Annotated in this window: 34 protein-coding genes (2 of these 34 cut by a window edge); 27 read left to right on the top strand and 7 right to left on the bottom strand. The window is 41.6% G+C overall.

Annotated elements, in window-relative coordinates; translation table 11 throughout:
* The 6 genes from SLH46_RS00325 to SLH46_RS00300 all read left to right on the top strand — a co-directional run.
* Positions 1–7113, top strand: partial view of an HYR domain-containing protein gene (locus tag SLH46_RS00325; RefSeq protein WP_320279137.1) — the 3' portion only. Its footprint begins 7092 nt before the window's first position; only the last 7113 of its 14205 coding nucleotides appear in the window; its start codon lies off the left edge, out of view; the stop codon is at positions 7111–7113.
* The gene (locus SLH46_RS00320; protein ID WP_320279136.1) at positions 7113–7544 is read left to right on the top strand and encodes a hypothetical protein; all 432 of its coding nucleotides are present in this window, start codon (positions 7113–7115) and stop codon (positions 7542–7544) included. Before SLH46_RS00325 ends, SLH46_RS00320 begins: the two co-directional genes overlap by 1 nt.
* A 787-nt stretch (positions 7545–8331) precedes the next feature.
* Complete coding sequence (locus SLH46_RS00315; RefSeq protein ID WP_320279135.1) at positions 8332–9519, top strand: hypothetical protein; 1188 nt, start codon at positions 8332–8334, stop codon at positions 9517–9519.
* A gap of 1060 nt (positions 9520–10579) precedes the next feature.
* Entirely contained in the window at positions 10580–11296 is a 717-nt protein-coding gene (locus tag SLH46_RS00310) for a hypothetical protein (protein ID WP_320279134.1), read from the top strand.
* A 207-nt stretch (positions 11297–11503) separates the two neighbouring features.
* On the top strand, positions 11504–20611 hold the full coding sequence (locus SLH46_RS00305; RefSeq protein WP_320279133.1) for an Ig-like domain-containing protein: 9108 nt from the start codon (positions 11504–11506) through the stop codon (positions 20609–20611).
* Between the two features lie 66 nt (positions 20612–20677).
* Positions 20678–23092: a TonB-dependent receptor gene (locus tag SLH46_RS00300; RefSeq protein ID WP_320279132.1), complete on the top strand. Its 2415-nt coding sequence runs from the start codon at positions 20678–20680 to the stop codon at positions 23090–23092.
* On the opposite strand, the gene SLH46_RS00295 is transcribed toward SLH46_RS00300, so the two are convergent.
* Entirely contained in the window at positions 23084–24316 is a 1233-nt protein-coding gene (locus SLH46_RS00295) for a PLP-dependent transferase (RefSeq protein WP_320279131.1), read from the bottom strand. The genes SLH46_RS00300 and SLH46_RS00295 overlap by 9 nt on opposite strands.
* Positions 24317–24746: 430 nt before the next feature.
* Between SLH46_RS00295 and SLH46_RS00290 the strand changes: the two genes are divergently transcribed.
* The 10 genes from SLH46_RS00290 (at position 24747) to frr (ending at position 39601) form a co-directional block, all read left to right on the top strand.
* Complete coding sequence (locus tag SLH46_RS00290; protein ID WP_320279130.1) at positions 24747–26765, top strand: alpha amylase C-terminal domain-containing protein; 2019 nt, start codon at positions 24747–24749, stop codon at positions 26763–26765.
* Positions 26766–27797, top strand: a complete 1032-nt coding sequence (locus tag SLH46_RS00285) for a GSCFA domain-containing protein (RefSeq protein WP_320279129.1) — start codon at positions 26766–26768, stop codon at positions 27795–27797.
* Positions 27798–27868: 71 nt separating this feature from the next.
* A complete protein-coding gene (locus SLH46_RS00280; protein ID WP_320279128.1) occupies positions 27869–29815 on the top strand; it encodes an amylo-alpha-1,6-glucosidase in 1947 nt (648 codons plus the stop codon).
* Between the two features lie 62 nt (positions 29816–29877).
* Complete coding sequence (locus SLH46_RS00275) at positions 29878–31170, top strand: glycosyltransferase family 4 protein (RefSeq protein ID WP_320279127.1); 1293 nt, start codon at positions 29878–29880, stop codon at positions 31168–31170.
* Positions 31171–31176: 6 nt separating this feature from the next.
* On the top strand, positions 31177–32487 hold the full coding sequence (locus SLH46_RS00270) for a glycoside hydrolase family 57 protein (protein WP_320279126.1): 1311 nt from the start codon (positions 31177–31179) through the stop codon (positions 32485–32487).
* Positions 32488–32655: 168 nt separating this feature from the next.
* Positions 32656–35229: an alpha-glucan family phosphorylase gene (gene glgP / locus SLH46_RS00265; RefSeq protein WP_320279125.1), complete on the top strand. Its 2574-nt coding sequence runs from the start codon at positions 32656–32658 to the stop codon at positions 35227–35229.
* A gap of 290 nt (positions 35230–35519) precedes the next feature.
* Entirely contained in the window at positions 35520–36095 is a 576-nt protein-coding gene (locus tag SLH46_RS00260) for a helix-turn-helix domain-containing protein (RefSeq protein WP_320279124.1), read from the top strand.
* A gap of 15 nt (positions 36096–36110) precedes the next feature.
* A complete protein-coding gene (locus SLH46_RS00255) occupies positions 36111–37763 on the top strand; it encodes an AMP-binding protein (RefSeq protein ID WP_320279123.1) in 1653 nt (550 codons plus the stop codon).
* Between the two features lie 456 nt (positions 37764–38219).
* Positions 38220–38930, top strand: coding sequence for a UMP kinase (gene pyrH / locus SLH46_RS00250; protein WP_320279122.1), 711 nt, complete (start codon positions 38220–38222; stop codon positions 38928–38930).
* 107 nt (positions 38931–39037) lie between these two features.
* Positions 39038–39601: a ribosome recycling factor gene (frr, locus tag SLH46_RS00245; protein WP_320279121.1), complete on the top strand. Its 564-nt coding sequence runs from the start codon at positions 39038–39040 to the stop codon at positions 39599–39601.
* Positions 39602–39700: 99 nt separating this feature from the next.
* Here the strand turns inward: frr and SLH46_RS00240 are convergent, their stop codons facing one another.
* Positions 39701–40336: a DUF3267 domain-containing protein gene (locus SLH46_RS00240; protein ID WP_320279120.1), complete on the bottom strand. Its 636-nt coding sequence runs from the start codon at positions 40334–40336 to the stop codon at positions 39701–39703.
* Positions 40323–41771 carry an oligosaccharide flippase family protein gene (locus tag SLH46_RS00235; RefSeq protein ID WP_320279119.1) on the bottom strand — a complete coding sequence of 483 codons (1449 nt, stop codon included), beginning with the start codon at positions 41769–41771 and terminating at the stop codon, positions 40323–40325. The genes SLH46_RS00240 and SLH46_RS00235 overlap by 14 nt, the downstream gene beginning before the upstream one ends.
* Before the next feature lie 97 nt (positions 41772–41868).
* Between SLH46_RS00235 and SLH46_RS00230 the strand changes: the two genes are divergently transcribed.
* From SLH46_RS00230 to SLH46_RS00210, 5 genes are all read left to right on the top strand, one after another.
* A complete protein-coding gene (locus SLH46_RS00230) occupies positions 41869–42993 on the top strand; it encodes a glycosyltransferase family 4 protein (RefSeq protein ID WP_320279118.1) in 1125 nt (374 codons plus the stop codon).
* Positions 42994–43012: 19 nt separating this feature from the next.
* Positions 43013–43627, top strand: coding sequence for a ribonuclease HII (locus tag SLH46_RS00225; protein ID WP_320279117.1), 615 nt, complete (start codon positions 43013–43015; stop codon positions 43625–43627).
* Positions 43628–43728: 101 nt separating this feature from the next.
* Complete coding sequence (locus SLH46_RS00220; protein ID WP_320279116.1) at positions 43729–44268, top strand: RNA polymerase sigma factor; 540 nt, start codon at positions 43729–43731, stop codon at positions 44266–44268.
* Positions 44249–44929 carry a hypothetical protein gene (locus tag SLH46_RS00215; RefSeq protein ID WP_320279115.1) on the top strand — a complete coding sequence of 227 codons (681 nt, stop codon included), beginning with the start codon at positions 44249–44251 and terminating at the stop codon, positions 44927–44929. The genes SLH46_RS00220 and SLH46_RS00215 overlap by 20 nt, the downstream gene beginning before the upstream one ends.
* A gap of 15 nt (positions 44930–44944) precedes the next feature.
* Complete coding sequence (locus tag SLH46_RS00210; protein ID WP_320279114.1) at positions 44945–45970, top strand: hypothetical protein; 1026 nt, start codon at positions 44945–44947, stop codon at positions 45968–45970.
* Between the two features lie 100 nt (positions 45971–46070).
* On the opposite strand, the gene SLH46_RS00205 is transcribed toward SLH46_RS00210, so the two are convergent.
* The 3 genes from SLH46_RS00205 to SLH46_RS00195 all read right to left on the bottom strand — a co-directional run bounded on the left by SLH46_RS00205 (position 46071) and on the right by SLH46_RS00195 (position 50412).
* Positions 46071–47036, bottom strand: coding sequence for a phosphatidylserine decarboxylase (locus SLH46_RS00205; RefSeq protein ID WP_320279113.1), 966 nt, complete (start codon positions 47034–47036; stop codon positions 46071–46073).
* Positions 47037–47042: 6 nt separating this feature from the next.
* The gene (rnhA, locus tag SLH46_RS00200; RefSeq protein WP_320279112.1) at positions 47043–47504 is read right to left on the bottom strand and encodes a ribonuclease HI; all 462 of its coding nucleotides are present in this window, start codon (positions 47502–47504) and stop codon (positions 47043–47045) included.
* 751 nt (positions 47505–48255) lie between these two features.
* Positions 48256–50412, bottom strand: coding sequence for a S46 family peptidase (locus tag SLH46_RS00195; protein ID WP_320279111.1), 2157 nt, complete (start codon positions 50410–50412; stop codon positions 48256–48258).
* Between the two features lie 246 nt (positions 50413–50658).
* On the opposite strand from SLH46_RS00195, the gene SLH46_RS00190 reads away from it, so the two are divergent.
* The 6 genes from SLH46_RS00190 (at position 50659) to SLH46_RS00165 (ending at position 56577) form a co-directional block, all read left to right on the top strand.
* Complete coding sequence (locus SLH46_RS00190; protein ID WP_320279110.1) at positions 50659–51663, top strand: GyrI-like domain-containing protein; 1005 nt, start codon at positions 50659–50661, stop codon at positions 51661–51663.
* A gap of 108 nt (positions 51664–51771) precedes the next feature.
* Positions 51772–52620, top strand: a complete 849-nt coding sequence (locus tag SLH46_RS00185) for a M23 family metallopeptidase (RefSeq protein WP_320279109.1) — start codon at positions 51772–51774, stop codon at positions 52618–52620.
* A gap of 1 nt (position 52621) precedes the next feature.
* Positions 52622–53782 (top strand): 1-deoxy-D-xylulose-5-phosphate reductoisomerase, encoded by a 1161-nt coding sequence (locus SLH46_RS00180; RefSeq protein WP_320279108.1) that lies wholly within the window; start codon positions 52622–52624, stop codon positions 53780–53782.
* Positions 53783–53792: 10 nt separating this feature from the next.
* Positions 53793–55133, top strand: a complete 1341-nt coding sequence (gene rseP, locus SLH46_RS00175; RefSeq protein ID WP_320279107.1) for an RIP metalloprotease RseP — start codon at positions 53793–53795, stop codon at positions 55131–55133.
* Positions 55134–55178: 45 nt separating this feature from the next.
* On the top strand, positions 55179–55379 hold the full coding sequence (gene tatA / locus SLH46_RS00170; protein WP_320279106.1) for a twin-arginine translocase TatA/TatE family subunit: 201 nt from the start codon (positions 55179–55181) through the stop codon (positions 55377–55379).
* Positions 55380–55533: 154 nt separating this feature from the next.
* Positions 55534–56577: a DUF4837 family protein gene (locus tag SLH46_RS00165; protein WP_320279105.1), complete on the top strand. Its 1044-nt coding sequence runs from the start codon at positions 55534–55536 to the stop codon at positions 56575–56577.
* A gap of 245 nt (positions 56578–56822) precedes the next feature.
* On the opposite strand, the gene metF is transcribed toward SLH46_RS00165, so the two are convergent.
* A protein-coding gene (gene metF, locus SLH46_RS00160) for a methylenetetrahydrofolate reductase [NAD(P)H] (protein ID WP_320279104.1) crosses the window boundary here: on the bottom strand, positions 56823–57671 show its 3' portion. Its footprint extends 105 nt past the window's final position; 849 of the gene's 954 nt are visible here — the last part of the coding sequence; its start codon lies off the right edge, out of view; the stop codon is at positions 56823–56825.

The following is a 57671-nucleotide window of genomic DNA, read 5'->3' as shown; positions in this document are numbered from 1 at the left end:
TCGGGAATCTGGACGAACGGAAGCGGAACATTCTCTGATGCTACTGATTTGGGTGCCACCTTTACGCCATCAGTAAGTGATACTACCATTTTATTGATTTTAACCTCCGACGATCCGGGAACGGAGTGTGGAGTAGTTTCCGATACAATGGAATTACGTATCGATCCGGAACCTTATATCTATGCGGGTAGCGATACCATGATTTGCGAAGATGGAATAGCTCAATTAAACGGAGCTGTGGAAGCCGGTTATTCAGGAACCTGGACTACTAACGGTGCAGGAACATTCTCAAGTAGTACTTCGCCAACTGCGACTTATATACCGGGTAGCGGAGATGTTTATAACGAGACGGTAATTATTGTTTACACCACCAACGAGGTTTCAGGGGAGTGTGGTGTGGTTAGCGACACCATGATTCTTACCGTTAAGGAAACCATCGAAATTACCACACAGCCTAAAAATACCGGGGTTTGTGCGCTGCATGATACGTCCATTTTTGTAAATGTGGTCGGTGATGATCTTAGCTATCAGTGGTACTATGCCGACGGAACTGCTGTAAGCGATAACGCATTTATATCGGGAGCACAAACAGCTGCTCTGAATTTTCACGATGCAACATCAACCTACGAAGGTGGCTATTATGTGGAAATAAGCAGTCCAACGGCATGTGGTTCTGCTACTTCTGACACCGTTACGTTAAACGTTGATCAGGAGATTGAAGTAATAACTCCACTGTCGTCTGATACCGTTTGTGTTGGTGATAATCTGACGTTCTCTATTTTGGCAGAACCTGGAGGTGAGCTTGCTTTCCAATGGTATAAAGGAATAAATCCAATTACCGATTCAACAAGAAATGAGTTGGTTCTCAATAACGTAAGTATGGCTGATGCAGGAAGTTATTCAGTTTATATCAGCGGAATGCAAGGGTATACTTGCGAAGGGCAGACATCAACATCCGGCGAACTAGTTGTTATTGAAGATGCTACAATTACTCCGATAGATGCAGAACGTATTTTCTGTATGAATATTTCGGACGTAAGCATAAAATATTCTATTGATGGCGGTGCAGACGATGTTAGCGTTCCTTCGGTAGATCTTCCTCCAGGACTTACAGGAAGTTTTAATGCCGACTCGATGGAATATGAAATCTCCGGTATCCCAACAGCCTCCGGAGAGTTCATATTTACAGTAAGTACGTCAGGATTTTGTGTACAGGATCAGTATGAAGATACCATCATCATAAATCCTGAATTAACAGCAGCGGTTATTACCATTGATAATCCTGATATCTGTTACAACGAAGTTCCAGATCCTGTTTATATTGCAACAATGCCTCAGGGAGGATCAGAGCCTTATAGCTACCAATGGCAAGACAGTACGGCGGGAAGTTCCTGGGCAGATTATACCGGAACGGGAACAAGTACCAGTATAGATCCTCCGGCGTTGACTGACACAACTTATTACCGGATTATTATTACTGACAATGGAATACCTTCCTGTGGTTCGGTAACTAGCAATGTTGTGGCTGTTTATCCATTCGACGATACTCCGCCAACTTTTACTGTTCCTACTGATAAGCAACGCGAAGCAGGTGAAAACTGTATAGCTTTTGTTGATTCGGTTAGTACAGGTAGCCCAAGCAATCTTTATGATAATTGTACCGATATAGCAGATCTGATTATTTCACATTTCGATCACGATACCGCAGTTGTTGGGTGCAACTTTAGTTTTATGCGTACCTGGAGGGTGGTAGATGAAGCGGGCAATGTGGCGTTGGATACCCAGCTAATAACAGTGGTTGACAATACTCCACCTGTTATTGCATCAAGGGCTGTTAACCGGGTGATTGATTGTGGCGTAAGTACACATCCCGATGATTTAGGATGGTCAATTTTTACCGATAACTGCGACGATGACGTAACAGTTACTTATTATGATGAAGCATTCCCTGGTAGTTGTGCAGGTGATTCAACCATTTATCGTTATTGGATAGGTACCGATGATTGTGGCAATGCTGATACAGCATCTACAGCAACAGTAATAACCATTAGCGATATATCACCACCGGTAGTATACGATGAACAAGATATGCGAATCGACTGTGTGTCTGATCTGCCGGAGGGCTGGCAAATACCTGCCTTTGGAATTGCAGATGCCTGTAGTGATTCTTTTACAATTGAACTGGTTGATGAATATGCATGGGGTATCGATGATGTTTCGGGTTATTGCCCATATAAAGTTGACCGGACTTGGAGGGTTAGAGACGAATGTGGTAATGATACTACTTTTGTACAAAATATTATAATAACGCAGGCGGATACCTGTGCTGCCTGTAAAGAATGTCTGTATGATAATACCTATAACTGGGCTGATCTCACAGGAGATGCCGATTCAACGATTACCTTTTATAATGTTGTAAAACGAGATAAATGTTGTGGTGCAGAAAATCAACCGGGTGGAGATAACCTTTACTGTGCTTCTTTTAATATAAAAATTGATCCTTATGCCATCGGTGTTGAAATCATTACTTCTGATGTTACTCCTCCGGGACAGTCGTGGAAAGTTGATTGTGAAGATGTTGACGGAGGGGAAGTGGTTTGTATTGAACCGGGACGTTTCCATTTATTTACTTTCTGTAAACATGCCGAGTCGGACGAACCTCAGAATAATGATTATACCTTCCGTTCAATTAGCGGTTTGCTTGAGGGTGGCGATATTGAAACCCGTGAGGAGTGTGATAGGCTACTTGAAGTGGAAGGAACTTTCGAAAGTGTTACCTGGACCAGTGTTTATCCGGGAAATCCTGGAGATTACGACCATTTATTAACACACATAGATGCAGCAGATACCATCGTGTATTTTAATGCTGAGCCCGGTTCTCCATCTCATATTCAGTATCAGGTTTGTGGTCAATTGTCTCAGTCGTTGTGTTTTACCGATGTTGACGGTTGGATTTGCGATACTCTGGATGTGTATGTTCACGAAGCCATTAGTTTAGATCTGAATGTAAATCCCGATCTTATTTGTGAAGACAGTGTACCAACGATTACCCCAACGATTTATCCTGCAGGAACATATTCGTTAGAATGGTACAGTGGACCGAATGCTACAGGAACCTATCTGGGAACAGGATCTTCCTTTATCCCGGAAAACACCGGAACTTATTCGGTAGTGGTTACTGACCTGGTATATAATTTTGGATGTAATACCGATACCATTAATTTTCCGATGAGTTACGACTATACAGGACCAACCATTAAGAATACACCACCGACTTTGTATTTGAGTTGTAATGATCCTGATTATGATGATATTATTTATGAATGGCTGGAATCGCCTTACGCAGAGTATGTAAATGCAGATGGTGATACTGTCGAAGCACAGGTGAACTACGATTATTATAAAGCAGAAGGAGATGGACCGGTAACCATGATCTGTGGCGATACGGTACGAGTGCAGTTTACAGCTATGGATCAGTGTTCTAATGATACAATCGAATATTCATATATTGTGGTTATTGATACCACCTTACCTGTTTTAACTCCAGCAATCGATTCTATAATTCAGTGTTCAACAACTGATCCTGATCAGGATCCGGGCTTCCTGTCATGGTTGGCCAACCATGGTGGAGCTACCGCAAGTGATCTTTGCGATCCTGACCTGGAGTGGTCGGCAGATACTGCCTTAACGGATTGGACTTGGGATCCGGCAAATAACGAGCGAACAGTTACCTTCTACGTGATGGATGACTGTGGTAATATTGATTCCACAACGGCAACATTCTCTATTGTTGATACAGTTCCTCCGGTATTACATTGCCCAGGGGATTTTGCGGATGAAATTGGAGCCGACAGCTGTTCGCTTACCGGATTAACGATGGACACGGTTTGGGCAGAAGACGATTGTTCGGTACCTGAATTAAATTGGACCATTGTCCGACCTGATGGAACTTCTTATACCGGTACTGGTCAGGTTATCAATGAAACATTCGATATAGGAATTTCATACGTTTATTATGAGGCCGTTGACGCTGCAAGTTTAGTGGATACCTGTTCATTCACCGTGTGGATTAAGCACCTCGATATTGATCCGATAGCCTACGATTGTCCGAATGAAGATTTGGTTGAGACTTATGCTGATGCTACAAACTGTGATGCCTATGTCGATTTGGATACAGTGTCGATCTACGATCCGTGTGATGAAATAGATTCTGTATGGAACAATTCGCCGGCAGATGGTGCTACACCAACCAATGCCGATGGGTATTATGAAGTTGGATTAACCACGTTCTACTGGTATATTCATACTACTTCTCAAACACTTGATAGCTGCGAGGTTAATGTTTACGTAATCGATACCACCAAGCCGGTATTTATTGAATGCCCGCTTGATGCAGTAGATAGTTTAATTAATAATGATTGTGATAAGATTTCTGATGAGGTTACGGATCCTGTTATTGGTGGCGACTGTAGTCCACTTATTCTAACTTACGAACTGATTCTTCCGAATGGGAACACAGTAATTGATAGCGGTTTTGCCTCGGGATACCCATTTCCAATCGGTTTAACCCAGGTATACTATACGCTTGCTGATACCTTTGGTAACGAGCTTTATTGCGACCATACCGTGTTAATTAAAGCGGATCTTGATCCGGGTTATAATTACGATTGTCCAGATCCCGGACTGCATGAAGTATGGGCTGATGCAAGCTGTTTGGCTTATGTAAGTCTCGATACAGTTACTATTCTTGATACCTGTGATGCCATCGATTCGGTATGGCATGATTCGCCTGCAATAGGTGCAACGAACGATAACGCCAGCGGCGACTATGAAATTGGGTTAACCACTTTCCATTGGTATATACGCAATTACTCCGGTTCCGTAGATAGTTGTGAAGTGAACGTGATGGTTTACGATACGCTTACGCCATCATTTGATTTCTGTCCGCCTAATGCTATCGACAGTTTGATTAACGATGACTGTGACCTTGTTTCAGACCAGGTTCAGGATCCGATAATTAGCGGTGATTGTAGTCCGCTTTCGCTGACCTATGAACTGATTTTACCAGATAGTACCGTTTATCAGGACAGTGGTTTTGCATCAGGTTATCCTTTCCCGATAGGAACTACCCATGTTTATTATACCTTGGCTGATACGGCAGGTAATGAAGCGTATTGTGATTTTACTGTTTTGGTGAAAGATGATCTTGATCCGGGTTACGATTATCAATGTCCGGATCCGGGGCCTCATGAAGCTTATGCCGACTCATTAAATTGTGTGGCATACGTTGCACTCGATACGCTGGTAGTAACCGATACCTGTGATGCGATAGATTCGGTATGGCATGATTCTCCTGCAATTGGTGCGACAGTCGATGATCCAAGTGGCGATTTCCCAATTGGAGTAACAACCTTCCATTGGTATGTTCGAAACTATTCGAATTTTGTAGCCAGCTGCGAAGTAACCGTAATTGTTTACGATACAATTGCACCTTCATTTACTTATTGTCCGCCAGATGTAGAAGACTCAATTGTTACTGAAGATTGTTACAAAATATCGGATATTGTTGAGGATCCGCAAATTAGCGACGATTGTAGTCCGCTAAGTCTAACTTACGAATTATATCACGAGGGAACCTTCCTGGCAGCTGATAGTGGTTTTGCCAGCAGTTATCCATTCCCGGTTGGTAGAACACAGGTTTATTATACATTGGCAGATTCGGCAGGAAATGAAGTTTACTGCGATCATGAGGTTTGGATTAAACAACCTAACGTGCCCGAAGGACTGTATCAGTGTCCACAACCGGTTTGGGAAGTAGATGCTGCACGCGACAGTTGTGAAGCTTATCTTTCACTCGATACGCTGGCAATTCTTACCAATGTTTGTGATGCACTCGATTCGATTTGGCACAACTCGCCTTACGGAACCGATTCGATGGATGCCAGTGGACTGTATCCAATTGGTACAACCACTTTCTGGTGGTTTATCAGCGATCGGTCGGGTAATGTGGATAGTTGCCAGGTGGATGTAATCGTTAACGATTATATGCCGGAACTCCTGTGTCCTCCGGATACAATAATCCCCGCAGACTGGAACGATACAGTTGCAACCAAAGTAGAGTTGAGACCACCAACTTTCTATGATAACTGTCCGGATTCAACGCTGACATGGCAAACGTGGGGGGCTACTACCTTATCAGGTGGAGATACGGCCATAAATGGAATAAACATACTGCTGTTTCCTGATACATTGAATGTAGGTGTTACCTGGATAGAATATACATTTACCGATCAGCACGGAAATGATACTGTTTGTGCTTATACTGTTACTGTGGTGGCTGCCCCGGTGATTGAATGTCCTCCGGATACTTTGCAGTATGCCAACGACACTTGCGTATTCCCTTACGATCCGGGAGTAGCGGAGTTGCTTGAGGGTGCTACGCCTGTAAACTGGTACTGGACCATGTTTAACGAAGTTGGGGGTATTATTGACCAGGATTCAACAATAGGAGCTACACCATTCCCCGCAACTCCGAATAATGATATTGGAGTTTACGATTTCCCATTGGGAACCACTGAAATTCAATGGATTGCAATAAATGTTTCAGGTTCCGATACCTGTAGTCATTATATTACAGTAATCGACACTACGCCGCCAACCATCTACGAGCTGGATTCGCTCGAAGATTGTATGGAGGTGATTCAGTATGCCATCTATAACTCGGCTGAAGAAGACCTTTATTATCCTGACCGTCCGGATCATATCGTTTTTGAACAAGGAGATACTACACTTGACCTAACTGTAATTGATGAATACGAAGATAACTGTGAATTGAGTTGTCCTGATAGCATAACATGGGTAATCGATTTCTCAGCTTATACCGATCAGCACGGAAATAATGTGCCGGCACAGGATAGTGTGTATTGGGGGGCAGGACAAATTTCAGACTACCCAACCGATATGCAATTCCCTGGAGACGGTACTTATATGGGAGATATAGAACACTGGGTGAGCTACTATGCAACCGACTGTGTAGGAAATACCTCAATGGTTGGCCGAAGACGAATTATTGTTACACCGCGACCAAAAATTGAAAAACTGAATTTCTATTGATGAGAAGAATTAAAGACATAGAACGAAGCATTAGGCACGAAGTCCGAAGACGTGAGACAGAAGCCCGAGGAGTAGAAGTACAACCTTGCTTATATGTTGGCACCTCAACGAAGCCCGAAACTTCACAGGAGGAGAAACATATGTCAATAGCTGAAGAGCTTGTAGCCAGTTGTTTGCAGCTCGAAACTCAGAAGAAATTAACAATAAAATATTATAACTCGCCCTCAAAGAGGATAGCGGGTACGACAAAAAACGCCCATCTTTCTAAGTTAGAAAACATGGGCACAGGAGATAATAAATTTTTCCCATTCTTCCTGATTGAAAAACATGCCATGAACTGCGAACAGTTCTCCCCTTCAGGGGAGATGCCCGCAGGGCAGAGGGGTGGGATAGTAGCTAACAAGAATAAAACAAGTGCCTATGAAACATGACTAAAGCTATGAAATCTTTCTGTCGAACAGAGTAGGCAGAAAGTATGGTTCTGTAAGGGCGACTGATTTCTCCGCCATAAGGCGGACAGGCGGTTGCTCGAGGCTAAAGGGAAACGTGGAGTTTATTTTCTCTACAACAACAAGTATTTTGACGATACAATTAATGAGCGCCACACCTCCTTAAGGCCCGGCCATCTGTATTAGGAAATCAGGGGAATTGCCAAGCATGGCATGCCCCCTTGATTTAGTGATCTAAGACCTCTGGCTTATAAAGCCAAACTGGAACGATTAAAGTTTCAGATAAGTGCAGGCTCTCTTTAAAGGAGAGGGTGAAAAAAAACAACCTCTTCGAAAAGTAGAAGAGGTACTTTGAAATGTTGAACAAACCTAATGTAATAAGGAAATGAATAATTGCTCGAGTAGTATAAGATTCATGTTCTCTGTCAGCTGACGGAGCATGTCCGGAGGACAGAGGGTGTAACTTGAAAATTAATAGGTTAAAAAACTGATTGACAATCAACCATAAATCAAAATGTCAATCAACAAACAAACAAAATGAAAACGTTCTGAAGTTTATTGAAAGGAGAATTGCTAAGGGCATGGGAAGGTAACTAAACCTTCCAATTTACCACCGGCCAAATTTCTCCCCCTCGTGAGCCTGCCTACCGCAGGCAGGGGGGAGTATCCCGACCGAGTGTAGCGAGCGTCGGGAGGAGGGGGTACACATGCCACTTGTTATTTCACTTGATTTAAACCAAAGAACAACTAAACATTAAAATTTTTAATTATGAAAAAGCAAATTTTAATTCTAACGTTTTTTGTCGCGGCTATTTTAGTCGGGACTGGAAGTGCGTTTGGACAAGCCCTTAATCAGGGAGTAACAGATCCTAATGGCTTTAATCAGTATATTGATTATCTGAATTGTGCAGGATCGGAACCTTTACATCCTATGCCAGGTAATGTGTATCGTTATCAAATGGATGATCCCGGTCCAGAGCTTGTGGATCAGTGGATATGGTTCGCTACAAAAGATTCTGCTTTTATTGAAGCAGGTGTTATAACTCCTGATAGTTTAAATGTAGCAGTTGGGGAACTACTTTCTGCAAGTGGCCATTATGGTACATCTAGTGCAAATAATTATGTTGACATTGAATGGTCTCCCCAGATTTTAGCTAATACATTGTATAGTGGCGATGGTGGAGTGGCATCAGAAACAGTATTTCCGTCTCCAACTTTTGTTGTTGGTTATGGAACTGGCGTGAACTGTGCGGATAATATTGAGGTCTATGAGATAAATCCAATTCCTGCCTTTACCATTGATATTGCAAACATAGATCAGAATGGTGCAACCATGGATTGGGATGTTGATACTGCATCTTGTGTTGACTATGTAGAGAGTGCAACATGGAATAGTGTGTTGGATTCATTAATGATGGATTATGGAGATGACACTCTTTATTTTGAGGTCGCTGCAGCCAATTTTGTAAACAGTTTTACACCTGTAATTACTTTGGTTGAAGGATTAAATGGTTCTCAAACTGCAGATATAATGATTTCAGAAACATTTGCACTAGCGCAGGCAGGAACTCCAATTACTGGTACTGTTGAAGAGCCGATTCTTGAGGGGGACAGTACTCATTTTGATGGCGTTGATTTAACTGCTGCTGATCCATCCTACGTTACTACTGGTGTTTCATTCTGGGTTAGATTAATTATACATAACAACACTTACGAATCATTGGCAATGCAACCAGTTAGAATAGCTGCAGATGGTTATGATTCTACTGATCAATGGGATATGGAGGATGCGGACTGTACAGATCCTTCATCTGCTGATTATGATATGACAGATGAAGCAACTCACAACAAGAATCCTCGTCCTACTATCGATGCTACACCTAATACCCCTGTGGGTAACACGGTTGATACGAATACGGCACTACCTAATGATCACGTACCAAAGCAACGAGACTAGATTAGATATTGGGTCTTGCTTTTTCATAACCTAATCCCGATTTATCGGGACAAGATATCAGTCAACAGACTGAAAAGATAGCACAGTGCGTTACGAGCGGGGGCAACATGCCCTTTGCTCTTCGCCCTGGGCAATTCAAAAAGGTTATGGAAAGGATTAATAATTAAGGATGAATAGAACCATCCGCCAGCAGGGCGGAGCACTTTGGAGAAAAGCCTGGTTGTAGGCATACGAAAGAAACGGCGTTTCAAAAACGAGCTGGTCATCTCGAAGTTTTTTGTCATTTCGAGGAATGAAGTGACGAGAAATCGATAACAGCGGAGCAAAGGATTAACAGATTCCTCTCTTCGTTCGGAATGACAGTCAATTTGAGGAACGCAAAACTTGAAAACATAAAATCATGATGAAATGTGAACAATAATCTACACAACATCAGTAAAGGCAATGCACCGCCTGGGAGAAAGGGAAATCCACTACGGATTAGCCAGTCCTATTGTCATCTCGAAGGAGGGACGACTGAGAGATCTGCAACAGCAGAGCTCGAAAGTTACAGATTCCTCTCTGCGTTCGGAATGACAAAAATGACCGGAGGCCAGCTATTGCTACATATGCGCGACGGGCCCCGTGGCCGTGCACCGGCAATTCGGTTTGCTATGGGCAACGGGCTTGTCTCGCTTAATAAAAAATCCTCGGTGCCACTCTGTGAATTCTCTGGGGACTCGGTGGTTAAAAATGTAAAACTACTGAGAACACACGGAAGAAACAGAGTGCACAGGGTGATTTATGCACCAAATCCAACAAAGACATTCCGCGATTACTGCACGGCTTATGTTCGCTTGCAGGAGGAAAAGTCAATGTTGAAGGCAAAAGGAAGGAGAATAACGAATTGAGATTTAAGAATGAGTAGGCAAGATGCAAAAAACTATTGTGCGCTATGTGCCTAATGTGGTTCAAGTTCTTGAAGCTTGAGTCTTGCAACTTGTAGCTTTAAAAACGATAGTCAAACAAAAGAAGAATTAAAGATTCGTAGCTCGAAACTAAAAGCTCGCAGCTATTAAATATGAACCGACTGAGAAAACATATCATTAAATGGATACTGGGAATACTCCCGGTAATGCTTGCCTGTGGCTATAGTTGGGCGCAGGATGGCGCTAAAGCTGTGCCGTTTTTTGAGGTAACTCAGTGTGATACACTTACCCTGCAAATTGAACAAATGCCCGGTGATGAATATACCTGGGATATATACAGTGGTGGCGACAGTGATTTTGCCATTTCGCAGGGTGATATGGAGTCGGCTATATATTTTGAGAATGGGGATTACCGGGATGTTTCAAAAGTCCGGATTATTAACCTTCCTGCAGGCGAGTATTTTATAAAAGTAATGGCATGGGATGAAGTACAGTGTACCAATAACCTGATGGTTTTCCGAATGGAAATTGTTGAGCCACCACCACCAATTGTTTATGGTGATTCCGTTTGTATAGATGAACCGGTTAATGTCCGTGTAGTATTTACAGGTACTGGTCCGTGGGATTTCCAATATGCCTATAGTGATGGTGGAAATACTGTAAATCTAGTTGGACATACCGACGATCCAGAGATTACGATACCAATTACACAACCATTGCCGGAAGGAGAACATACATTTTGGATAATGGAAGTTGTTGATGGTTGTGGAATAGCTCGTGAATTTACGGAAGTTGAGCAACCGGGTACCGGTATAGTTATTTATCCGAAACCGGCTAAACAACCGATTTACCTAAAAGAAGAGAATTAGTGAATGAGAGAGGAAAGGATTAATTTTAATGATGAAGGGAATTGGTAAATGAGTTTTTGAGTAGATGAATAGGCAATAGATAAATAACGTTTGTCAAAACAAAAACTCACTTGAAGCAAGAGTCTTGTAACATGAAGCTTCATTAAAGAAGGACAAGCAAAAAATAAAACTCGTAGCTAGCGACTCGCAGCTCGTAGCTTATAAAATATGAAACGATTGATGTACATAGTATTCTTCCTGCTGATGGCGGCAAATCTGCTCGCCCAGGAGAACTATGTCATCGACTCAGTATGTATTGGAGCCGAACGTACTTATCGCCGAGATGGCGAAGCCGGCTATACGTATTACTGGGAAATTGTTGACCGACAAATTAACGATACTATTTTCCCTACAGGTGAAGATTTTATCGAAATTAACGGTACCGATACAACCTGGGGGAACCAGATTGGTTATCGCTGGGAAGTAGAAGGTGAATTTGACATTGTCGTTAAGGTATTTTCTGAGCATAAATGTGATACTATTGAACAAGGTTATGTGAAGGTGTTTGAGGAACCATTCGTATACGCCGGACCGGATAGTATACTTTGTGACCAGGTGCCTGAATTAATTGTGTCGGGCGACACGGCCTGGAATTACAGTGCCCTTTATTGGGAAACACTTGGCGACGGAAGCTTTGTGGATGACGGTCGGTTGCATCCAACCTACCGGTTTGGACCCACGGATATAGCAAATGGTGAAGTGTCGCTTGTTTTAAAAGCGGATGGTTTTGCCTTAAACAATACTTGCGAGCCGGTATACGATACCGTTACTTTCTTATTTAGTTCACCCGAAATTACACTTGATCCTCACGATCCGATCTGTTATAGCGACAGCACCGGTTACATAATTGCAAGTATTGATGGTGGGTTACCATCATTTTCTTATAGCTGGGAAGGACCTCCGGGATTTGTATCTGTTAATTCCGACAGTATTGGAGGATTGTGGGCAGGAACCTACATACTAACCGTGACCGATGGCAACCTTTGTGTCGATATCGATACTGTTGAGCTCTTTGATCCTCCACAATTGTTGGCAACCATCGATAGTGTAAGGGACGTGAGTTGTTATGGTTATGCCGATGGTTTTATCTGGGCATCGGCCCAGGGAGGAACCGGGGAGCTTTCATTTGAATGGACCGGACCAAATGGTTATACAGCCAGTGAAGATTCAATCTTTGATCTGGCAGGTGGAGAATATTTCCTTCGTGTTTTTGACGAATATGGATGTGAGGTGTACGATACTGTAATCGTGGATGAACCTGATCCGCTGATAGCACTAATCGACAGTGCTATGGATGTTCAGTGTTACGGATTTAACAATGGTTATGCCCATGTAATTGTAACCGATGGAACAGGGCCGTATACTTATTTATGGAATTCTGACCCAATTCAGGATTCAACCTGGGCGTTCAACCTTGCTCCTGGATGGATAACTGCTACAATAACCGACTTTAATGGATGTATGGCCTGGGATTCGGTCTACATCGACGAGCCTGAACCGCTACTTGTAACTGCGGACAGTATTGACGTGCGATGCGATGGCGATAAGCCGGGTGAAATTCACCTTGCGGTAAGTGGTGGAAACCGGCTGGGTAATGCTCCATATTATTATTTCGAGTGGTTTAATGAGGCCGACAGTTTAATCGCTACCACCAAAGATGTCTACAACCTGGCAGGTGATCAGTATTACACGGTTTACGTTTCCGATGCGCTTGGATGTGCTGATACTTTGAGTGTTTATGTGAACGAAATACCGATGATGGTAATGGAAGTAAGCATTGATAGTGCACTTTGTTACCTTGATCCCTGGAACATCAGGCTTGATATTACGGAAGGAAGGCCTCCTTATATTTTTGAGTGGACCGATACTGCAGGTACAGTTTTGGGTACAGTAGATAGCTTGATGAATATTCCGGCCGGAATTTATACTGTTACCGTTACCGATGCCGACACTTGTGTGTTAACAGAACAGTTTCATTTAGTAGAACCTCCACTAATTACGGTGGATATTACTGCTGATGATTCTATTTTATGTGTGGGCGAGGAACTGATTCTATTTGGTAATCCAGAAGGTGGAAGAGGAGTGATTACTCAAGCCTGGACGGGAGATGCTTATTTACTCGACAGAACAGATAAACAAAATGTTATTTTTGCGAATTCAGGACCGGGAGGCTTTGATCTCACCTATACAATTATTGATGAATATGGTTGTGATGCCACCGATAATTTCCATATCGACGTTTATCCGCCAGACTATGTATACGACTCGATGGAAGTATGTGCGTTCACCGATCCGTTTACCTGGAACGAAGATATAATCATCACAAGCGACGCAGATCGTTCTTATCGCGATACACTGGTAAACCAATGGGGCTGTGACTCGATTGTTACTTTGTATGTTGATGTACTTTTCCCGGAATATTATGATACAACGATCTACATTTGTGAAAACGATGCGCCTCAGCAGCCATATGGAAACATCACCATTTTACCGGATCGCGACAGCATTTACCTCGATACAGTTCGTTATGTAGACTCACACTGCGACTCGCTTCTGGTAACCATCGAAGTGTTTACCAAACCGGTAACTTATGCCGAATTTGACACAACGCTTTGTGCAGGAGCTGATACGTTTCAATGGAATAACCGCTTAATACAAACCGATTTTAGCCAGGTTTATCTCGATACATTGTTTGGAATGAATGAGTATGGATGCGATTCGTTCCTGACTTATAACGTAACGATCAATCCTCCTGATACGACTTTTATGGATAGCACATTCTGTCAGGATGAACCGGACTTTGTATGGAATGAAATTACAATAGTGCTCGAGCACGACAGTGTTTATCAAGCCGTACTTTCAAATCAATTTGGATGTGACTCTATTGTTGAGTACAGTGTGTTTGTTCTTCCGGTAACAGACACATTACTAGAGTTAACTTTCTGTGCCGGTCCGGGAGATAGCATTTTGAATAACAGGACTATTACTTTCGACGAATCACGAATATATCTGGATACATTGTACAATGCTAACCAGTTTGGCTGCGACTCGCTACTAACCTATGACGTAACGATTCTTCCTCCGGACACAGTAACCATCGATACCACAATTTGTGAAGGAGAGCCTCTGTTTGCATGGGGTGTAATTACCGTTCATCAGGTAGATTCGTACACCGATAGCATTTACACTGATATTTTGCAAAATCAGTTTGGTTGCGACTCCATTGTTTATCTCGATGTTGAGATACTTCGACCAATCGATAGTATGCTTACTGTTGACCTGTGTGCCAGCGATTCGTTCTTCTGGGATAATACGTGGTATGCCGGCAATCGCGACAGCATGTATTTCGATACACTTTATTATGCCGCCGGTTGCGACTCACTACGACTTCAGTTAGAGATAATTTCGCATCCGTTGTACGATACTACCATGTTCCTGACGTTATGTGAAGGAAGTGTAACAGAGGATTGGGAAGGACATTCCATAAGTTCATTTATGGATAGTACTTACACTACTACATGGCCAACAGAAGTCTGGGATTGCGATTCCACATTAACTTTGGTGGTGAATATTGTCCCTGCCTTTAAAGATACAATTAGAGAACAGTTCTGTTTTGGTGAGCCTATTGCCGACTGGTACGAATATGCAATATCATCAGAAATCGATAGTGTCTACATTCATAATATTCCGGGACCTACGGGTTGCGATACCTTATATTATTATGAGGTAACCATTAACCCGGTAACCGACACAATGCTGTATTATACCTTCTGTGCCGGACCTGGTGATACCATGATCAATAATCAATTGATCACTTTCGATCAGTCTCAGATATATTTTGATACCTTATTTGCGGCAAACCAGTTTGACTGCGACTCAACTCTTATTTATGACGTTACGATTTTGGCACCGGATACTGCTTCGATTTACGAAACATACTGTATGGACGAGATTGTGCCAGATTGGAACGGTATACCAATTCAAACGCAAACGGACAGTATTTATCAGGCAACGATTACGAATGACGAAGGCTGCGATTCAATGGTAATACTTTACACCACTATTTTGCAAGGTGGTTCAACTTATGATACGGTTTACGCCTGTGTCGAATATTACTGGGAAGCGAAAGGTGAAACTTATACCGAAACAGGCGATGACTTCAATATTCTAGGAAGTGCAACGGCTTGTCCTGATACATCGTGGTTGCATGTTGTGATCAGTGATCCGTTAATAATTGCCGATTCCGTTAATGTGCTTTGTTATGGCGACAGCACCGGTTCTATCAGCATTAATGTCAGCGGCGGAGTAGAACCATATGCCTACTTGTGGAGTAACGGAGCAACAACACCGAATATTACAGGTTTAACGGCCGGTACATACACGGTAACCATAACCGACGCATTAACTGATACACTCGGATGTAAGGCTACTTTAGATGTAACAATTGAGCAACCTGATGAATTGCAGATCGCCCTCGATACGATAATACATGTATTGGTTACAGGCGAGTCAACCGGTAGCATCGAAGTTAGTGTGAACGGTGGCACGGAAGGAACCGGATATAAATACGAATGGACAAATGAAACTGGCGATGTGGTAGATTCAACTCAGAACTTGTACAACCAGCCTGCAGGTGAATACACGCTAATGGTCTGGGATACGTATGATTGTTCCACCACAATTACTGCAACGATTTTTGAGCCAGTTCCTATCGACAAATACATGGCTCCACTGGCTGATGAGATTTGTTACGAAGATCTCGAAAATTATCCTGTTGCAACTTCGCTTTCAGAATATCTGGCGCTGGATACAACTGCTGATGTTTATTCCCTTGAATGCGGGCTTGATACTTCAACATTCCATTTCGATATTTTAAAAATATCTAACGGAGTTTATTGTTACGAAGAGATTCGTACATACAGTATCGTTGACCTTTGTGGAGACACGCTTAGTGCAACGCACCGGATAATTGTTAATGACCAGGAAGCTCCGACAATAAGCTGTCCTGATAATTTCTCTGTTGCAACCGGATTAATTCCGGCCGCCTACGATTCCATCGATTTCTTAGCTAACGGAGGTATGTTTGATGACAATTGTGCAGTTGTAAGTTTTACAATGATTGATGAACGGATACAAACACTTTCGGATCATATCCTTGTTACGAGAACTTATGAGGTTGCTGACCATTGTGGTAACCCAAATCAATGTGAGCACCAAATAAGGGTTTATTCGGATGTGGATCTTGCACTCGATTGTTCAGGTTTGCCAAAAGTATATTACCAATGTTATGATTTTAGACCTGTTTATAATACCGTCGAAAAATTTGAGGCAGCAGGTGGTAGTGTATATCATACAGCTCCAATCGATACCTTCTATTATACTGATGTAGTGAGAGGTACTTATTGCCCAACCATAACTAGAACCTATCATATCAGGGATGATGTAGGGCAGGAAGAAACATGTACCCAGGTATTCCAGGTGTTGGATAATGAAGTGCCTGTTGCAACCTTGCCGGATAAACATTTCTATTGCAATGAGACGCTGACTCCATACTATTCTAATGTTTATGATGTGTTGACAGTTAGTGGGAATATAGTTTCTGATAATTGTTCACTAAATAGGCTTAGTATTGCTTTGAAAGGGCAGACTTCAATTGGTACTTGTCCAATCATAATCGAAAGAATTTATGAGTTAAGGGATGGTTGCGATAATAGAACTGAAGTAACAGAGCTGATATACGTTCATGATACCATTGCGCCGGTTGTTACAGACTTCGAAAACGAAATTACAGTGTCGTGTGATGTACCGGAGCCTTACATCGATGCAAGCATATTTGCAACAGATGATTGTGGAGATGTGGAGATAATTCACGTGAAAGATTCATTAGGCGGAATTGATGAACCGGGTGTTGTTTATCGTTTTTATACATTTACAGATGGTTGTAATGATGTGCCGATGGTTCAGAAGATTACTGTAGTTCTGGATGAAGTTGCTGAATTTGACGGATTAAGTCCGCTGTGTCAATTTACTCCTTCTCCGGTATTACCTGATACTTCTAAAAATGGCATTACCGGTCATTGGGAAATTGATTCAATTCCAACGGATGTGGCCGGAACGTTTACTTATATTTTCTATCCTGACTCGGGTCAGTGTGCCGGTCCGGCCGATATTGTAGTTGAAATTCTTCCTGCAATTAGGCTTTCTGAAACACACATTGATCAGGGCTACGATCCAAATCCAGTTGGAAGGATCGATCTTGATATTAATGATGGAAGCGGAGTCTATACCATCAACTGGAATGGACCTAATGGATATACAGCCACTTCTGAAACTATAGCCAACTTGTACGCCGGAGATTATTGGGTAGAGGTGAGCGATAACATTGGCTGTTACGATAGTATTTCAGTGACCTTGCTCGCATTCGAGCCGGAGTTCAGTTGTCCGCCTGATACCATTATTGAATGTCCGGACATAACACAATACCCTGCGGCAACCAACATTGCTGAGTTTATAGCGTATGGAGGTTATTATTCTCCGGTGGATATTGTAGCCGATTTAAGCAGTATTGACAGAATAGATTCGAGCGAATACTGTATGACTGTTGAGCGTACTTATGTGGTTGAAGATATATACGGAAGAGTGGATTCATGTACACAAATGATTTATTTCTTCGATGATGTTCCACCGGTAGTTGTGGCTCCTCAGGGAGATACCGCAGAATGTCTGTCAACAGTGGTTCCAAGAATAGAAACGCTTGCAGATTTCTTGTCGATAAATGGAACTGATGCTTACGATCCGAATTGTACAATCGATCCGTCATCATTTACGGTTCGCGATACTGCCATAATTCTGGAGCCGGGTCGTTCGCAGGTGATCTTCTATTTCAGTATTGCCGACTTCTGCGGAAACATTGGCCGCGATACTACTTATTACCTGATTACCGACGACCAAGCACCTGAAGTTTGGTGTGCTGATATTACGGTTTACCTGGATGAAAACGGAAATTACCAGTTGACTGTTCAGGATTCAGTTGCGATGATCGACAGCATGTACGATAATTGTACAGCTCCTGAAGATATGAAAGTGGTGATCGAACTAACAGCGATAAGCTGCGAAGATGTTGAATCGGGAGCACAGGCACGAATAATTGTTTACGATCAGGCAGGACTTTCTGCAGAATGCATAGCAAATATCACCGTTGTTGATACCGTTCCTCCGACGGCAGTTTGCCAGGATATTACTGTTTATCTCGATGAGACAGGTGTGGTAACTATTACTTATCTTGATATTGATAATGGCTCGTGGGATAATTGCGGTATAGAAACATACCAGATAACACCTGATCGTTTTGATTGTTATGAAGTTGGAGAGAATTCGGTTTCTCTAATTGTTACCGATTATTACGGATTAAGCGATACCTGTACTAGTATTGTTACCGTTGTTGATACTATTGCTCCTGAAATAGTTTGTAAACCTTTGCAAACTATTCAATTGGATGAGTACGGTGAATATGTTTTAACATGGAATGACGTGGTTAACAATGTATCGGATGAATGCGGAATTGATACGGTACTGCTCGATAGATACCTACTGGATTGCGAGGATATCGGAACAACATACATTACTGCAATTGCATACGATGTAAACGGCAATGCAGACTCATGTACTGCCGAGTTTGAGGTATTTGGTAACATTCCTCCAAATGTGGTGAATGACTCAGCTGTTACTGCAGTGAATGTTGCTGTTGAAATTCCGGTAACCAATAACGACTACGACCTGAAGACAAATATTAATCTTGCGTCGCTTGGTATTGTGATTGGTCCGAGTCATGGTTCCGTAGTTGTTGACAATAATACAGGTATCGTTACTTATACGCCGGATCTGGATTACGAAGGACCGGATGTATTCCGTTATACTATTTGCGATGATGGTATTCCATGTGAGCCTGAATGTGGAGAAGCGATCGTATTTATTACTGTACGTCCGCAAAATAATCCACCACTTGCTGTTGACGATTACTTTGAAGTACCGTGTGGCGACTTGTTCGGAAATATTATCCTGAATGATTCCGATCCTGATGGAGATAATATTACAGTGAATCCTGTTCCTGTAACTGAGCCTGACAGTGGTTATCTGGAATTGTTCCCGAACGGAAACTTTGAATACATACCATTCGAAGGATTCTTCGGAACCGACAGCTTCCAGTATGTGATTTGCGATGACGGAATTCCATCGCTGTGCGATACTGCCTGGGTTTACATTAAACGTGTGGCAGATAACGACTGCGATGGAGTTGCTGATGCAATTGATATCGACGATGATAACGACGGAATCAGGGATAATATTGAAAATGGTGGTTACTGGCCTGAAGATGGAATGGGATTGATCGATTCTGACCATGACGGAATCCCGGATTACATGGATATCGACTCCGATAATGATGGTATCGTTGATAATATTGAAGGTCAGGGAGAACATAACTACATACCGCCATCGGGAATTGATGAAAACGGCGATGGCTGGGATGATATTTACGATGTAACAATTGGTGGTGTAATTACCTTCGATGAGGATCTTACAGACACTGATGGTGATTCAATGCCTGACTATCTGGATATTGACTCGGATAACGATGGTGTTTGGGACTTGATTGAAGGACACGACGACGATAATAACGGTATTGCCGATGTATTAAGATGGTACAGCGACGAAGACCGCGATGGTCTGGATGATGCTTACGATACTTATTCGGGCTGGGCAGATTATGGTAACGAAACTGCAAGTAATGCTCCGCTGCAAGACTTTGACGGTGACGGAACACGCGACTGGCGCGATATTAACGATGAAGATGATGATTACCTGACAGTAAATGAGGACCTGAATGGTAACGGCGATTATAGCGACGATGACCTCGACCTTGATGGTTATCCGGAATACCTGGATACTGAATTGAACTGTGAGTTGTTCATTCCGGAAGGATTCTCGCCAAACGACGATGGTGTTCACGACTTCTTCCAGATTCTGTGTATCCAGAAGTATCCGAATGCGAAACTGATGATCTTCAACCGAAACGGTGTTAAATTGTGGGAAAAAGAGCACTATGGTAACCTCGATGTTTGGGGAACTTACGAAGATGCATGGTGGTGGGGAACTTCTGAAAATCGCTTAACCATTGGCCGATCGGGTGGATTGCCTGCCGGTAACTACATTTATGTGCTGATACTGAACGATGGATTAGGTACAGTTAAGAATGGTACAGTGATGTTGGCTTACTAGGAGTTTTGGTTTTTACGGAATGATTTTTGTAACTTAACCTGCAGTTAGACACTAATTTATAATCCTATGTTTAAGAACCTTACACCCATCGTAGTGTTGTTGTTGTTCGTTTTTTCAGCAACAGCACAATCCATTGAAAATTATGTAGCCGATCAACCAAACGGCCAGATACAAAAGCTTTATTTGCACACCGATCGGGAGTTTTATTTCTGGGGAGACACGCTGTGGTTCTCAGCCTATCTCGTTAACGGACAGAACCACACTTACTTTGCCGATTCATTGAATATGCATGTTGAGCTTATAGATAAGGAAGGTGAAATTGTTCGAAAGGAACTTTTAATGGTAGTTAATGGATTTAGTAAGGGATACCTGAGTTTTAACGATAATACACTGGAGGAAGGCAACTATTTATTACGGGCTTACACCGATTTTATGCAGGTTCAGCAACCGGAAAACTTGTTTAATAAAACCATTACAATTAGTGCGGTTAAAAACAAGTTTCCTGAAGATAAAGCTGAAGACATTGGGTCGAAGGTATATATCGATTTTCTTCCCGAAGGAGGCATTCTTCTCAATGAAAAGATTAACCGGGTAGCTTTTAAGGCCTATAACCGCCTTGGAAAGTCCGTTGATGTGAAGGGAACGCTTTTTACCATGTCGGGAAAAAAAGTTGCGGATATTGAAAGCAGTTTTCAGGGATTGGGCGTATTGTTTTTTAAATCCCAAGCCGGTGAAAAATATAAAATAGAATTGGATGATGATCGCCAGGTATCATTAAACATTCCGGAGGTTAGTGAAATTGGTTCAAAGCTTGCCCTCTCGCTGGTGAAAAAGAACGGTATACAATTAAGGGTTGAATCAACAGAGGCAGACGATCGGCCCGCTTATCTTGTTTGTATGCATCGGGGAATGGTGAACAATTATATCGAGATTCCGGGATCGGAGAAGGACAAACTGGTTGATTTAAAAAATGATGTTTTGTCGACAGGTATCAACCGGCTGGTTTTGGTCAACAGCGATTTACAGCCCGTTTCAGAACGTTTGTATTTTAAAACTACGCAGGATGAATTTGTAAATATTGAGGTTAGTCCGAATAAAGAAGAATATTCTACCCGCGAAGAAATTGAACTGGATTTGAAATCGGAAACAAAATTGACGAAAGGTGAACTGGCCCGTGTTTCAATGACTGTTATTAATAAAGATTTGTTACTTAAAAATGGAAATGCGCAAACGATACAGTCGTATTTGTTGCTCGATTCAGAATTAAATGGCCCTGTCGATAATGCTGCGGCATTCTTTAAGGACTCTGAAAATATTGAATCGGCAGAAAAACTCGATCTTTTGATGCTTACCTCCGGCTGGAGTTCGTACTCCTGGAATAATTTAAAATCGGTTGAAGAAATGCCGGAAATTGCCGGTGCCGGCCTGCAGTTTAAAGGCAAAGTCAGAAAACTGGTTACACAAAAGCCATTTGCCGACACTGATGTTTTATTAAATATTATTGGCAAAGAGGGGAGTGTGTTGTTTAACGGAAAGACAAACGAAACAGGAGACTTCCTCTTTGACAATGTGGAGTATTTCGACACGGCCCTGGTAATAATTCAGGGATTGAATAACAAGGATAAAAGGTATACAAACCTTGAATTGGCGTACCCCGGACAGGAAACTTTTGAGGTATCAGAGAAAGAACTGGATCATTTGGGAGATAGAGAAATCGTTTCAGTAGGTATGTACAGGCAGAAGTACCAAAATGAGCTGAAATTGAGCGAATTTTATCCCGACAGAAATACCCGCATTTTGGAAGAAATTAAGGTGGTGAGAAGTAAAAGTGAATTTGATGACGGTCATTACAGACCGTATCCGTCTCCTTCGCACTCCATACAGGTTGAAGATTGGCACAGTAGTTATGTGGATGTCTTTCAGTTTATTAAAGGGCGCTTCCCAAATGTGTGGGTAACAGGCGACCATGTTAGAATGAGAGGAACAGGTTCTATCTATGCCTCAACAGAACCATTGTATTTGTTGGATGGATTTACTGTGCAAAAGGATGTGATAAAAAATATTCCTATGGTTCAGATTGATAAGGTAGAAGTGATAAAAGGTCCTTTTGCTGCTATTCTTGGAATGAACGGAGCAAATGGGGTGATTTCTATCTTAACCCGAACTGAAGTTAGTGATAACTATACAAATCAGTTGATCGCGGGAACCTTTGTGAAACGAATCAATGGTTTTCAGAAATACCGCGAATTTTATTCGCCACGATATACCGTAGCAAGTGATTCTGAGATTCCAGATTATCGTCAGACATTGTATTGGAATCCTGCAATGTTAGTTGATGATAAATCACAGAATGTGTCCTTTTTCTCGTGCGACAACCTCGCCAATTACAAAATCTTTGTGGAGGGAATAACTACCACCGGAAAAATATGTATTGGCGAAGCCGATTTTGTGGTTAATAAGCGAAATTTAGAATCATTTTAATGCCTCACTAATATCAGCAATTAAATCTGCAACATTCTCAATTCCCACCGACAGGCGCATCATGCGGTTGTTTATACCGGCCGCAATTCGTTCGACTTCGGTAAACTCGGCATAAATAGTTGAATGCGGATGAATGATCAGTGTTTTGTTATCATTCAGGTTGGTGGCGCGGCGTATGATTTGCAGCTTATTCATAAACGAATAACAGACATCTTTCGATTCCAGCTCAAAACTCATGATCGTACCGGGAACACCGTTAAAGTATTTTTTGGCCAGTGGATAACGATCATCATTTTCCAAACCCGGATAACTCACCTTTTTAACTTTCGGGTTTGAGTTTAGGTATTCCCCAAGTGCCAGGCAGTTTTGGTAACATTTTTCAACCCGAAGCTCCAGAATGTCGAGTCCCTGAATTTGAAAACGCGCCGTTTGCGGAGCCATACTTCCACCGGTATTTCGGTAGATGTTTTTCCTCACCTTGGCAAGAAATGCGTTGTCGTTAAACTTTTCAGTGTACGAAGCAGTATTTGGGTTGAGCTTCCAGTCGTAATTTCCGTGATCGACAATGGCACCTCCAAACGAAGTTGCACCACCAGAGATGTATTTAGTTGTCGACATAACTTCGATGTTTATACCAAATTTACCCGCATTAAAAACATTGGGAGGTGTAATGGTGCTGTCGGCAACCAGTACCAGGTTGTGTTTTTTTGCCACACGCGCCAGCATTTCAATATCAGCAATATCGAGTTGTGGGTTGGTAACTGTTTCGAAATAAATAGCACGCGTATTTTTATCGATCAGTTGTTCTATTTCTGTTTCCGAACTTAAATCGCTAAACCGTGTTTCCAGTCCAAATTCCGAAAGGGTGGTTTGTAACAAGGCATAACTGTGCCCAAACAAACGATTCCCTGAAATAATATTGTCTCCCGCTTTGGTTAGCGCCAATATCGTATTTGATATAGCAGCCATTCCCGAACTTAAAGCAATAACGCCTCTACTTTGTGTAAGCGCTTTTAATTTCAGCTCAAAATATTCAACCGTAGGACTTGTAGTTCTGGAGTATACGTGAGCAATATAGTCGCCTTTAAAGTTGGCTTCAATTTGTTCTGCCGAATCAAATTCGTAAGCAACCGATTCGTATAATGGCATTTGCAGTGCCTTGTGTGGATCTTGTTTGGCGTAAGGAACATTTAATGCGGTAGTAGTAAATCCGGTTTTTTTCATCTGTCTGCTTTTTAAGGCCCGAAAAATAGCGCTATTATTGTATTTCTTGCCCTGATTCGTTATAAAATACCAGAATAAAAAGCCTGATATTTGTTACCCTCAAAACAACTTTAAAACATAAAAGTTTTTCGTATCCCCATAACTTTGGTATAAATATTGTTACTTATTTTCGCAGTTTTAAGTTATAATTAAACAGCATTTACTTACAACTACTAACCATGGCGCCCCCCGTCATGGTTTTTTTATTTTTATTCTCGTTGCAGATCAATACTTTACCCTCGGGTCGTAACCCGATTATTACTTTTTAAAGTTAAAAACAGAGTTGATCTTCCGATCTTTTATCCTAAATAAACGTCATTTTCACGTGTCTTTCTCTATCTTTAAAAAACAAATTCGTAGTTAAACGAATGAAAAGAAAGGAACCGATCAAATGAAAAGATACCTGCCGCAACTAGTGCAGAACGATAAATGGCTGGAGCCCTATTCCGGAGTTATTACCGACAGGATGATTCTTGCCGACCGAAAAGAAAAGGAATTAACAGGTGGTAAATCGTTGGCTGATTTTGCCACCGGACACTTGTATTTTGGCTTACACAAAACAAGCTCAGGCTGGGTGTTGCGTGAGTGGGCACCCAATGCCACTCATATTTTTTTGGTGGGTACGTTTAACGACTGGCAGGAAAGTGCTGACTATTCTTTCTCGCACCTTGAAAATGGCGTTTGGGAATTGGCGCTGGAAGAACATCAGCTGTCACACGGCGATCTATATGCGTTGAATATTCATTGGGCAGTAAATTTTGGAAAACGAATTCCGGCCTGGGCCAACCGGGTTGTACAAGACGAAAATACGCACATGTTTAATGCGCAGGTGTGGGCGCCCAATTCGGAGTACGAGTGGAAAAATCCGGATTTTCAGCGTGCCGATGAACCACCTTTAATTTACGAGGGGCACATTGGAATGGCTGGAGAAGAGGAGCGTGTGCATACCTACAATGAGTTTCGCGAGCAAATGCTACCACGAATAAAAGCCAACGGCTACAATGTTATTCAGTTGATGGCTATTCCGGAGCACCCTTATTACGGGAGTTTTGGTTATCATGTAAGCAGCTTTTTTGCAGCTTCGTCTCGTTTCGGAACACCCGAAGAATTGAAACAGTTGATTGATGAAGCGCACGGAATGGGAATTGCCGTAATTATGGATTTGGTTCATTCGCATGCCGTAAAAAACGAAGTTGAAGGGCTGGGAAATTACGATGGTACACGCTACCAGTTTTTCCACGATGGCGGCAAAGGAGAGCATCCGGCCTGGGACAGCTACTGTTTTAACTATGGAAAGAATGAAGTGCTGCATTTTCTGTTATCAAATATCAGCTACTGGCTCACCGAATATAAGTTCGACGGTTACCGTTTTGACGGGGTAACCAGTATGTTGTATTTTAATCATGGTTTGGAAATCGCGTTTACGAACTACGACGATTATTTTAATGCCAATGTAGACCATGAAGCCACTACATATTTTAAGTTGGCCAACAAACTCATAAAAGAAGTTAGTCCAGCTGCTTTATCGATTGCTGAAGACATGAGCGGAATGCCCGGATTGGCCGCGCCGATTGAGGATGGCGGTTTGGGATTCGACCTGAGAATGGCGATGGGAGTGCCCGATTTCTGGATTAAAACCATCAAAGAAAAGTCGGATGATGAGTGGGAAGTTGGTGATATTTTTTACCAGCTCACGTCAAAACGTATGGACGAAAAAGTGGTGAGTTATGCCGAATCGCACGATCAGGCTTTGGTCGGCGATAAAACAATAATATTCCGTTTGATAGACAAGGAGATGTATTTCTCCATGCGAAAAGATCAGCCAAACCTGACTGTTGAAAGGGGGATTGCTTTGCATAAAATTATCCGCCTGGTGACTGCAAGTTCCGCCGGAGGAGCTTATCTGAATTTTATGGGCAACGAATTCGGTCATCCCGAATGGATCGATTTTCCGCGAGAAGGGAATAACTGGTCCTACAGTCATGCACGCAGAATTTGGAGTATTTCCGAAGATCCGGAATTAAAATTTCACTGGCTGTACGATTTCGATAAAGAAATGATTCAGCTGATCAATCAGAATAAAATACTTTCTATTCCTTCGGTTGACAAGGTGTTGGAGAATAAACCAGATAAGGTGCTGGCCTACCACCGCGGACTGTTTTTATTTGTGTTCAATTTTAACCCAACCCAGTCGTTTACCGATTACGGTATTCCGTTGGGAGCAGGGAAATATCAAATTGTATTGAATTCCGACTCGGGGCGTTTTGGTGGTCACGACCGGATTGACGAAGAAATAAGTTATTATACCATGCCAAGTAAAGGAATGGACAGCCAGCATTACCTGAAACTGTACCTGCCGGCCAGAACGGCACTGGTATTAAAAAAGGTTGATATCCCAAAAGCGAAGTAGATGGCCGAAACAAAGTTTCAAACCATAGTGGACGTGCCACAGTTTTTGTGGCAAACAGGTTACAAGAAGAAGAACCTGTTTATGGGATCGTGTTTTACAGAAAATGTAGGGGCAAAAATGGAAGCTCTGAAATACCCGGTCGACATCAACCCGTTTGGAATTTTGTATAATCCACTCTCTGTTGCCAACGGATTGCAAATTTTGCTGGATGAAAAACAATTTGGCTCGTCGGATCTTGTGGAACACAACGGGCTTTGGCACAGCTTTTCTCATCATGGAAGGTTCTCAAATATTGAAAAGGACGTTGCACTGGATGAGATAAACAGCCGAATTGTAAACTCAGCCACTTTTTTGAAAGAGGCCGATTTTCTGTATATAACTTTTGGTACAGCATGGATTTACCGTTATAAAAAGGACGGCGAACTGGTTTCGAATTGCCATAAAATTCCGGCCCGTGAGTTTGTGCGCGAAAGGTTATCTGTTCAACAAATTCTTGATGTATATCGTCAGTTGCTAACTAAACTTTGGGAATTTAATCCGAAGTTAAAAGTGGTTTTTACTGTGAGTCCGATCCGTCACTGGAAAGATGGTGCGGTTGAAAATCAGCGAAGTAAGGCGACGCTAATATTGGCTGTAGATCAGTTGGTTCAGGAATTTGGATCGGAAAAATGTGCCTATTTTCCATCGTACGAAATTGTAATGGACGAACTGCGTGATTACCGTTTTTATGCCGAGGACATGTTGCATATTTCCGAGGTGGCCATTAAACACATCTGGGAGCGTTTTGCTGAAGCACTTATCGATGCGGAAAGTCTCGCGTTATCGAAAGAAGTCGTAAAAATCACAAATGCTGTAAAGCATCGCCCGATCAATAAGAACTCCATTGAATTTTCTAAATTTCTCCTTAGCTTTCTGAAAAAAACCGGGGATCTCGAAAAAAGATTTCCGTATCTTAATTTAAAGTTAGAAAAAGAATATTTTAATACACAGATTGAGGATTTAGGAAGTGGCGATGAAACAATTGTAAGTTAAATCCTTAACTTAGTAGTGCTTCTTTATTGTGTCTACTGAACCAATACTCAATTTACCAAAGTGTTATTGTTATGCATTACCTTCAATTTGATAAGGAACAGCTGGTAAATCTTGAATATTCGCTGTTCAAAGAAATATTACGGTCAAACAGGGCCGGTTCTTATTTAAGTACCACACTTAATGGATGCAACACGCGCAAATACCACGGCCTGTTGGTGTGTCCGATTGATAACTTTGGTGGCGAAAAACATGTGTTGCTTTCAACTCTCGATGAAACGGTAATACAAAACGAGGCCGAATTTAATCTTGGAATTCATCGCTATAAAGGAGGGAATTACGAGCCCAACGGACACAAATATATTCGGAATGTAGAGTTCGATTCCATTCCGAAAATTACCTATCGGGTTGGAGGAGTGGTGCTTACCAAAGAGCGCTTGCTGGTTGAAAAAGAAGAACAAATTCTTATACGATATACACTTGAAGAGGCGAAATCGCCAACCACTTTACGCCTAAAACCATTTTTGGCTTTTCGTAACATTCACGATTTGAGCAAGGCAAATATGTACCTCAACCGAAAGTTTGGGAAGGTTAATAATGGTATAAAAACCTGTTTGTACGACGGTTATCCCGATTTGTTTATGCAATGCAGCAAGTCGGTTGATTTTGTAGCTGTTCCCGATTGGTATTACGATATTGAATACCTGAAAGAACTTCATCGAGGTTACGATTACCTGGAAGATCTTTTTGTTCCGGGCTATTTCGAGTTCCCGATGAAAAAGGGAGAATCGGTTGTTTTTGCCGCCGGGCTGAATGAGGCTAATCCGGTGTCGTTAAAACAACGTTTTACCAAAGAACAGAAAAAACGAGGTGGAAAAGAAACCTTTAAAAGTGTATTGGAGCAGGCCGCTCATCAGTTTATAATGCACGAAGGTTATACTGCCGATATTATAGCAGGTTTCCCCTGGTATAACAGTATTACCCGGCAAACATTTATTTCGCTTCCCGGTTTATGTCTGGCGCTGAACGATGCAAAACTTTGCGAAAAAATTCTCGATTCGCACCTCAAATATTTTAACGACGGCTTTTTCCCCGACCGGATAAAAGATCAAAAACTGGAATACCATTCGGCAGATACATCGCTGTGGTTTATCTGGGTAATTCAGCAATATTTTAAGAAAAAGAATAATCCGAAGGCTTTATGGAAGCTTTACGGAGAAGCGATAAAACGGATTCTTGATGCCTACGTCAATCAAAATCAGGCATGCATAAAAGTGTTACCAAACGGATTGATTCATGCCGAAAAGAAAGATACGGCACTTACGTGGATGGATGCTTCGGTTGATGGAAAAGCAGTGGTGCCACGTTCCGGACTGGCAGTTGAAGTGAATGCACTTTGGTTTAACGCCATTTGTTTTGCACTGGATTTAGCCGATATGGCCGGCGACAGAGAGTTTATCGACAAGTGGAAACACATGTGTAAAAAGGTGGCGCAATCGTTCCTGAAAACCTTTTGGGGTGACGGACGCGGTTACCTTGCCGATGTGGTAAAAGATGATCAGTACGATTGGGCAGTGCGGCCAAATATGGTAATTGCGGTTGCCATGGATTACACGCCGCTTTCCCGGGAACAGCAAAAAGAGGTGCTTAGCGTAGTAAAGCGGAAATTGCTTACCAACCGTGGTTTACGAACCTTATCGCCCGATCATTTACGTTACTTCGGAAATGTTTCGGGTGGCCCGGAGGAGCGCGAACTGGCAATTCATCAGGGTGCAGTATGGCCATGGTTGCTACAGTTTTTTGTTGAGGGCTATCTGAAAATTCATAAACGTGGAGGATTGCCTTTTGTGAAACAAATTGTAGAAAGTTTTGAAGAAGAAATGACAGAGCACTGCATTGGTAATATCTCTGAAATGTATGAAGGAGATCCGCCGCATATTGCGCGGGGAGCTATTTCGCAGGCCTGGAACGTTGCAGGCGTACTTTATGCACAGAATATGGTGCAGGAGTATTCTGAGTAGTTGGAACATTGTGAAACGTTTTGTAAGAACGGGAAGAATAATCGGTTAAATTTTACAGGCCCATGAAGGTATTAATGTTTGGATGGGAGTTTCCTCCCCATATCTCAGGTGGATTGGGAACAGCATGTTACGGACTAACAAAAGGAATGTCGGAGATAGACGACATTGATGTGACTTTTGTGGTTCCTAAAGCTTTTGGCGACGAAGACCAGGAGCGCATGAAACTCATCGGGGCAAATACCATTCCTGTAAACAGAAAAACGGTTCATTTCGATTCTGAATCAAAAACAATGGAATACCTCGAAGTGGATTCGCCAATTCTGCCGTATGTCACTGAAGAGGAATTTTGGCAATTAAAAAGTGGACGCTATTCAAGCCAAACCAAATTTATTGAAACTGATGACCATTCAAAAATAAATTTCAGCGGAGGTTATGGCCCCGATCTGTTAAAAGAAATTCGTGAATATGCACTGGTGGCACAGTTGATCGCCGAAGACACAACTTGTGATATTATCCATGCACACGACTGGTTAACTTATCCGGCCGGAATAGCAGCTCGTGAAATCAGTGGAAAACCGCTGGTTATTCACGTTCATGCCACCGAATTCGACCGGAGTGGCGGCGATGTAAACCCAAAGGTTTATGCCATTGAGCGCGAGGGTATGGAAGCCGCAGATAAAATAATAACCGTAAGTAACCTTACACGAAATATCGTTATCGAAAAATACGGAATAAATCCCGTTAAAGTAGTAACGGTCTACAATGCAGTAGAATCGATAGAAAACGAAAAAGGTAGTTTGCCACCAAAAGGAGTAAACGATAAAGTTGTAACTTTTTTGGGCCGCATAACTATGCAAAAAGGCCCCGGTTACTTTATTGAAGCCGCCAATCTGGTGTTGAAAAAAATGCAGAATGCACGTTTTGTGATGGCCGGTAGCGGAGATATGATGAATGAAATGATTGCGCGAACAGCTGAATTGGGAATAGCCGATCGTTTTCATTTTACCGGATTTTTAAAAGGAAACGATGTTAACGACCTTTTTAATATGACTGACGTTTTTGTGATGCCTTCAGTATCGGAGCCGTTTGGAATTGTTCCGCTGGAAGCCATGCAGCTGAACGTGCCGGTTATTATTTCCAAACAGTCGGGAGTGGCCGAAATATTGAAACATGCCATAAAAATCGATTTCTGGGATACCTATGCCATGGCTGACGCGATTTATGGTGTTTTAAATTATACCTCATTGTCGGAGCATTTTCAAAACGAAGGAAAAAGCGAAGTGAATGCGCTGAAATGGATTCATTCGGCCAACGAGGTTCGAAAAGTTTACATGGAAACCCTACAAAAGAATTAAATGATTATGAAACAGATATGTTTATTTTTTCAGATACATCAACCGTTCAGGCACAGGCGTTACCGCTTTTTTGATATCGGTAACGACCATTATTATTACGACGATTATTCGAACGAAAGTATCGTTCATAACATTACAAAAAACTGTTACCTGCCAGCCAACAAATTATTATTGGAGCTGGCTGAAAAATACAAGAATAAATTTAAAGTTGCTTTCTCTATTACCGGTGTGGCGCTCGAGCAATTCGAACTTTATGCACCCGAGGTGATCGAATCGTTTCAGAAACTGGCCAAGACGGGCTGCGTTGAGTTTTTAGCCGAGACCTATTCGCATTCGTTGAGCAGCCTGAAAGATGCCGATACATTTACCGATCAGGTAAAAAGGCACGATAAACAGCTGGTTCGTTTATTTGGTCAGAAACCAAAAGTGTTTCGAAATACCGAAATGATCTACTCGGATGAGATTGGTGAGCGGGTGGCTAAAATGGGTTACTCGGCCATGTTAACCGAAGGTGCAAAACACATTTTGGGATGGAAAAGCCCCAATTTTTTGTACGTGAATGCCATTAATCCACGTTTAAAAATTTTGATGCGTAACTATAAAATGAGCGATGATATTGCATTTCGTTTTTCGGATAAAAAATGGGATAAATATCCGCTTACTGCTGAGAAATTTGTTGAATGGCTGGAGGATGCGGCAGACGAAGAAGAGATCGTAAACCTGTTTTTAGGCTACGATACGTTTGGAAGCCGCCAGCCAAAAGAGAGTGGAATTTTTGAGTTTCTAAAAGCTGTGTCAGAACAAATTGTGGAAAGTAATTGTCTTAAATTTTCCACACCTTCCGAAGCGGCAGAGGAACTTCAGCCGGTTTCGGCGGTTAGTGTTCCGCATCCTATTTCGTGGTCGGATGAAGAGCGTGATTTGAGCGCCTGGCTGGGAAACGGGATGCAAATGGAAGCTTATGGGAAACTCTATGATATGAGAGGACAAATGGCAAAATGTACCGATCCTGAACTTCAGAAAGACTGGAACTACCTGCAGGTTAGCGATCATTTCTTTTACATGTCGACCAAATATTTTGCCGATGCCGACCCGCACAGTGTTTACAGTAATTTCGATTCGCCGTACGAAGCGTTTATAAATTATATGAATGTGCTGAGTGACTTTAAGATGAGGCTAAATGCTAAAGTTCCTGAAAATGAAATAGAAAACGAAATTGCCTCACTTCATCGTTTGCTGGAAGAAAAAGAACAAAAAATTAAAAAAATGGAGGACGACCTTCGTCGATTACAAAAAAATAAGAAACTAAAGAAATAGCTGATAGCCGAGATAAGCTATCTGTACACAACATTAAATTTGCTTAACTAAAATTGTGTAAAATAGAAATAGTAAAAATGATAATTTAATTTTGCAGCCGCTATAAAACATTTAGCGACAGTGGTTTGCCAGTGTGGCGCTGCATGTAACTATTAAAATGAAAAGAAAATGGAAAAAGCAAAATTTATAAAAAATCCGGTTATTGAGGAACCGGTTTGGAAACGGATAATTGTAGAATCGAACGTACCGGAGAGCCTTTCGCCACTTCGTGATTTGTCGAAAAACCTGTGGTGGGTTTGGAACACTGAAGCACGTGAACTGTTTCAGCATATTGATGCTGAAATTTGGGAAGAATGTGCGCATAATCCGATCGTATTGCTTGATCAGGTAAGCTACAACCGTTTTAAAGAGTTGGAAAACGATGAAATGTTCGTGGCCCGCATGCACGAAGTAAATGCGAAATTTAATCAGTACCTCGACGACAGAAAGAATCTTGGAGGGCCTGAAATCGCGTACTTTAGTATGGAGTATGGATTACACGACAGTTTAAAGATATTCTCTGGCGGTTTGGGTATTCTGGCCGGCGACTACCTGAAAGAGGCCAGCGATATGAAGACAAACCTGGTTGCCGTAGGTTTGCTTTACCGTTACGGTTATTTCAAACAAAACCTGAATTTACACGGAGAACAGATGGCTGTTTACGATGCGCAGCAGTTCTCTAAAATTCCTGTTCAGCCTGCTCTTGATGCCGATGGAGAATGGGTGAGAGTTGAAATTCAATATCCGGGCAGAAATGTGATTGGCCGAGTTTGGCAAACCAATATCGGTTCGGTAAAACTATTCCTGCTCGACACCGATCACCACGAAAACAGCGATGCCGATCGTTTTGTTACCCACCATTTATATGGAGGCGACAACGAAAACCGTTTGAAACAGGAAATGTTACTTGGTTTGGGAGGTATTCAGGCTTTGAAAAAATTGGGATACAAATCAGACGTTTACCATTGTAACGAAGGACATGCTGCGTTTATCGGTATCGAGCGTATTGCCAATTTGATGGTGGAAGAAAAGCTGACTTATGCTGAGGCAAAAGAGGTGGTGAATGCTTCAACGGTATTTACAACACATACACCGGTTCCTGCCGGTCACGATTCATTCCACAACGATCTTTTCCGTCATTACATGGATTTCTTCCCCGCAAAACTTGGTATAAGCTGGGAAGATTTTGAAATGCTGGGAAAAGCGCGAAAAGAGGAAGACCATTTTAATATGAGTTACCTTGCCAGTAACCTGTCGCAGGGAATAAATGGTGTAAGTATGTTGCACGGCGACGTTAGTAAGGCAGTGTTGAAAGACCTTTTCCAGGGTTATCTTGAGGAAGAACTGGAGATTGGTTATGTAACCAACGGTGTACACTACCCAACGTGGGCTGCCCAGGAGTGGAAAGACATTCATAAAAGATATTTTGGCGAGCAGTTTCCGGATAATCAATTGGATTTTGATGTTTGGAAAAACATTTACAACGTACCCGATCACGAGATTTGGGAACTCCGTAAAAAGCTACGTCAGAAATTAATCAACTACATAAAAGAGCGTTTCTCGGATAACTGGATCAAACGATCGGAGAATCCAAAGTTGATTACCGAGATTCTTGGAAAATTAAATCCGAATACGCTTACCATCGGTTTTGCCCGAAGGTTTGCCACTTATAAACGTGCGCATTTGTTGTTTCGGAACCTTGACCGTTTGGCGAAGATCGTAAACGACCCTGCGCGTCCGGTACAATTTATTTTTGCAGGAAAAGCACACCCGGCCGACAAAGCAGGTCAGGATTTGATCAAACACATTGTTGAAGTATCAAAACGTCCTGAGTTCCGTGGAAAAATTCTGTTTGTACAGAACTACGATATGAACCTCGCAAAAATGCTTTTGCAGGGCGTTGATGTTTGGATGAACACACCAACCCGTCCGTTGGAAGCATCGGGAACAAGTGGTGAAAAAGGTGTGATGAACGGAACGCTGCACTTTTCTGTACTCGATGGCTGGTGGGTTGAAGGATATCAGAAAGATGCCGGTTGGGCATTGCCAGCTGAGCGTGCCTACGACGTGCAGGATTTCCAGGATGAACTGGATGCTGAAACCATTTACAATATTCTGGAAGAAGAAGTTGTATCGGCCTATTATAACCGTAACCAGTACGATATTCCTGAAAAATGGATCAGCTATGTGAAAAATACGCTGGCAAATGTGTCGCCAAACTTTACAACCTCGCGAATGATGCGCGATTACAAGGATCGTTACTACAATCCGCAGTATGAACGTACGCAGAAAGTAAAAGCTGATGCATTTAAACTGGCGAAAGAATTAGCTGCCTGGAAAGAAAAAATAGCCGCAAAATGGGACGAGATTGAAGTGAAAAACATCGAGATCATCGATGGTATTGCACACACCATGTTGATGGGTGAAAAATATCCTGTAAAAGTATCGGTTGATCTTAAAGGTTTATCGCCCGAGGAAGTTGGTTTGGAACTGGTTATTACCGAAAGTGATGATGATGGACAGGAAAAAGTTGTACGTACGCTGGAATTTATTCCTGAAAAATGTGAAGGTACAGGGTGTTGTTACAAACACATTGTGTTGCCTGATCACCCGGGATCGTTCGCATACAGTTTCAGGTTGTATGCAAAACATCCGGAACTACCGCATCGACAGGATTTCAGATTTATTAAATGGATAAGTTAATTCTGTAAAGTCTTAAAAATAAAATATATAAAAGGTGTCCGTTTGGGCACCTTTTTTTATGCGCTGATCATCAGTCGGAGTACGCAACAAAAGTTTCAAAATCGAATATGTTTTAAAATTGTAATTGGTATCATTTTTACATTTCATTCAAACTATTATTTTTACGAAATATCATTTGTAATATAAAATGAGCATGAGAGCTAAAATTTACAGCAATCTTAATGATCATTGTTTCACTCGAATTCTCCGTCAGTTGACGGATTGCCGTAAAATTTAAAAATCATAAACACATGAAAAACCAAAAAAGTGTTGGTAAAAAAATAAAAGAGTTTCGCGAGTTCAGACAACTTTCGCGACCTGATTTGGCGTTGCAGGCTAATCTTGATGAAGCACAACTTCAGTTAATTGAAGAAAAAGGGAATGTGCCGTCACTTGGTATTCTTATAAAAATTTCGCGTGCTTTGGGCGTTCGAATCGGAACATTTCTGGATGATCAGGAGACCATTGGTCCGGCACTGGTAAATGCGGGTCAGGCAGAGGAAAGCCTGAGTTTCTCAACAAAAGACGAAACCAGTCGCGAGCACCTGAACTTTTTCTCGCTGGCACAAGCTAAAGCCGGAAGGCACATGGAGCCTTTTTTGGTGGAAATAGAACCGGCAGAAGAATCGGATTACAAACTGTCGTCGCACGAGGGCGAAGAATTTATTTATGTGTTGGAGGGAAGTATCGAAATTAACTATGGAAAAGAGGTGTACGTCTTGAAAAAGGGCGATACCATTTATCTTGATTCGGTTGTTGCGCATAATATTCATGCAGCAGGAGATGAAGGAGCCAAAATGCTTGCGGTAATTTATACGCCAATCTAAACTAAAAACGTTTTCATGCAACTACTCGACTATACTTTAGGAAATATACTGGAAAAATGGGCCTTCGAAACACCGGATAAAGATTTTATCGTTTATCCCGACCGTAATCTTCGGTTTACGTACAAAGCGTTTAATGAGCGGGTAGACAGCCTGGCAAAAGGTTTACTGTTTATTGGCATTAAACCGGGCGACAAAGTGGGCGTTTGGGCAAAAAATGTTCCCGACTGGACCACATTGATGTTTGCAACAGCAAAAATCGGAGCTGTTCTGGTTACCGTAAATACCAATTATAAATCGTCGGAGCTGGAATATATCCTTAAAAATGCCGATATCAATTCACTTTTTATTGTTGATGGTTACCGCGACAGCAACTACGTTCAAATGGTGTTCGATCTGGTACCGGAACTAAAAAGTCAGGCGCGTGGAAAGTTAAAATCAGAAAAATTTCCGAAGCTCAAAAATGTAGGGTTTATCGGTCAGCAGAAAAATCGGGGAATGTACAGCACCGACGAGCTGATGTTATTGGGAAGTCATATCGACGACCTGGAGTTAGAGAGTGTAAAAATTGGATTGGATTGCCACGATGTGGTGAATATGCAATATACCTCGGGCACAACAGGTTTTCCTAAAGGAGTGATGTTAACTCATCACAACATTCTGAATAACGGATATGCAACGGGCGAGTGCATGAAATATACTGAAGACGACCGACTACTGGTTTGTGTTCCGCTGTTTCATTGTTTTGGTTGTGTGCTTGCGGTGTGTTCAATCGTAACACATGGCGCTACCATGGTTTTTACTGAGGATTTTGATCCGCTGCTTGTACTGGCATCGGTTCAGAAAGAAAAGTGTACGGCACTTTACGGTGTGCCAACCATGTTTATTGCAGAACTGAATCATCCAATGTTTGAAATGTTCGATCTGTCGTCGTTGCGCACCGGAATTATGGCCGGAGCACTTTGTCCGATAGAAACGATGCGCCAGGTGATGGACAAGATGAACATGAAGGACATTATCATTGTGTATGGCCTTACCGAAAGCTCTCCGGGAATGACAGCCACACGAACCCACAATTCGGTTGAAGTTCGGTCCACAACAGTTGGATTCGAATTCCCAAATGTTGAGGTGAAGATCGTTAATCCTGAAACCGGCGAAGAATGTCCGGCGGGAGAACAAGGGGAAATTTGTTGCCGTGGTTACAATGTAATGAAAGGGTACTACAATAATCCGGAAGAGACAGCAAAAGCCATTGATAAAGATGGATGGTTGCATTCGGGCGACCTGGCAATAAAAACAGAGGACGGCTTTTACAGAATTACTGGCCGTATTAAAGATATGATCGTACGTGGTGGCGAAAATATTTACCCGCGCGAAATTGAAAATTACTTGTATCAACTGCCGCAAATCGAGGCGGTAGAAGTAGCCGGTGTGCCAAGTCCAAAATATGGCGAGGCGGTTGGTGCTTTTATAAAACTGAAAAAAGACGAATCATTGACAGAGGAAGAAGTGCTTGATTTCTGCAGAGGTAAGATTGCGCGATTTAAAATTCCTAAATACATTTTCTTTGTTGATGGTTTTCCGATGACTGCCAGCGGTAAAATCCAGAAATACAAGCTTAGTGAGCTATCGGTTGAGCTATGTAAGGAACAAGGCATTGAGATTGTATAAATCTCTCTATCATTGATTTCTATTGAATTATTATTACCGATAGAGATAATCGAACAAAAAAGACATTTTTTTGCAAAGTTTCAGATTGCAAGGGAAAGTGATTTTTCACTTTCAGTTTGTATTCCCCGGAATAATTCTGTTATGGTTTCGTGCTATTATTCTAAGATTACTTAAGACCTTTTACTTCACAAAAATCACACTTGTCTGCGTTATGACTTATGTCATATTTCAGGCATCTAAAAAGCGCAATTTTCGCGGCTGTTCAGAAAAGCAGTTTTTTTATGAGTATTTAATTACCTCTACGAAGGGTAATTGATTAGACAGCACAGAGTTTTTTGAAGCCATTTGCAGAGCGCAAGTGGCTTTTTTAATTCTGGAGACCAGGAAACTGTTGATGGATTCCGGTTTTTCAAAGAGCTTAACTATATTTGTGCATCTATAATACAGCAAAGAATCATGGCAAAATACAAACGCATTCTGTTAAAATTAAGCGGCGAATCGCTTATGGGAGATCAACAACACGGTATCGATCAAAACCGATTGGCTGATTACGCTGAAGAAATTGCAGCAATTGTAAAATCAGGCGTGCAGGTTGGAATCGTAATTGGTGGAGGAAATATCTTTCGTGGATTAAGTGGTGCCGCCAAAGGATTCGATCGGGTAAAAGGCGATCAGATGGGAATGCTGGCCACGGTTATTAACAGTTTGGCGTTAAATTCAGCCCTGGTAAATCAGGGAGTAAAATCAAAAGTGCTTACGGCAATCAGAATGGAGCCTGTTGGCGAATTTTACTCGAAAGACAAAGCGATTGAGGCTCTGCAAAACGGAGAAGTGGTAATTATTTCCGCCGGAACCGGTAATCCATATTTCACAACCGATACAGCAAGTGCATTGCGCGGAATTGAAATTGAAGCCGACGTTATGTTTAAAGGAACACGTGTTGATGGTATTTATACTGCCGACCCTGAAAAGGATAAAAACGCGACAAAGTTCGACAAGATCAGTTTTGATGAGATTTATAACAGGAACCTCAGAATTATGGATCTGACCGCCACAACCTTGTGTAAGGAAAATAACCTACCTATCTATGTGTTCAATATGGATCAAAAGGGTAATTTACAGAAGGTTATGAGTGGTGAAGACATTGGCACACTCGTTTATATTTAGCCTTTGGTTATTTTAAATACGAATAAATTATTTAAAAAATTTTTGGGAATTTATATTTTTTCTATATTTGCTAACATTCCACAGTTGGAAACTCAGTGTTTTAACCAATGCAAGAAGAAGTAGATTTTGTTTTAGACGTTTGTAGGGAGAAGATGGAGGCTGCAATTTCGCACCTCGAAAAAGAATTGGTTCACATTAGAGCGGGGAAAGCCTCACCAACCATGTTGGATGGAGTTCTAGTTGAATATTATGGTAGTCAAACACCTCTAAGTCAGGTGTCTAACGTAAGTACGCCTGATGCACGAACAATTGCTGTTCAACCTTGGGAAAAGACTTTGATCCCGGTAATTGAAAAGGCAATTATTAATGCTAATCTGGGTTTTAATCCGGACAACAACGGCGAGATTATCAGAATTAATATTCCGGTACTAACTGAAGAACGAAGAAAAGGCTTGGTAAAACAAGCTCATCAGGAAGGAGAGAACGCAAAAGTAAGCGTTCGTGGTGCACGAAAAGAATCGAACGACAGCCTTAAAAAACTTCAAAAGGATGGTTTGTCGGAAGATATCGAGAAAGACGCAGAAGCGGAAGTGCAAAAACTAACTGATGATTTTGGTAAGAAGATCGACGCCTTAGTGAAAACTAAGGAAGAAGATATAATGACTATTTAATTGTTTCTAGTTTTCTGTTTTCTGAACATTGTTTAATTGTTTTCATGGCTTTGAGGCAGCTTTGTAGAAGCTGCCTTTTTTTTGCCCTAAACTTTCCTTTTATTTTTTCCTGAAGTAATAGCTTTTCTGCTCCGACCGAACGTCGTAAGTGAAAATTTCTGACGATGAAGAATGAAAGACAGAAAGTAATCCGATATCTCCTGCACAAAACAAACTGTGTATACACATTACAAGCACAAAAGCATAAACGGCAGCTTGATGAAAGAATAGTATAATTCCGCAAAGTGTAATGATTTTAACCACAACCAATGGTGCCAGAGCAATTAATGTAAATTGACGTTGGTTTAAAACATACCTGTCGGCCTCGGCATAAAACATGAATTTTTTGAAATAGGCTCCATAATTTACCTTCGGTGCACCGGTCAGTTTTATTACGATTCCGTGAATAAGTTCGTGAATTACAATAAGTACAGAAACGCAAAAAACAATGGTGCCCAGGCTGTACGAAAGTGGCTGACAAACATCTTTAAAACAGAGAACGATTGAACGGGTTAACAGGAAAAGTCCGGTAAGGATCATCGCTATCTGGTAAAACATATAACTTTTAACCAGCCATCCTCCTTTGCCCAGTTGATCAAGTACGAATGTTTTTATTTCGTGGTGTTCCAGCTCTGCATAAAGTTCGTATTCATCGCTGGAGTTCAATTCTTCAATCGATGGATTACTCCTGCTCATAGCGGATGATGTGGTAGAGATCTTTTAAATTGAATAGCCTGAAAACGATGGCAAATAACACCGAGACTGAAATCATTGTCAGATAACCGTAAAACCAATTATCGATCTGTTTTGAGAGGAAGCCGGCAACGATAACAACCGCAGTAAAAATGAAAAGTTGTACGATATAGGTAATTTTAGGGTGAAGTTTAAAAACAAGAATCGCCAAAATAAATTGGGTAATTCCGGTAAAAAGCTGTGTCGTTAAGCTGGCGTATGCCGATCCATAAGCCATAAATCGCGGAATAAGAATAAGGTTAAGAACGATATTCAATACCATTCCACAAAAAGCCATAATGTTCAATTGTTTCATACTGCCGTTGGCTGTAAGTAATGTGCCGAAAATATAGGTAAAGGCAATACCGATAAAACCTGTCATCAGAATGCCCAGAATCCCCGAGGAGTGTTCGGTACTCGAGGTATACAACGTTCGCATAATCTCCGTATCGTAGAAGATGCTTGAGATGGCAATAATTATTGCCGGAACAATTAACAGGGTAAACGAAAGTTTCACCATCTGCCCGACGTGCTCTTTCTGTTTCAGCATTTTTGCAAAAATTGGCAACAGTAATCCGGCAAAGAGTAATCCGAACATCGAAACGGCATCCAGTAAACGAAACGAGTGTGCATAAATTCCGGCCTGTTCTTTTCCAATGGGGTGCGGGAGCATACGTTCCAGCATTACAGAATCAATCCGGTTGTAAAACGACATCAGCAAAATAAGCAGCGCATACGGATACGATTTTCGGAGAAACACCCTAAAGAAAGAAAGGTCGAACCGCACTTTTATTCTTCCAGATTTTGCAAGCACCACAATAAAAGTGGTTACAGCAGTCAGCACGTAAGCAATCGTCTGAACGTAAACATACCAGTTGATCGAGAATTGGATAGTTGTCCACGATGTGAAAAGTAAAATGCCACATAAAACCAGCATAATACTTCGGTCTAAAACCGATATTAAACTATCGGTCCGGAACAGATGTAACGCGCTGAGATTTGACCGTAAATAAAGCGTGAATGATATCAGAAACTGGTTAAATATCAGAAAGAACAGCAGATGAAACTGAATGTTGTTGTACCCGATAATGGCTGCAACACCTAAACTGAAAATAGCATAAACAAAAGCCAGAACAACCTTTAATCCGATGATATTGGAAAGGTGCTTCGGCAATAAAAAGTTGTGCTGTGCAATGTTGCGGTTGTTGTAGTTGGTAATCCCAACATCGAGCAAAATATTAAGCAACATCGAGAAGTTGAACAAGGCAAAATACAAACCAAAAGTCTCGTCGCCAACAGTGTTTTGCACCGTCCTGTCGATACCGAAAATCCAGATAGGTTTTATCAGCAGATTCAGGAAAAGTAATAATATCAGGTTGGTTACAAATTTGCGTTTCAAAACACCGTGTTTCTTGAATTGTACCTAGAATTTGAACGCTTAAAAGTAACAAATATTTGAACAGACTTTGTACATTTACGAAAAATCGACAGCACTTATGGTTATTGCCGTAAATACTCGTTTGTTATTAAAAGGGAAGCTTGAGGGAATAGGCTGGTTTACTTATGAAACGCTTAAAAGGATGACGATAAATCATCCCGAGCATGAGTTTATTTTTATATTCGACCGACCCTATAATCAGGATTATATTTTTGCAGAAAATGTTACTCCGGTAGTTGTTGGGCCGCCAACACGCCATCCGGTTTTGTGGTACCTGTGGTTTGAATTTCAGATACCAAGAATTTTGAAAAAATACAAGGCGGATCTTTTCCTTTCACCCGACGGTTATCTTTCGCAACGCACAAAAGTGCCTCAGCTGGGTGTAATTCACGACATTAACTTTGTGCATCGTCCCGATGATTTGCCCTGGCTAAAAGCGAAATATTACAATCACTATTTTCCGAGATTCGCCCGCCTGGCTAAACGGATTGCCACTGTATCGTTTTATTCTAAAGAAGATATAACGCGATCGTTCAAAGTGGACTACGACAAGATTGATGTGGTTTACGATGGAATAAACCAGATTTTTGAGCCGATTTCGGACGAGGATAAAATGAAGGTGCGATCGATGTTTACCAACGAAGCTGATTATTTTTTGTTTGTAGGAGCCTTACATCCACGTAAAAATGTTTGTGGCTTGTTAAAAGCTTTCGATGCGTTTAAAAGTGTAGCCAACGACTCAACAAAACTGGTAATTGTTGGGGGCGAAATGCATAAAACAGGCGATATTTTTGAGACCTACGAAAACCTGCGACATAAAGACGATGTGGTGTTTACCGGCCGTGTTTCAACAGCCGACCTGCACGATATTTTTGGGGCCGCATTGGCGCTTACTTTTGTTCCGTTTTTCGAAGGTTTTGGAATCCCAATTGTTGAGGCGATGAGTGCTGGTGTTCCCGTAATTTGCTCTAATACCACCTCTATTCCAGAAGTTGGTGGCAATGCCGTACTTTATGCCGATCCGTTAAAGATCGATCAGATTACCGATGCGATGATCAAGATCAGGAAGGACGATACATTACGTGGCGAACTTGTGGAAAAAGGTTTTATTCAGAAAAATAAATTTAGCTGGGACGAAACGGCGCGTTTGCTGTGGATGAGTGTTGAGAAAAGTCTTCAGTAGGAATTGAATTTTAGTTTACATGTCAGAATCAAAATTACTTTCCTTTTATAACAAAAATACTATTGAAGCAGGTTGCGACGAAGCGGGACGAGGCTGTCTGGCCGGACCGGTATTTGCCGCTGCAGTAATTCTTCCTGCCGACTTTGAGAATGAGTTGCTGAATGATTCAAAAAAACTAAGCGAAAAACAACGTTATCAACTGCGTCCGCTTATTGAAGAGCAGGCGCTGGCGTGGGCAGTTGTGGCAGTCGATAACAAGGAAATTGATGAGGTGAATATTCTGAACGCCTCGTTTTTGGCGATGAACCGAGCGGTTGAAAAGTTAAAAACGGTACCTGAACATTTGCTGATTGACGGAAACCGATTCCGAACAAAAAGTAAAATTCCGTACACCTGCATGATAAAAGGCGACGGACGATTTTATTCCATTGCCGCGGCATCAGTTCTTGCAAAAACCTATCGAGACGATTATATGGCAGAGATCCATGAGGAGTTTCCCCATTACGACTGGAACAAGAACAAAGGTTATCCAACAAAAAAACATCGGGCGGCAATCAAAGAACATGGCCCCACCAGATATCATCGCATGACCTTTCGTTTGTTAGACGAACAACTTGCACTTGATTTTAAGTGAGCAGATGTCTTTAAGTCATCCGCTCATTATTCATTTTTTTTTACCCCTCAGGCAACGTTTTTCATTTACCTTGCATTTTAAAGTTGAAAGCAAACAAATAAGTGCAATTCGAAAAAATAATTCATAAAGTAAAAAAGGGCGATCGGCGGGCTCAAAAGCTGCTGTTCGATAAATATGTCGACCGCTTGTTTGCCGTTGCCCGGCGTTATGCTGTTAATGAAGAACTGGCGAAGGATGCACTTTTTCAGGCTTTTATGAAGATTTATACCAAGTTGCCTGAGTTTGAATACATCAACGAGCCGGCATTGGAGGGGTGGTTAACACGTATTGTTATTAACCAAACTCTGATGGACAGGCGAAAGGAACTGAGTACGCTTTACAAAGTGGAAACGCTGGATGAAGAACGTCATGAAACAAGCTGGATTGAGGAAATGGACGACGGAGCACTGATTGACCTGGTAAATGAATTGCCGGATGGATACCGAACCGTGTTTTTAATGAATGCTGTTGATGGTTATGCACACAAAGAGATTGCTGAGGTGTTGGGAATTTCGGAAAGCACATCGCGGTCGCAATTTTTTAAAGCACGTAAATTTTTACAAAAGAAACTAGCACAGGATTATGGACAATCTGGAACATAGAATAAAAAATGCTTTCGAATCGAACGATAAAAAAACGTCGTTCTCAGGAAGGGAGCAAATGTGGAGCCGGCTCGATTCGGAATTGCACGGAAGAAAAGGTGTGGCTGCATTCTGGAGAATTGCTGCTGTTTTTCTGGGTTTATTGCTTACGCTTGGAGTTGTTGCCTCACTAAACAACAGAGCAAATAAACGTGCAGAAATGGAAAATGTAAAGCACGAAATTACAACATTGCAGCTACTGGTCGATTCGCTGCAAACGGTTCCTGCAGAAGTTAGAACCGAGGTGCAGGTGGTTGAAACGGAAAAAGTGGTTTACCGCGACAGGGTGGTGGAAAACAATGTTCCTGATGAATCAAAAAAATGGCAGCAGAACTATCAGCAGGCCATGGATTCAATCCAAACACTACAAAATGCAACTGCTGCTTTTAAAGCCGAAATCGAAACGTTAAATGATGAGCTGCTTGCATTGAAAAACCGGACAGAATCAAAAAATACGGAGCCTGCTCAGTCAGCAAATCCTTTTGAACTAAAAAGCGAACGTGTAGAACTGGGACCTCAGCCAAAACCATCGGTGAAGTCACCGGAGATGGAAATGAAAGTGTTCCAAAGAAACTTTATCGAGAACCGGAATAACCTGAACAGTACGATATTCAAAAAATGATAAACAATTAAAACCATGAAAACAATTTTTTCAATTTTTCTTTTTCTTTCGCTGGCCTTTTCAGCATCAGCCATGGACGGATATTTTAAAGCCGACACGGTTCGATACAAGTTCGATAAAATGCTGATTGAGGTGGCCAGCACCAATGCGCTGAATAAAACTCCACACAAAATGAGTATGCAGGGCAGGGTAGAGCAGATTCAAAAAGTATTGGCCGAAATGACCGTTGTACCGCCGGCTGATGATGAAATGATCACCATTGCATTTCGCGATCAGGGCGAAGATATGTGGGTGTGGAACTTTAAAGAGATAGAACTGTCGCGGAGCAAACGAAACACCAAAAGTCTGGTTGTTTTCGACGATGGAACCACTTTTGAAAAAGACTTTGGCCGCTACTGCATTTACTTTTCGTACCGCGCCATGGAAATGAAAATTTATGTGGATGATTTGAATGATCTTAACTATTTTCTTTCTGATGAGTTCGAAAAGAAAGCGCAGCAGTCTGAAGATTTTCTGAAAAAGGAGTACGGCGAAAAATACAAGAAAGGTATTATTGCCTGGCTCGATTTGCGTGACGACGAAGTGAAAGCTAATTATCAAAACAACAGTAAAAATCTTGATATGCTTATCATTTCAGGAGGAATCGGATCGGGATGGATAAAGAATACATTTGTTTCGGATATTAATTTAAGGCTGGGTGTTTCGTTTAGCAAAAAAGGAGTATTCAAGAACTTGTATGCAGTTGACTACAATATGATGTATGATTTTTCGGAGTCGAACGACAACAAGTTTTTTGAGCTCAATCACTTTGTGTCGCTGGCCTGGGAACACAATTTTTCGGATGTTTCGGGAGAGGATAAATGGTATGGATTTTCTGTTGGTTACCTGGTGAAAAGGAACAACGACTTCTTTAAGGACAACACTTTTAGAGTGTCGGTAAACAAGAAGATCAACAATACATTTATGATTAAACCCGAACTTTATTTCAACGACTTCTTCAAAAATGTTTATCCGGGAATACGTTTGTCGGTAGCATTTTAATTTGGCAAAGGATCCGATCTGTATATGTTTAAAATTATACAGATCGGATCCCTATTTTTTAGCTTGATTAGTGATAGTATGACTTCGAGTCATGCTATCACTAATTTGCTTCAGCAGCAATTTTTTCACCCACTTTAACCGTGGTTTCCATGCCTTTTTTTGTGTTTTCAATCAGGTCGGTATCAAAGGTGATCTTTCCTTTTTCGAAGAGTAAAACCAATGTTGATCCGCCAAAAGCAAAGTAACCTTTCTCGTCACCTTTATTCACTTTACTATTTGATTCGTAGGTTTGAATAATACTTCCAACCATGGTCGCGCCCACATCAACGATGAGAATATCTCCAAATTCATCTGTTGAAAGTGTACAATGTTCGCGTTTGTTTTCACAGAAAATCTTCAGGCTGCCGCGCAATGCCAGTGGCGACACCGAATAATAATGACCTTTAATTTTAACCGATTCAGAAGCTTTGCCCGCTGCCGGGAAATGATAACGGTGGTAATCAACCGGTGCCAAACGAATAATGGCCATTGCTCCCGCTTCATATTTGTTTGCAAGTCCTTCATCGCCGAGGAAAGTCTGCAGGTTAAATTCAGAACCTTTTATAAAAAACGACGGAATATCTTTCGTCGATTGAAAGGCCAGAATTTTACCATCGGCCGGAGAAACAACACCTTCTTCCAGAGGCCGCGCACCCGGTTTTAGCTTGCGATAGAAAAATTCGTTAAAGGTTTTATAGTGCTGAATATCGCTGAATTCGCATTCGTTTAAATTAATGTGGTGCTCGTTTACAAAATCAGTGACACGTTTTGCCGAAAGTTTGGAATCCATATACCAACCGCCAACTGCTGAAACAATCTTGCGTTTAAACAAAATATGAAGGGCCGCTTTCCCGGTTGCGGAGGAGTACAACCATTTTAACACTCCGTCGCTGGGAACATTTTCAGTTTTAACTTCCCCGTTGGCTCTTTCTATATATTTTATGGTTTCCATTTTGTTATCCGGCTCAGCTTCTTTTTGGCAAGAAATAAAAGTAAAAAGAAGCAATACCAAACTTAAACGTTTCATTTGAATTTATTCCGGTTTATAACCTTCGTCAACTAATAGATTCGGTTTCATCGATGCTTCAACTGCCAGCTCATCGCAACGTTCGTTAAGCGGATTGTTGGCATGACCTTTTACCCAAACAAACTTTACAACGTGCTTTTTATAAATCTCAAGAAAACGCATCCAAAGGTCGGGATTTTTTTTGCCTTTAAAACGTTTCTTTACCCAATTAAAAACCCATCCTTTTTCAACCGCATCGGCAACATATTTCGAGTCGGTGTAAATCGTCACATCGCAGCCTTCAATTTTCAACGACTCCAATGCCACAATAACCGCCAGCAATTCCATCCGGTTGTTGGTGGTATGTTTATATCCTTCCGAAAGTTCTTTGCGGTGAGGTCCCGAAAGTAGCACAATTCCGTATCCTCCGTTTCCCGGGTTTCCGCGGGCAGCACCATCGGTGTATATCGTAATTTTGGGTCGAGCCATTTGTTGATTTGTATTTTGCTTACAAAATAGGGAGTATTATTCTAAATAAGCAAACAATGTTTCGCTTTACGTCTGCAAAAACAATACTGCCATTTATAAATAGGAGTCCATGAAATTTTAAGGTGAGAAACAAATAGGATGGTACTCTTCAGAAGTTTACAAGCCAAGCATAAGAAATAGACTTTTAGCCCTATCGGGCGGATTCTACTCTTTGGCTTAGCCCAAAGAGTAGACAGAAAATCCAAGGCTGCGCCCGCTTCACTCGAAAAAGCTACGCAGCGCCGACTAAAATTCCTGAAACTCGTCGTACCTCCTCAAACATCAGTAATTTTTTAACGCTGTCACTGCTTGTTTTTCGGTTCACCGACCGAGGCCAAGCTATGATGTAGCATTCGATTTACGTTAAAGTTACAATAGTCGAACGGCCTCTTTTGGGCTTTACCTGGAGTTGAAATGAAACCCTAGTGAGAGCGGGAAGCTCCGAGTTAGCGAGGAGATCACCCGTCCGAACTTGGGTTTTATGAAAACGGAGGGTGAAGATCAAAAGCAGCCTTGAATTTTCTGCTTCGTCTTTGCTTTAAGGCAAAGATGAAGGCCGCCGGCCGGCAGAAAGTACAATCGATTTGGTAAGATTTCAAAAGACCCTGAAATAAATTCAGGGTGACTTATGTTCGTGTCTTTCCAAATATTTTGCAAACAAAAAACCTCGCCAAAAAAATGACGAGGTTTTCCATAAATATCTTGTGTTCGCTTAGCGAATTATCGTCATTTCGTCGATCAGGTTTTGTGCACCGGCATAAACATCAACTACCCACAATACAAAACGGATATCAACATTAATACAACGTTGTAGATTTTCTTCAAAATCAAGGTCACCACTCATAGCTTCCCAGTTTCCGTCGAATGCGATTCCGATTAATTCGCCTTTTCCGTTAATAACAGGACTTCCTGAGTTTCCTCCGGTTATGTCGTTGTCGGTAATAAAACAAGCACGAAGTTTACCGTCTTCATCAGCGTACTGTCCGAAGTTTTTATCCAGTAACAATTCTTTCATACGCTTTGGAACGTCAAACTCGTAATCGCCAGGAATTTCTTTCTCAAGGTAACCGTCGGTGGTTGTGTAATATTTGTAAGTTACACCATCGCGCGGATCGTATGGCATTACTGTTCCGTAAGTTAAACGCATGGTTGAGTTGGCATCCGGGTAGAATTTTTTGTCGGGTTGCATTTCCATCAAACCGGCAACAAACAATCTTCTTCCTTTCAACAACTGCTCATTTCCTTGACGCAGTGTCATCGATGTTGAACGATACATATCGAAAATTTCAACTGCTGCCTGGAAAGCCATGTCTTTCTCCAGCACCTTTAATGATGGATTTTCGAGGAAAGCAGAAAGTTCTTCCTGGTTGTCGAAGATCGATTTCTGGAACATTTTAGCTGCGTACTTCTCGTAATCACCTTTGTATTTGTTCTGGATTTCAGAATAGAATTCAGGATAAAATTTTGAAGCATTGTTGTCGGCATAGATTTTCAACAGCGCAGCAACAATTTTTTCATCTGTAGCTGCGTCGTAATCTTTAAAATAACCGTCCAATGTGCCAGCAAGTCTTGCGGCCAAGGCTTCTATTCTGTCTTTATTTTCTTCCGGTTTTTCCAGCAGGTCGGCCAGCTGATTGGCACGGTAGGCGAACATAAAAATTTCAGGTCCGCGCAAAAGTGCTTCAGCAGCGTATTCCATAGCTTTTTCAGCTTCAACATCTTTGTACGATTCTTCGATTAACGGAAGCGCTTCACCGTATTTTGCTTTTCTGTCGGCACTGGCATCTACCCAATTAGTAAACTCATTTTCGAGTTCCTGTTTCTGAGCAATGATTCCGAGCTTTGTTAAAGCTTCGTTCTGGCCAATTGCATTTTTGTAATAGTTGGCACTGCTGGCATGTTTCGAAGCGTACTGGATTTTTGCTTTTTGGCTGGTAGCCATGTAGTCGGCAATAATTTCCAGTTTTTTCTCGCGAATAACAATACGAGCGGTGTTGGTCACCTGCATGGTGTAATCAATTCCCCACGATGTTTTGTAACGATTGGTGCTTCCCGGATAACCAAATACCATTGCAAAATCGTTTTCTTTTACACCTTTTAAAGAAATTGGCAAGTGGTGTTTTGGCTGGTAAGGAACATTGTCTTCCGAATATTCAGCAGGTGTTCCGTCAGGAGCACAGTAAACGCGGAACATCGAGAAATCGTTGGTATGACGTGGCCACATCCAGTTGTCGGTGTCGCCACCAAATTTACCCAATGCCTGTGGTGGAGCTCCTACCAAACGTACATCTTTAAACGTTTCGGTAACGAAAAGAAAATACTGGTTGGCTTTAAAAAAGTCTCTGATATATACTTCGTAATGTGTATCGCCTTTTGCCTCACGTTCCAACTGGCGGGTAGCTTCATCAATTTTCTGCGAGCGCTCGCTTTCGGTCATGTCGTCGGTTACTTCAGCCAAAACCTTCGCAGTAACATCTTCAACCGAAATAAGGAAAGTAACTGTTTTTCCCGGATTCGGAAGTTCTTCTTCTTTCGACATCGCCCAAAAACCATCTTGCAGGTAGTCGTGCTCAACACTCGAATGTTGCTGAATTTCGCCAAATCCACAGTGGTGGTTGGTTAAAAGTAAACCGTCTTTCGAAATTACTTCTGCGGTACACGATCCACGATCAAGTGCCACAATCGCATCTTTCAGGCTCGATTGATTAATGCTGTAGATATCTTCAGCACTCAATTCGCAGCCCATATCTTGCATGGTTTTAATGTTCAGTTTGTGAATAAGCGAAGGGAGCCACATTCCTTCTTTTGCGACTGCCGAGCCAATCATAACGATTGTCAACAACAGTACCAGATTTAATTTTCTCATCATTGTAATAATTGTTCTATTCAAAAAATTTGTGCAAATATAGTTTTTCAAAGCACTTAACAAGGTGATTTATATCTCTTTTGTTCTTTCGATTAATTTGAAAAGAGGCCAATAAAGCTCTCAGAATACAGGTTGTAACACAGGAGTCGTTTTTAACTTTCCTGAAAATTTTGGTCCGGTTTTAAGATTTGTATTTGAAATGCTGCCCGAATTACACGAATTGCATTATATTCAAAATAAAAAATTGAAATGAGCCGATTTTCCAGAATTATAATGTGGATTTTGTTGTGGGGAGCGTTGTTTGTTGCCATCGCGTATTTTTTGCCCAAAACGGTTGTTGTTGAGCGGAGTGCCGAAATTCAGGCTCCGGCAAAAACGGTTTATGCGCAAATTATTGATTTGCACCAATGGGATCATTGGTCGCCGTGGAAGCGAATGAATGACGACGTGAGCGTGGAGTATAAAAATAATGGTGTTGGTGTGGGAAGCGGTTATACGCTTACAAGCAAAACAAAAAAAGAAAGTGGTGCTACCATTGAAATTACTGAAGCAAAACCTTTTGATAAAATTGCTGTGATGCTCGATTTTAAGGAGCGGGGAGAGGCATCGAGTTGTTTTCTGCTTACAGAAAACAACATGACAACTACCGTTACCTGGACTTTGACTTACGATGTGGGTAATAATCCGTTTGCCCGCTGGATCGGGCTACTGATGAATAAAAGTATGGGCACCGATTTTGATAATGGCTTGGTAAAGCTCAAGGCACTCTGTCAGGTAATCGATAAAGAAAATGAATATGTGATCTTACTCGACGAAGTTGAAGAAATGAATTATGCCGGTGTTCGCGAAACGGTACCTTTTATTGAGGTGAGCCGTGAAATGAGTGCGATGTACAATGAGATCAGTAAGTTTTTGGCACAGAAAGAAATTGAAATGGCCGGAATGCCTTTTGCCTTATATCACCTGATGGATGAAGAAGAGATCGACCTTGAATGTGGTATTCCCATCGATGAAATTGTTGAAGGAAATAGAACGGTAAACGTGGCAACTTTTCCAACAACCACTTGTGCCTGCCTTGATTTTTACGGCGATTACAACAACTTGCAGGAAGGACACATTGCCCTGCAAAAATGGATGGAAACTCACGGATTAAACCTGGCAAGTGCGCCCATGGAAATTTACCTTACCGATCCGCAACAGGAACCGGATCCGGCAAACTGGATCACCCGAATTTGCTATCCTGTTGAACGATAGGCCGATTTTTAAATTCTAAGAGTTAAAAATCAATTGGTTAAAAATACCTAAACAACAGGGCTATGTCTCAATTCTTGCTAAATTTGTAGCCTTAAAATTTTTTAGGGAGTGGAAGAGAAGAAGTTTTTTGATAAACTAAAAAATCAATACCGGTTAATAATTTACAACGATACCACGTTTCAGTCGGTGTGGAGTATGAAACTCTCGCGTCTGAAAGTGTTTACCGTAACCAGTTTAACATCGGCAATTTTGGTGATTCTGGTTATCTTGTTGATTGCAACTACCGGATTACGCGAATATATTCCTGGTTATCCAAAAGCAGAGTACCGTCAGATGCTGGTGCGTAATGCTTTGGTGGTTGATTCGCTGGAGCAGGAATTGGCAAAACGCGATCAGTTTTTTAGAGGAATCCAGGCGATTATGGCCGGAGAAGTGCCGGAAGATGATTTGTCGTCGCCAATCGAACTGGATAATGAAGCCGTGGAATTTAAAGAATACAATCACGATTCTGTTTTCCAGGAGAAGCTGCTTGCCGAACAGTTGAGCCTCTCAATTAGAAATGATAATGCAGATGTTACCCAATTAAGCCAGGTGAACTTTTTTGTACCGGTAAAAGGCGTTGTTTCGGAGCATTTTCAAAATATACCCGATCATTTTGGTGTTGATTTGGTGAGTCAACCAAATGCCCGAATCTCATCGGTGCTTGACGGAACGGTGATTTTTGCAGGATGGACTCTTGAAACAGGTTATGTGGCTTACATTCAGCACGAAGCAAATATTGTGTCGGTGTATAAACACAATGCCGAATTATTAAAAAAGACCGGTCAGGCGGTGAAAGCCGGCGAGGCAATCGCCATTATAGGAAACACAGGAGAATTATCGAGTGGACCGCATCTGCATTTTGAATTGTGGCACGACGGAAAAGCACTTGATCCGGAACAGTACATCGACTTTTAAAATGAAGAAAAGAATAGCAATTCTTGGATCTACCGGATCCATTGGAACCCAGGCCCTCGAAGTTATTGAGCAAAATCCCGAATTGTTTGAAGTTGAGGTTTTAACAGCAAATAATAGTGTGGAACTGCTTATTCAGCAAGCCAAAAAATTTCAACCCAATGTGGTGGTTATTGCCAATAAGGATAACTACCGGCTGGTTGCCGATGCCCTTGAAGATGAAGATATAAAAGTTTATGCAGGAGAAGAGGCATTAAACCAGGTAGTTGAGATGGATACCATCGATTTGGTGCTAACTGCAATGGTGGGTTATTCCGGGTTGATTCCAACATACAACGCGGTTAAAGTTGGAAAACCAATAGCACTGGCAAATAAAGAAACACTGGTTGTTGCCGGCGAGATCATTACAAAAGCTGCTCGCGAGAAACGGGTTGATTTGTTGCCCGTTGATTCCGAACATTCAGCTATTTTTCAGTGTTTGGTTGGCGAATATATGAACCCGATTGAAAAGCTTTATCTCACTTGTTCGGGTGGCCCGTTCAGAGGGAAATCGCTTGACGAATTAAAACATGTTACAGTTGACGATGCCTTGGCACACCCGAACTGGGATATGGGAGCAAAAATCACCATCGATTCGGCAACGCTAATGAACAAAGGTTTCGAGGTAATTGAAGCGCACTGGCTTTTCGGACTTCCGGCTTCGAAGATCGATGTTATCGTTCATCCCGAGTCGATTATCCATTCAATCGTTCAGTTTGAAGATGGCTCGATGAAAGCGCAAATGGGATTGCCCGATATGAAGTTACCCATTCAATACGCCATGGGATTCCCGCAACGGATATCAAATAACTTCCCGCGTTTCAACTTTTTAGATTACCCTAGTTTGAATTTTGAACAGCCAAATACAGAAATTTTTCGTAACCTTGCACTCTCCTTTGAAGCGATGGAAAAAGGCGGAAATATGCCTTGCATCCTGAATGCTGCAAACGAGATAGTTGTTGAGGCATTTTTAAAACGAAAAATTAAGTTTTTAGAAATGCCCGAAATTATAGAACAAGCCATGAATAAGGTTGATTTTATAAATCAGCCAACGCTCAATGATTTAATTGAGACCAACAACGAAACAAGAAAGGTGGCACAGTTGTTAACAGAAAACAAAATTTAGAAAGAAGTTAATGGAGTCGATTTTAATTAAAACAGCACAGTTACTTTTAAGCCTCTCAATATTGGTGGTTCTGCATGAAGCAGGTCACTTTATGTTTGCCCGTTTGTTTAAAACACGGGTTGAAAAATTTTACCTCTTTTTTGATCCATGGTTTTCACTTTTTAAAATTAAAAAAGGCGAAACAGAATACGGAATTGGCTGGCTACCTCTTGGTGGTTATGTAAAGATTTCGGGAATGATCGATGAGTCGATGGATAAGGAAGCCATGAAACTTCCGCCTCAACCATGGGAATTTCGCGCAAAACCGGCCTGGCAACGACTGCTGATTATGGTTGGTGGTGTGTTAATGAATTTCCTGTTTGCCATGATCATTTATATTGGTGTGCTTTATGCATGGGGCGAGCAATATTTGCCAACCGAGAATGTAACATACGGTGTTGTAGTTAACGAAGTAGGGGAGCAACTGGGATTTGAAACCGGTGACAAAATTCTTACCGTTGATAACCAATATGTAGAGCAGTTCAGTAAAATTGTACCAACCATTGTTTTGGATGGCGCTAAAACTGTTCAGGTTGAACGCGATGGTCAGAAAGTTGATGTAGCGATTACAAGCGAAGATCTGGCTTTGTTGTTAAAAAGCAAAGGTATTTGGGAAGAACGTATTCCTTACGATATTAATATTGGTAGACTGGCAAAAGACCTACCTGCACAAAAAGCAGGACTGGAAGTTGGCGATGTTTTAGGAAATGTTGATGGGAAATCATTCGGTTATTACGATGAGTTTACCAATTATATAGAGTCAAAGAATGGTCAGGAAATTACGATGGAAATTACACGCGATGGCCAGCCAATGACTAAAACATTGACAGTAGGAGAAGATGGTAAAATTGGATTTAACGCCGGATTTAATCATCCGGAAGATCTTTTCGAGTACAAAACCATAAAATACGGATTCCTGGAGTCTATTCCTGCAGGTATCGACCGCGGTGTTCAAACTACCGGAAATTACCTGAAACAGTTTAAGTTGTTCTTTAAAAAAGAAACAAAAGCATACGAGTCGTTGGGTGGATTTGCAACCATCGGAAGTATTTTTGCACCTACCTGGGACTGGGCACATTTCTGGAATATGACAGCATTTATTTCTATCATTCTTGCCATTATGAACCTCTTGCCAATTCCTGCTTTAGATGGCGGACACGTAATGTTTTTATTCGGCGAAATGATTACCGGACGTAAACCCGGAGAGAAATTTTTGGAGTACGCACAAATTGCCGGAATGGTATTACTTTTGGCGCTGGTACTTTATGCCAATGCCAACGATATAATTAAAATGATTAACGGCACGTTTTAATGAAAAAAAACTATTTTTGTCGTGGAACCAATTAACTTATTAGATATGAATTTATTTGTAGTAGCAGGATTTATCGGACCTCAGGAAATAATAATCATCTTAATTATTGTATTACTTCTTTTTGGTGGTCGTAAAATTCCGGAATTGATGAAAGGCCTTGGAAAAGGAATGAAGGAATTTAAAGAAGCCACAAAAGAAGATGAGGCTGAGGGTAAAAAGTCCGATACCGAAAAAATCGAAAAATAGTTAATATCGATTCAGATATTGTGAATCCCGTTCTGTAAAGCAGTTACGGGATTTTTTGTCTTTACTTTACTGCGGTTTGCCAGATGTATGTATCAGTGCTACAAACTGGTAAGGTTTTTGTTAGAATTCGGATAAATCCAAAAAAGCTGATAATATGAGACGTATTAACCACCTTATTATTCTGTTGCTTCTCGCATCTGTTTTTGCAGGTTGTGGCGACGACGCAACCCAAATGTATACCAACATCACCGGAAAGGCCGGCGAGATGGTTGTTGTAATTTCTGATGATTCATGGGAAGGAGCTCCCGGTACACTGATCAAAGAAACACTGGCGCAACCACATGTCGGATTACCACAGGAAGAACCGCTTTTCGACCTGATTGATGTGCCGCATGCAGCATTTAAAAAGATCTTCAGAACAACACGTAACGTTTTACAAACGCAAATCTCATCTAACGTTGATGAGAGTGGGATCGCTTTTACCGACGATGTTTGGGCGTACCCGCAGGCTACAGTGCAAATACGTGCAAAAACTCCTGAGGAATTTGTAAAGATATTTGAAAGCAATAAGGACAAAATCTTGTCTTATTTTATACTGGCTGAAAAAGAACGTAATACCATGAACTATAAAAAGGTTTATGAAAAAGCCGTTTACAATACACTCGATCAGGAATTCGGAGTTACGATGAAAGTGCCACCGGGTTTCCGCATCATGGAAAAGAAAAAGGATTTTCTATGGGTACAGTTCGATTCGCCTGAAATCACCCAGGGGATTGTAGTTTATTCTTATCCGTACGTTTCCGACAGTGCATTTACAGTTGACTACCAATTACCGATCCGTGATAGTTTGTTAAAGAAATACGTTCCGGGGCCAACAGATGGAAGTTACATGTCGACAGAAAAACGACTCGAACAGATCAATAATGTAATTAAGCACAATGGTAATTATGCAACCGAAATGCGTGGTTTATGGCGTGTTGAGAACGATTTTATGGGAGGACCATATGTCGCTCTTTCGGAGTTGGATGTTTCGAATCAGCGTGTAATCAATGCTTTTGGTTTCGTTTATGCACCCAGCAAAGACAAAAGAAACCTGATACGCCAGGTTGAAGCAATGATATACTCATTGAAACAAAACAACCAGGCTGATAACGATAAACTAAATCAGCAGGATGTTGAAATTCAGGTGGAAGGGTAAGTCGAAAATCGGATAAAAAACTTTAGTTATTCAGGAGAGGATTAACTATCATCCCCTTCAAAGGGGAATTCCTTACTAAACCACTGACGTGGAATATTGTAAATCCTCCTTATAAAGGAGGTGGCTGACGAAGGAAGCCGGAGGATGTTTTAAAAGGACTCTAATTGAGCAGTACGATATAAAAAAAGCAGGCTGGAAATTGATTTTTCCAGCCTGCTTTTTTATGTGGTTTAAACTACGTCCTGTTAGAATGCAGCTTTTACAATCTCGCTTACGTTATCCGAAATACCATAGGTGTAAATGTGTAACGAAGGTACGTTATGTGCAACCAAATCCTTCGACTGGTAAATCGCCCACTCGGTTCCTACTCGTCGTGCATCGTCGTTGTTTTTGCATTTTGCCAGCTCTTTCGACAAGTCTTGTGGCAGGTCGATGCTAAAGATCTTTGGAAGCACTGTCAATTGGTTTTTCAGATTAATCGGTTTGATTCCCGGAATAATCGGCACTGTAATTCCCATTGCCCGGCATTTGTCTACAAAGTCGTAATAAACCTGGTTATCGAAAAACATTTGTGTAACAATGTAATCAGCACCTTCGTCCACTTTTTGTTTAAGGTAAGCCAAGTCTTGCTCCTTGTTTGGTGCTTCAAAATGTTTCTCCGGATAACCGGCAACACCAATACAAAAATCAAGTGGTTTATTGTTTTTCAGGTCAGCATCAAGGTATTTTCCTTCTCCCAGATCTTTAATTTGTTTTACCAACTCGTTGGCGTTCGAATGCCCGTTTTGTGTTGGTTGAAACACATGCTGACTTTTTATTCCATCCCCACGCAAAGCCAAAACATTGTTGATCCCCAAAAAGTTAAGATCGATAAGTACGTGCTCAGTTTCACTTTTTGTAAAACCGCCACATAAAATATGCGGAACTACCGGAATGCCGTATTTGTGTTGAATATCGGCAGCAATAGCAACCGTTCCCGGACGTTTCCGAACCGTTTGTTTTACAATTCTTCCGTCGGCGAGTTCTTTAAATTCAACTTCGTCGCGGTGGGTAGTAATATTAATATATTTCGGATCGAACTCCGTTAAACTTTC

Origin of the sequence: Draconibacterium sp. IB214405, assembly GCF_033963885.1 — a bacterium.
In the GTDB taxonomy this organism is placed as follows: Bacteria; Bacteroidota; Bacteroidia; order Bacteroidales; family Prolixibacteraceae; genus Draconibacterium.
Note: the sequence above shows the minus strand (reverse complement) of the source record. Positions and strands in the feature narration are given on the sequence as shown.

Excerpts from the sequence above, each read along its gene's own strand:
- SLH46_RS00320 (WP_320279136.1), top strand. The coding sequence starts at position 7,113 with ATGAGAAGAATTAAAGACATAGAACGAAGCATTAGGCACGAAGTCCGA.
- SLH46_RS00315 (WP_320279135.1), top strand. The coding sequence starts at position 8,332 with ATGAAAAAGCAAATTTTAATTCTAACGTTTTTTGTCGCGGCTATTTTA.
- SLH46_RS00310 (WP_320279134.1), top strand. The coding sequence starts at position 10,580 with ATGAACCGACTGAGAAAACATATCATTAAATGGATACTGGGAATACTC.
- SLH46_RS00305 (WP_320279133.1), top strand. The coding sequence starts at position 11,504 with ATGAAACGATTGATGTACATAGTATTCTTCCTGCTGATGGCGGCAAAT.
- SLH46_RS00300 (WP_320279132.1), top strand. The coding sequence starts at position 20,678 with ATGTTTAAGAACCTTACACCCATCGTAGTGTTGTTGTTGTTCGTTTTT.
- SLH46_RS00295 (WP_320279131.1), bottom strand. The coding sequence starts at position 24,316 with ATGAAAAAAACCGGATTTACTACTACCGCATTAAATGTTCCTTACGCC.
- SLH46_RS00290 (WP_320279130.1), top strand. The coding sequence starts at position 24,747 with ATGAAAAGATACCTGCCGCAACTAGTGCAGAACGATAAATGGCTGGAG.
- SLH46_RS00285 (WP_320279129.1), top strand. The coding sequence starts at position 26,766 with ATGGCCGAAACAAAGTTTCAAACCATAGTGGACGTGCCACAGTTTTTG.
- SLH46_RS00280 (WP_320279128.1), top strand. The coding sequence starts at position 27,869 with ATGCATTACCTTCAATTTGATAAGGAACAGCTGGTAAATCTTGAATAT.
- SLH46_RS00275 (WP_320279127.1), top strand. The coding sequence starts at position 29,878 with ATGAAGGTATTAATGTTTGGATGGGAGTTTCCTCCCCATATCTCAGGT.
- SLH46_RS00270 (WP_320279126.1), top strand. The coding sequence starts at position 31,177 with ATGAAACAGATATGTTTATTTTTTCAGATACATCAACCGTTCAGGCAC.
- glgP (WP_320279125.1), top strand. The coding sequence starts at position 32,656 with ATGGAAAAAGCAAAATTTATAAAAAATCCGGTTATTGAGGAACCGGTT.
- SLH46_RS00260 (WP_320279124.1), top strand. The coding sequence starts at position 35,520 with ATGAAAAACCAAAAAAGTGTTGGTAAAAAAATAAAAGAGTTTCGCGAG.
- SLH46_RS00255 (WP_320279123.1), top strand. The coding sequence starts at position 36,111 with ATGCAACTACTCGACTATACTTTAGGAAATATACTGGAAAAATGGGCC.
- pyrH (WP_320279122.1), top strand. The coding sequence starts at position 38,220 with ATGGCAAAATACAAACGCATTCTGTTAAAATTAAGCGGCGAATCGCTT.
- frr (WP_320279121.1), top strand. The coding sequence starts at position 39,038 with ATGCAAGAAGAAGTAGATTTTGTTTTAGACGTTTGTAGGGAGAAGATG.
- SLH46_RS00240 (WP_320279120.1), bottom strand. The coding sequence starts at position 40,336 with ATGAGCAGGAGTAATCCATCGATTGAAGAATTGAACTCCAGCGATGAA.
- SLH46_RS00230 (WP_320279118.1), top strand. The coding sequence starts at position 41,869 with ATGGTTATTGCCGTAAATACTCGTTTGTTATTAAAAGGGAAGCTTGAG.
- SLH46_RS00225 (WP_320279117.1), top strand. The coding sequence starts at position 43,013 with ATGTCAGAATCAAAATTACTTTCCTTTTATAACAAAAATACTATTGAA.
- SLH46_RS00215 (WP_320279115.1), top strand. The coding sequence starts at position 44,249 with ATGGACAATCTGGAACATAGAATAAAAAATGCTTTCGAATCGAACGAT.
- SLH46_RS00210 (WP_320279114.1), top strand. The coding sequence starts at position 44,945 with ATGAAAACAATTTTTTCAATTTTTCTTTTTCTTTCGCTGGCCTTTTCA.
- SLH46_RS00205 (WP_320279113.1), bottom strand. The coding sequence starts at position 47,036 with ATGAAACGTTTAAGTTTGGTATTGCTTCTTTTTACTTTTATTTCTTGC.
- rnhA (WP_320279112.1), bottom strand. The coding sequence starts at position 47,504 with ATGGCTCGACCCAAAATTACGATATACACCGATGGTGCTGCCCGCGGA.
- SLH46_RS00195 (WP_320279111.1), bottom strand. The coding sequence starts at position 50,412 with ATGATGAGAAAATTAAATCTGGTACTGTTGTTGACAATCGTTATGATT.
- SLH46_RS00190 (WP_320279110.1), top strand. The coding sequence starts at position 50,659 with ATGAGCCGATTTTCCAGAATTATAATGTGGATTTTGTTGTGGGGAGCG.
- SLH46_RS00180 (WP_320279108.1), top strand. The coding sequence starts at position 52,622 with ATGAAGAAAAGAATAGCAATTCTTGGATCTACCGGATCCATTGGAACC.
- rseP (WP_320279107.1), top strand. The coding sequence starts at position 53,793 with ATGGAGTCGATTTTAATTAAAACAGCACAGTTACTTTTAAGCCTCTCA.
- tatA (WP_320279106.1), top strand. The coding sequence starts at position 55,179 with ATGAATTTATTTGTAGTAGCAGGATTTATCGGACCTCAGGAAATAATA.
- SLH46_RS00165 (WP_320279105.1), top strand. The coding sequence starts at position 55,534 with ATGAGACGTATTAACCACCTTATTATTCTGTTGCTTCTCGCATCTGTT.